The organism is Saccharopolyspora sp. MMCC62, from assembly GCF_057736575.1.
This window is the reverse complement of sequence record NZ_JBYKCM010000001.1, coordinates 565303-622973: the sequence shown is the minus strand read 5'-3', so window position 1 is coordinate 622973 and position 57671 is coordinate 565303. Positions and strand designations below refer to the sequence as shown.

Here is a 57671-nt window from a genome sequence, read left to right as displayed (position 1 = left end):
GGTGACCGGGGTGCTGACCCTGCCGTGGTTCGCCGCCACCTACGAGGCGGTGTCGGGATACCTGACGGTTCCCGCGCTGCTGCTGGGGATCGTGCTGCCGGACCTGCTGCTGACCGCGGTGGTGGCGCTGATCCAGCGGCAGCCGCGGTTCCTGCTCTACGCGTGGCTGTTCCTGCCGATGCGGGTGCTGGATTCGGCGATCGCGCTGTCCGCGATCCCGCTGGCGTGGTGGTCGCGCTCCACCGGCCGGTGGAGCAGCCCGCGCCGCCACCGGGTCGAACCGGCCGAGGCGCGGCCCGGCCTCGGCGCGCGGGCCGGGTGACGACCGCGCGGTCTCCCGCAGTTGGATGAGGACTTCCGCGCCGCGGCGCGGGACCGTGAGGTGGTGAACGTGCTGCGGCTGCTGATGGTGGACGACCACCTCATGCTCACCGACGCGTTGAGCGCCCGGCTGTCCGAAGCGGGGGACGTGTGGGTGGTGGGCCGGTGCGCCACCGACGACCCGCAGCTGCCCGCCGTGGTCGACCGGTTGCGCCCCGACGTCGTCACCGTCGACGTGGAACCGGTCGGCTGCACCGGCGCCCTGGTGGAGTCGGTGCGCGCGCACCGGCCCGCGGTGCACGTCGTGGTGCTCACCGGCGGGCTCGATCCGCAGCGGGCGGTGGACGCGGCGCGCGCCGGAGCCGCCGGGTGGGTGCCGAAGGAGTGCGGGGTGGACGAGCTGACCACCGTGCTGCGCGGGGTGTGTCGCGGCCACGCCTGGTACCCGCCGGAACTGCTCGGCGAGATCCTGCGCGGACTGCGGGCGGACGTGGTGCACGCGGCCCGCCGCGACGGCCCGCTGGACGTGCTCAGCGAGCGGGAGCGGGACGTGCTGCGCGGCATGGTGGCGGGCATGCGCGGCAGCCGCATCGCCGAGGAACTGCGGATCTCCGCCGAGACGGTCCGCACCCACACCCGCAGCATCCTGGCGAAGCTGCGGGTGCACTCCCAGCTGGAGGCGGTGAGCGTGGCGGCCGCGGCGGGAATGCGCGCTCCCGGGCAGCCGGGCGCGTCCGAGCAGCCGAGCGTCTCCGGAAGGCCGGGTGCGTCCGGAGGGCCGGGTGTCTCCGGAGGGCCGGGTGTCTCCGGAGGGCCGGGTGTCTCCGGAGGGCCGGGTGTCTCCGGAGGGCTGGGCGTCTCCGGAGGGCTGGGCGCCTCCGGACTGCTGGGCGGCTTCGGGCAGCGGAGCGCGTCCGAGGCACCGGGCGCCTCCGAGCAGCGGAACGGTTCCGGTCAGCTGGGCGTCTCCGGGCGGTCGGACGCCTCCGGAGAGCCGGGTGTTTCCGGACGGCCGGGTGTTTCCGGTCGGCGGGGTGTCTCCGGGCGGTCGGGCGCTTCCGGGCAGCCGGGCGCTTCCGCACCGCCGAGGGCTTCCGGGCAGCCGAGCACGTCCGGACGGGCGGGCGACGCCGGGAGGTCGGGTGCTCCCGGGCAGCCGGGCGAGGCCCGCCCGCCCGGAGAGCTCGGCACGATCGGCCGATCGTCCCCGCCGGACCGGCGATGAACCGGCCGCCGCGCGTCGCCACCGTCATCACCCGGCTCGAAGGCGGCGCCGGCGCGATGGCGCTGCGCGGCGCGCTGGCGCTGGACCCGCGCGAGTTCGACGTCACCGTGATCACCGGTAGCGGCGGCCGGTTGCTGCGGGACGCCGCCGACGCGGGCCTCGCCTGCGTCCTCGAACCCGCGCTGCGCGCCCCGATCGCCCCGGCCGACGACGTGCGGGCGCTGCTGCGGCTGACCGGGCTGCTGCGCCGCGGCTCGTTCGACGTGGTGCACACCCACTGCGCGAAGGCCGGCGCGCTGGGCCGGGCCGCCGCGGTCCGCGTCGGGGCGCGGCGGATCGTGCACTCCTACCACGGGTTCCCGTTCCACGAGTTCCAGCGCGCCCCGCGCCGCCGTGCCTACCTGGCGGTGGAGCGGGCGCTGGGCCGGGTCACCGACGTGGCGCTGTGCGTGGGGACGGCGGTCGCGGTGGAGGCGGTGCGGCGCGGGCTGATCGCTCCGGACCGGGTCCGCACCACCGGCGTCGCGGTGCCACCGGTGCCGGTCGATCCGGTGCGGGCGCGCCGCGAACTGGGCCTGCCCGCGGGAGTTCCGGTGGTCGGCGCGGTCGGCAGGCTCGTCTACCAGAAGGCACCGGAGGACTGGGTGGCCGCGCTGGCGGCGCTGCACCGCCCGGACGTGACCGGGGTGTGGATCGGGGACGGGGAGCGGGCCGCGCGGGTGCGGGCGGCCGCCGCGCGCCTCGGGGTGCGGGTGCTGCTGGCCGGGGACCGGGCGGACGCGCCCGCGCTGGTGCCCGCGTTCGACGTCTTCGTGCAGCCCAGCCGCTACGAGGGCCTGCCGCTGGCCGTGGTGGAGGCGATGAGCGCGGGCGTGCCGGTGGTGGCCACGGCGGTGAACGCGATCGGCGACGTCGTGGTGCCCGGCGTGACGGGCCTGCTGGTGCCGCCCGCCCGACCGGACCTGCTGGCGGCCGCGGTGTCCCGGCTGCTGGCCGACCGCGAGCTGGCGGCCGGGCTCGCCGCCGCCGCGCGGCAGCGGGTGCTCGGCGCGCACACGTCGGCGGCGCTGGCCGCCGACCTCGCGGCCGCCTACCGCGGCGAGCCGGTGACCGGTCCCGCGACCGGGGCCGCCGGGTTCGGCGCGCCGGTGGATCCGCCGCGCCACCTCCGTGACCTGCGGTGACGGTCATCCCCTGAAGGTATGAGACTGCAACGTGCGGCCCCCGTCGACGCGACGACCGGGTAGCGCGGCCCGAGCACGGCCGCGGCGTCTCGGAGCGGAGGGAGCGGTGGTGCGAACCGAATCCTTGCCCGCGCCTGCACCGCCCGGCGTGGACCGGTGGCTGCGCGGCTTGCTGCACGATCTGGGGCACGGCTTGGCGGCCGCGTCCTACTTGACCGAGGGGATGCGCGGGGAGGCGGAACTGCCCGCGCAGGCCCGCGACCGGCTGGAGCTGGTGCACCAGGAACTGGTGCGGCTGCTGGAGCTGGTCGCGGCCGGGGGTGCCCCGGGCGAACCGGTGGCGGTGGAATTGCGCGGCCTGCTCGGCAGGCTCGCCGCGTCCCGCGCGCGGGCGGGCGCGCCGGCGTTGCTGGTGCGCCCGGGCTCCCCGGTGCACGTGCGCGCCGACCAGGCCGCGGTGTGGCGGATGCTGGCGAACCTGCTGGACAACGCGGCGCGCGCGGCGGGCCCGGGTGGCGTGGTGGAACTGGGGGCCACCCACCACCCGGGCGGCGGGGTGACGGCGGAGGTCGTCGACGACGGGCCCGGCCTGGGCCGCGCGCCCGGTGCGGGCAGCGGACTCGGGCTGGGCATCGTCACCGCGCTGGCGCAGTCCTGCGGGGCTCGGCTGCACCTGGAACCGGCCCCGCGGCGGGGAACTCGGGCACGGCTGGTGTTCCCGGGGGCGTGAGGCCGCACGGGGCGACGATGGGGGAGAGGCATGGGGGACGGTTCGAGTCGGGTGCTGCTCGGCGACGACCACGCGATCTTCGTGGACGCGCTGGTCTCGGCGCTGTCGGCACGCGGGTTCCCGGTGGTCGGCACCGCCGGTTCGATCGCGGGCACGGTCGCCGCGGCGCGCAGGCTGGCCCCGGACATCTGCCTGCTGGATCGGTACTTCGGGGACGGGGACGGAGTGGCACGGCTCCCGGAGGTGCGGGCTGCCGCACCGGCCGCGAAGGTCGTGGTGCTCACCGCGGACGGGGACGCCCGCGGGGTGCGCGGCGCGCTGTCGGCGGGCGCGGTGGGGTACGTGAACAAGATGTGCGGGCTGGCGAACCTGCTGGACGCGCTCACCGCGGTCGCCGGCGGGGAGACCGTGGTGGCGCTGGCCGCATCCCGGGTTCCGGCGCAGCAGCCGCGCGGTGAGGCGCTGGACGCGCGGCGGCTCGCCTCCTACCTGACCGCCCGGGAACGCGAATGCCTCGGCATGCTCACCGAGGGCGCGCAGACGGCGACGATGGCGAAGTCGCTGGGGGTGTCCCCGGCGACGGTGCGAACCCACGTGCAGGCGGTGCTCACCAAGCTCGGCGTCCACTCCCGCCTCGAAGCCGCCTCCCTGGCGCTGCGCCACGACCTGATCCCGCCACCGCAGCGCTGCGTCAAGTGATCTTTCGGACCGAGCGCCTTCTGCTGCGAGGGGGCTAGTGGCGGAACCTCAACGGCCCTCTCGCTGCGGGATCGATTTCACCGGTGGCTCCGCCACAGGAGAAATCGCTGTCCTCGCGAGAGGTCCGCTGAGAACCCGCGGGTGGGACGGTTGATCGGGTGGTCATTGGCTCAGCGGCTTCGCCGCTGACAGGGGACAGACCAAGATCCGCCGGGTGGGTTCAAGGCGGGCCGCCCGGCGCGCGGTGTCAGGGCAGGACCGCCTCGATGAGGTGGGGTCCGGGCTCGTCGCGGGCGCGGCGGAGGGCGGTGCGGAGTTCCTCGCCGGTGGTGGCGCGGACCGCGGGAACGCCGAAACCGGTGGCCAGCGCGACCCAGTCGGCACCCGGGTCGGCGAGGCTGGTCATGCCGGTCGCCGCGGGCCCGGGACGCCGAACCCCGGCGCGGCCGAGCTCGGCCTCCAGGATGCGGTAGCGGGAGTTGGCGCACAGCACCGTCGTCACGTCGAGGCCTTCCCTGGCCTGCGTCCACAGCCCCTGCACCGTGTAGGCGGCGCTGCCGTCGGCCTGCAGGGTGATCACCGGCCGGTCGGGCGCGGCGAGCGCGGCACCGGTGGCCACCGGGATGCCCATGCCGATCGCCCCGCCGGTCAGCGCGAGCTCGGTGTGCGCGGGAGCGGCGGCGGCGACCGCCGGGTAGGCCGCGGCCGCGGTGATGCCCTCGTTCACGATGATCGCGTGCTCGGGCTGGTCGAGCGCGATGGCGGTGGCGATGGCCTTCGCGTGCAGCTCGCCTTCCGGTGGGCGGAGCACCGGCTGCTCCCGCGCGGGCGGTTCCGCACCGGCCCCGGCGGCGTCGGCGAGCGCGGCGAGCGCGTCGACGGGATCCTCGTCGAGGTCGGCGAGGGTGTGCACCTGCACGTGCTCGGGTACCGGAACGCTCGGCTGGCCCTGGTAGCCGAAGAAGGACACCGGCAGGCCGGTGCCGACGAGCACCAGGTGGGTGTGCTCGGCGAGCGCCGCGAGGGTGTCCTCCGGGAAGTACGGCAGCGAGCGGACCGCGGGCACGTCCGGGCCGCGTTCGAGGCGCGCCGGGTTCCGCTCGGCGAACACCCGGCCGCCGGTGGCGGCCGCAATCCGGGCACCCAGCCGCAGCCCGTCCGCCCCGAGCGCCGTCCCGCCGAGCAGCAGCGCGGGGCGGCCGGGTCCGGCGAGCAGCTTCGCGATCCCCGCCACCCGCTGGTCGTCCACAGTGGACAGCACGGGTGCGGCGGGCGCGGCGGGCACCTCGCCGCCGTCCGCCCACATGTGGTCGGCCGCGGCGATCAGCGTCGCGGGCATCCGGTCCCGCAGCGCCGCCTGCCGGACCTCGAGGAACTCGGCCGCGGCCGCCGCCGCGCCCGACGTGCGGGACACCCGGCAGGACACCGGCCGCGCCAGCGATTCGATGTCGGAGGACAGCGGCGCGTCCGCGGCCTGGTGCCAGCTGGCGTGCTCGCCGATCACGTTGAGCATCGGCGTGCGGGCGCGGCGCGCGTTGTGCAGGTTCGCGATGCCGTTGGCGAAACCCGGCCCCAGGTGCAGCAGCGTCATCGCGGGCCGCCCGGCGATCCGCGCGTAGCCGTCGGCGGCACCGGTCACCACGCCCTCGGCGAGTCCCAGCACCGCGCGGATGCCGCCGACCGAGTCGAACGCCTCCACCAGCGGCAGTTCCGTCGTGCCCGGGTTCGCGAAGCACGTCGTCACGCCCGCCTCGCGGGCCGCGGTGAGCAGGCTCTCCGCACCGTTCACACCCGTTCCCCTCTCCACTCGGTTCCCAGGTCATGCTGCAGGGGGTCGGCCTCGCGGACAACCACCGGAGGCGTCGGTAAAGTATCCGCGGGACGTTGACGACGTGGTGGCAGGCGAATGCGGAACGTGAAACTGGGGCGGCGGAGCCTGCTGTCCTTGATGGGTGTGACGGCGGTCGGTGCGACCGCGGCGGCGTGCGGGCGCTCGAACCCGGGCGTGGCCACGGCCGAGGCGCCGCTGCGCAGACCGATGCCGCGCACTCCGGCGGCGACCGGACCGGTGCTGCGGGTCGACACCGAGCGGTCCTACTACCGGGACGCGGACGTGCAGCTCATGTTCGCGTTCCCGAACGGGCTGGAGGCCACCGAGAACCTGCCGATCGTGCTGTACCTGCACGGCAGGGACGGGATGAGCCCGACCCCGATCCCGTACGAGACGCTCAGCAAGCTCGAGACCGAGTACGCCGCGGGCGCCATCCCGCCGTTCGGCCTGCTCGCGGTGGACGGCGGCTTCAACTCGTACTGGAACGACGGCTCCGCGAACGGCGACCTGCTGAGCATGCTGCTGGAAGAGGTCCCGGCATGGCTGCGGTCCCGCCACCTGGGCGACCGGGACGGGCTGCCGTTCGCGGTCGCCGGGATATCGACCGGTGGCTTCGGCGCGCTGAACTACGCGGCCGAACGAACGCAGGTGGGGCTGCCGGTGGAGGCCGCGGCGCTGCTCGCGCCCGCGCTGCCGGTCACCTGGGAGCTGATGAACGAGAAGGGCGTGTTCGCCAGCGAGCAGGAGTGGCACGACCACGACCCGCTGCGGCACACCGACCTGCTCGGCGACATCCCGGTGGGGGTCTGGGTCGGCGACGTCGACCTGTACCGGGAAGGTGCGGAGGAGCTGGCCGCCGAATACCCGAACACGCCGGTGCTGTCGGTGCTGCCCGGCGGGCACGACGGGTCGGTGTTCGACGTGGTCGGCTCGGACATGCTGCGGTTCCTGGCGACCGGGGTGTCCGCGGAGGGCTGACCGGAGAGCGGGGCCGCGCGGGGCGATGCCGCTCTCCGGCTCCGCTCACTCGTCCTGGTGGGCGATGAGGTGCTCCAGGACGAACCGGGTGAGCTCCTCGGGCGCCTGCTCCGGGACCCAGTGCGAGACGTCCTCGACCATCTCGAACCGGTAGTCGCCGTCGACGTGCTCGCCGGTGGCCAGCGCCGCCGTGGAGCCGAGCGCGTTGTCCTCGGTGCTCCACACGTACAGCGTCGGCACCTGGATGCGGCCGATGGGACCGGCGAACTTGGCCGCGCGGTACCAGTTCAGCGCCGCGTCCAGCGCGCCCGGTTCGGTGAAGCGCTGCACGTACTCCTCGACGTGCGTCTCCGGGATCTTGTGCTCGTAGATCCGCCGCAGCCGCCGCGCGCCGTCCTCCAGCAGCTGCTTGTCGGAGCCGGAGCGGCGGAACACCTGCATGTACTCGGAGTGCCGCTGCTGGTCCTCGTCCTCGCGCAGCGCCTGCGAAAACGCGTCGAGGTGCGGCACGGACACCGCGGTGAGCGTGCGGACCCGCTCCGGGTGCGCCGCGGCGACCGACCAGGCCACGGCCGCGCCCCAGTCGTGCCCGACCAGGTCGAAGCGGTCCCAGCCGAGCCGGTCGGCGATGGCCAGCACGTCGCCGATCAGCTCCTCCATCCGGTAATCGGCGACGTCGGCCGGGCGGACGCCGGGGGAGTAGCCGCGCTGGTCGGGCGCCACGGCGTGGCAGCCCGCGCCACCGAGCACGGCGAGCTGCTCGCGCCATTCGATGGCGGCCTGCGGGAAGCCGTGCAGCAGCAGGACGGGGCGGTCGCCTTCGGCGCCGGCGCTGAGCGCGTCGAAGGTGCCCGCGGGGGTGGGGATCTGGATGTAGTCGGCCACGACTGCACTGTAGGACTTCGGCCGCCGCCCCGGTCCGCGCGGTGGCGAGCGGTGCCACCGCGCGGTCGGGCGGCGGGCTACTCGGCGAGCCGGTAGCCCCAGCTGCCGCGGTGCTCCTGCCCGGGGCGCAGCACGATCAATCCGTCACCGGTGACGAAAGCGTTGGGGGCGCACGTCATCGGCTCCACGGTGAGGCCCGAGCGCGCGGGCCGGTCGGCCTCCGGCGAGTCGTCGGTGTAGACCTGCAGGTACCCGTGCGTGCGGTCCACCCACAGCTCCACGTCGCTCCCGTCGGACCGTCCGAATCGGACGGTCGCGGTGCCGTCGGCGTCCCGGGCGAGGTCGGTGAACGCGGTGTCCAGCACCGTCGACCCGATCGGCCGCGCCGCGCGGAAGTCGTACTCACCACCCGCGACGGGGGAGGTGCCGGTGGGCAGCAGCCGGTCGTCCACCTCGTAGTAGGTGTCCGCGGGCAGCTGCAGCACCAGCTCGTCGATGGTGCCGGTGCCCGCCGCCAGGTAGGTGTGGTTCGCGGTGGCGAACGGGGCGTCGCCGGAGCCGATGTTGCGCGCGGACAGCGTGCTGCGGAACCCGCCGCGCTCCAGGGCGAACTCGATGCGGAACGCCAGCTGGAACGGGTAGCCGTAGTGCGGCGGCAGCACGTGCTCCAGCACCACGCGGTCCCGGCGGTGCTCCACCGGGCTCCACTCGGTGAAGCCCATCAGGCCGTGCAGCGCGCAGTCCCGCTCCGGCTCGTTGATCGGCACTTGCAGCTGCTCGCCGCCGAACTCGTAGGCGCCGCCGTCGATGCGGTTCGCCCACGGCAGCAGCGTCTTGCCCTGCCAGCCTTCGCCGAGCTCGTCTGCGCCGTGGGTCAGCAGCATCTCGGTCCCGTCGACCTGCCAGGACAGCATGGTGGCCGCCACGCCCGCGACCACCGCGGTGTGCCGCCCGTTGCGCAGCTCGTAGAGCCTGCCGTGCATCGACGCACCGCCCGCCGGGGCGGCCGCCGCGCGCCGGCCACCGGGCAGCGCCCCGGTGAGCGCCGCCGCCCCGGCCGCGGCCAGCGCCGCACCGCCCAACGTTCGCCTGCTCCACCTGCTGGGGGCACCGTGCTCCTGGGACATCGTCGTCCTCCTCGGTCGCGGGAATTCGCTGCTGCGGTGGGAAGAACGCCCCGGCCGGTAGTGGGGTACCGGCCGGGGCGTCGTCGTGCGCGGGGTGGTCGAGGCGAGCACGCCCCGGGCGAGCACTCCTGGTCGATCAGCGCTGATCGACCGTTCCTCGATCGCTCGCCCTCCGCTCGTCCACCCTCGGTCCGTCACCTTCGGCGCGTCACCTCCGGTTCGTCACCGTCGGTTCGTCACGGGGTGCCCGCGTCGATCACGGCCCGGTTCGCGGCGCGCACCGCGTCCAGGTCCGGCTTGAGGATCTGCCGGTCGTAGGTGAAGAAACCGTTCACCTCGTTCTCCACATCGGTGGTCTGGGTGTAGACCGACGCGGACAGGCCCTTGTCCCGGATGATGTCCACCAGGTCGTCGTGCACTTCCTGGTAGCGGCGGGTCAGGTCGGCGCGGGTGTCGACGATCTCGTACGACGAGGGCTCACCGGGCCACAGGTGCCCGTCCTCGATGAGGCCCAGCCCGCCGTACTCGCCGTCCACCGAGGCGCGGTCGCCGGTCACGTCCGGCGCGCCGGGGCCGACGTAGGTGTGGTCGTCGTAGATGTGCCCGGCACCGGTGTCCGGCAGCGAGTCGCAGCAGTTCACGCCGCTGGCCGGGTTCACCAGCCGGGTCGGGTCCTGCGCTTCGACCTGCTCGGCGATGCGGGCGGTGTCGAACTCGCCCCAGCCCTCGTTGAACGGCACCCAGGTGACGATCGACGGCGAGTTGTGCAGCTGGTCGACGATGTCGGCGGCCTCGGCCTCGAAGTTCGCCTTCGCCTCGTCACCGGGCGTCTCGCCGCTGAGCAGCGCGGGGATGTCCTGCCACACCAGCAGGCCCAGCTGGTCCGCGTGGTAGTACCAGCGGGCCGGTTCGACCTTGATGTGCTTGCGCACCATGTTGAAGCCGAGTTCCTTGGTCTGCTCCAGGTCGAAGCGCAGCGCCTCGTCGGTCGGCGCGGTGTAGATGCCGTCCGGCCAGTAGCCCTGGTCCAGCGGGCCGTGCTGGAACAGGATCTTCCCGTTCAGCGCGAGCCGCGGCCTGCCCTGCTCGTCGTCGACGAGCCCGATGGAGCGCATCCCGGCGTAGCTGCCGACCTCGTCGACGGGCTGCCCGTCCTCGCCGAGCAGCCGCACCTGCACGTCGTAGAGGTACGGGTCGTCCGGCGACCACAGGTGCGGGTCCGGCACCTCGAGGCGCAGGTCCTGACCGGCTTCACCGGTGGCGGTGGCGACCTCCGCGCCGCCGTCCCGCTCGCTGAGCACGGCCTCGACGCGGCCGCCCTGCGAACCGTCGGCGCGCACGGCGAAGCTGTTCGACGCCAGGTCCGGGGTGATGTCGAGGCCGGTGATGTGCGAGTCGGCGACCGGCTCCATCCACACCGTCTGCCAGATGCCGGAGGCGCCGGTGTACATGATCCCGCTGGGGTCGTTGCGCTGCTTGCCGACCGGGAACGGGTTGTCCTCGTTGCGGTCCTCGACCGCGACGGTCAGCTGCTGCGGGCCGTCGCCGGTGAGCGCGTCGGTGACGTCGGCGCTGAACTCGGTGAAGCCGCCCTGGTGGGTGGCGACCTCCTGGCCGTTGACGCTGACGGTCGCCTTCTGGTCCACGGCGCCGAAGTGCAGCAGCACCCGCTGGCCGGACCAGTCGGCGGGCACCTGGAACTCGCGGTGGTAGAGCAGGTGGTCGTCGTGGCGCTGGATGCCGGACAAGCCGGACTCCGGCGGGTAGGGCACCAGGATCTGCTCGTCGGTCTCGCTGGGCGGGGTGTCGGATCCGGCGAAGTCCCACAGCCCGTTGAGGTTCTGCCAGCGCTCGCGCGTGAGCTGCGGGCGCGGGTAGTCGGGCAGGGCGTTGTCCGGGCCGACCTGGTCGGTCCACGGAGTCGCCAGCGGCGGGTCCTTCGGTTCCCATGCGGCGGGTTCGGCCTGAGCGGGCATACCGGTGACGGTAGCGAGCATGGCGGCGCCGATCAGAGCGCCGACGCGGAATCGGACTAGTGGTCGGCGGGTCAACGCGCGGCGGTGCACGTGGCCTCCTGGTGGATTCGAACCGGTGGGAGCGGGGGCCGGTCGAGTCGGCTCGTGCCGATCAGTGCAGCCCCCAGGTGTCGTGGATCGCGCCCACGCCCCCCGAGACGGCGAAACAGGACGAAAGCGAAGCCACAACAAGCAACAAGAATGACCACGACCGCACGTGAAGTCAACGGCACCACCCGAATGCCCGCGCATCGGACCAGCGGCATGGATCTGATCGGGTGTGCCGGTTAAGTTGGTCCGGCGCGCCGGCGATCGTCCGAACGGGACGGTCGGCGCACGCGCGGCACGTGCAACCGGTGGTCGAGGAGGACGCGGACGTGACCGAGCAGACCGATGCGGGCAGGGCGGCAGCGGGACCCGGTGGCGTCGAGTTCCTCGCCGCCCGCGATCTGCTGCTGAGCACGCGCGAGGACTACGCCGCGGCCAGGGACGCGTTCCGCTGGCCGCGCCCCGCCGAGTTCAACTGGGCGCTGGACTGGTTCGACACCATCGCGGGCAGGCAGGACCGGACCGCGCTGTGGATCGTCGAATCCGACGGCTCCGAGCGGAAGTTCTCCTTCGGCGAGCTCTCCCGCCGCTCGAACCAGGTGGCGAACTGGCTGCGCGAGCTCGGCGTGGCCCGCGGCGACCGGCTGATCCTCATGCTCGGCAACCAGGTCGAGCTGTGGGAGACCATCCTCGCCGCGATGAAGCTCGGCGCCGTGATCATCCCGGCGACGCCGCTGCTGGGGCCCGCCGACCTGCGCGACCGCGTCGACCGCGGCGCCGCCGGGCACGTGGTGACGACCTCGGCGCACGCGCCGAAGTTCGCCGACGTGCCGGGCGACTACACCCGGATCGCGGTCGGCGGCGCCGAGGGCTGGCACGCCTACGCCGACAGCGCGACCGCCGCGGAGGCGTTCGAGCCGGACGGGCCGACCCGGGCCGCGGACCCGCTGCTGCTGTACTTCACCTCCGGCACCACCGCGAAGCCGAAGCTGGTCGAGCACACCCACGTCTCCTACCCGGTCGGGCACCTGTCCACGATGTACTGGATCGGGCTGGAACCGGGCGACGTGCACCTGAACATCTCCTCGCCGGGCTGGGCGAAGCACGCGTGGAGCAACGTGTTCGCGCCGTGGAACGCCGAGGCGACGGTGTTCATCTACAACTACGAGCGCTTCGACGCCGCCGCCCTGCTCGGCGAGATGCAGCGTTGCGGCGTGACCAGCTTCTGCGCCCCGCCGACGGTGTGGCGGATGCTCATCCAGGCCGACCTGACCGCGCTGCGCACCCCGCCGCGCAAGGTGCTGGGGGCGGGCGAGCCGCTGAACCCGGAGGTGATCGAGCAGGTCCGCCGCGCCTGGGGCGTCACCATCCGGGACGGCTTCGGCCAGACCGAGACCAGCGTGCAGGTCGCCAACACGCCCGGCCAGGAGCTCAAGCCCGGTTCGATGGGGCGGGCGCTGCCCGGGTTCGAGGTGGCGCTGATCGATCCGGCGACCGGGCAGGAGGCCGCGGAGGGCGAGATCTGCCTGCGGCTGGACCCGCGGCCGGTGGGCCTGATGACCGGCTACGCCGACGACGCCGAGCGCAACGCCGAGGTGCTGCGCGGCGGCTACTACCACACCGGGGACGTGGGCTCGCGGGACGCGGACGGCTACATCACCTACGTGGGCCGCACCGACGACGTGTTCAAGGCCTCCGACTACCGGATCTCGCCGTTCGAGCTGGAGAGCGTGCTGCTGGAGCACGAGGCGGTCGCCGAGGCCGCGGTGGTGCCGTCCCCGGACCCGATCCGGCTGGCGGTGCCGAAGGCGTACGTGGTGCTGGCGGCGGGCTGGGAGCCGGGGGAGGCCACGGCGCTGGCGATCCTGCGCTTCGCCCGCGAGCACCTCGCCCCGTACAAGCGGATCCGGCGGCTGGAGTTCACCGAGCTGCCGAAGACGATCTCCGGCAAGATCCGCCGCGTCGAGCTGCGCACTCGCGAGGAGGAGATCCACGCGGCGCCGTCCCCGGCCGGGGAGTACCGCGAGGAGGACTTCCCGGACCTCAAGTCCTGACCCGTTCGCCGGGCGGCACCGCTGGTCCGTCCGGCGCACCGGTGTCCCCGCATTGACGACCGCGCGCCCGCACCCGTTCCGGGGGCGGGCGCGCGGCGTTCGGCGGCGGGCCGACTGCTCCACCCGGCCCGGTCGGAGCGGCCCCCGGTCGAGCCGGATCATGGCCCGCTCGCGGTGAGTTAGGGTAACCTAACAAGTGGTCCCGGGGGTGGGATCGCGCCGACGACTGGGGAGACGACGTGAGCGGACGCAACGGCATCGAGGCGGACTCGGACGAGGTGGGCTCCGAGGAGCAGCTGCGCGAGATCGTCGCCGAGCCGCACCGGGTCATCGCGGAGAAGGCGATCGACCACGTCGACGAGCAGTCCGCGCTGTTCCTGCGGGCGTCCCCGTTCTTCGTGCTCGCCACCACGTGCCCGGACGGCTCGATGGACGTCTCGCCGCGCGGTGATCCGCCCGGCGGCGTGCTGGTCGTCGACGAGGGGCGCGCCCTGGTGTTCGCCGACCGCAAGGGGAACCGGCGGCTGGACAGCCTGCGCAACGTCCTGCGGCACCCGCAGGTGGGCATGCTGTTCTTCGTCCCCGGCTCGAACGACACGATGCGGGTGAACGGCACCGCCACCATCCTGCGCGGCGGCCCGCACCTGGCGGAGCTGGCGGTGGACGGCAAGCGCCCGGACCTGGCGATCCGGGTGCGCATCGACGAGCTGTACCTGCACTGCGCGAAGGCGTTCCTGCGCTCCGCGCTGTGGGATCCGGCGAGCTGGCCGGAGCGCGGCGCGGTCCCGAGCGCGGGGCGCATCGCGAAGAGCCAGGCGGGCAGCCGGATGCCGGAGTCGGTGCTCAACGCCGCGCTCAAGCTGGACGCCCGCTTCCGGAAGTACTGACGCCCGGCGCGGACACGTCCGGCGGCGCCCAGGCGGGCGCACCGCATTGCGCGGGGCGGCGGAATTCGGGTGAGTCATGTCTCCGCCTGAAATCCGCCGCCATTCGTGGGAATCAATTCAGAATTCGTCGAATTCGTCCCCCGCGCGGTGCGCGGCCGGTGGGTCGGCGAGTGCGGGCCGCGGTCGGGGCTGCGCGGCCGAGCAGGTGGCGGCCGGGCGGGGGATGGGGGATCCGGCGGGCTCGGCGCGCGTGTGCGCTGCGGCGATGGTCCGATCGGTGGAGCGGGGCCCGGAGCAGGGGCCGAGCGCGGAGAGTGCGGAAAATCCGGAAAAACCGTGTCGGGGGCTAGCGCTGCGGGGGCTGGCATCGTAACATCCTGAGCTCCCCGGACCGATGTCACCGGCGTAAAAAGGGAAATCGGTACCCGCCGCGAGCCCCGCCGCCGAAGTTTTGTGGGCATTCGCGGTTGCGCTATTCGCTGTTGTCGTGGTAAGTGCTGCGTACGCGATACTACACACATCGGCGCTGCGGTGCACTTATGCGATCGTGACATGCCGCAAAATGGGGAAGAAAAATCGCTGGTGGCAGCGCATATTTTTACCCTGGGTGACGGCACGAATCACGCTTATATCCCATTGACGTGATCAGCGTCACACCTCTGCACGCTTGCTTCGGCAACTCATTCGAATAGTTTGGTTACTCGACGCACGGATTTCGCGTCGAGCGCCGGTCGGCAATGGAGCGGGCCGAGTGCGACGACTGGCGTAGGTGCGCGGCCTGAATTCTTCGGCCGCCCACGCCGGCGCGTAGGTGTCGCCTTTATTCGAGCGGCGACCCCGCACGACCGCGAGTTGATCTCGACGAGGCGGATTCGCGCGGACTGAGTGGTGCATGAGGCGCATGACCAACGCGAGTGGTGGGAGTGAAGCATGGCCAAGAGCGTGGACGACCTGGCTCAGCACGGTGAACGCGGTGGAGCGGCCGAGGACTCGGCCGAACTGGTGGCCCGCGAGGAGCAGGTCTTCGGCGACAACCCGTTGGAAGTGCGCGAATCCGACCATTACACCCACGAGTACGTCGGCGGCTTCGTCGACAAGTGGGACGACCTGATCGACTGGAAGAAGCGCTACGAGAGCGAGGGCCGCTTCTTCATCGACCAGCTCAAGGCCCGTGGTGTCGAGTCCGTGCTGGACGTCGCCACCGGCACCGGGTTCCACTCGGTGCGCCTGCTGGAGGAGGGCTTCGAGACGGTCAGCGCCGACGGCAGCCCCCAGATGCTGGCCAAGGCGTTCAGCAACGGCCTGACCTACGGCGGGCACATCCTGCGCGTGGTGCACGCCGACTGGCGCTGGCTGAACCGCGACGTGCACGGCGAGTACGACGCCATCATCTGCCTGGGCAACTCGTTCACGCACCTGTTCTCCGAGCGGGACCGGCGCAAGGCGCTGGCCGAGTTCTACGCGATGCTCAAGCACGACGGCGTGTTGATCATCGACCAGCGCAACTACGACGCGATCCTGGACGACGGGTTCTCCAGCAAGCACACCTACTACTACGCGGGCGACGACGTCTCCGCGGAGCCCGACCACGTCGACGAGGGGCTCGCCCGGTTCAAGTACACCTTCCCGGACAAGAGCGAGTTCTACCTCAACATGTATCCGTTGCGGAAGAACTACGTGCGGCGACTGCTGCGCGAAGTCGGATTCCAGCGGATCGACACGTACGGCGATTTCCAGGAAACCTACGCGGACCAGGACCCGGACTTCTTCATCCACGTGGCGGAGAAGAACTACCGGACCGAGGAGCAATTGGCGGACGTGTATTCCACGGCGGTGCACACCGCTCGGGATTACTACAATTCCGAGGACGCCGACAATTTCTACTACCACGTGTGGGGCGGCAACGACATCCACGTCGGCCTCTACAACACCCCGGACGAGGACATCGACGCCGCGTCCCGGCGCACCGTGGAGCGCATGGCGAGCAAGGTCGAGATCACCCCGGAGACCCGGATCCTCGACATCGGCTCCGGCTACGGCGGTGCCGCCCGGTACCTGGCGAAGACCTACGGCTGCAAGGTCGCGTGCCTGAACCTCAGCGAGGTGGAGAACGCCCGCAACGTCCAGTTCAACGAGGCCGCGGGACTCGCCGACCTCATCGAGGTCAAGGACGGCTCCTTCGAGGACATCCCGTTCCAGGACAACGCCTTCGACCTGGTGTGGTCCCAGGACGCGATCCTGCACAGCGGCGACCGCGAGCGCGTGCTGGAGGAGGTGGCCCGGGTGCTGAGCAAGGGCAGTTCGTTCGTGTTCACCGACCCGATGGCCGCCGACACGGCCCGCAAGCGGGACCTGGGTCCGATCCTGGATCGGCTGAACCTGGACACTATGGGTTCGCCCGGCTTCTACCGGCGCGAACTGGCCCGCCTGGGCCTCCAGACGATCGACTTCGAGGACCTCAGCTCGTACCTGCCCGTGCACTACCAGCGGGTGCTGGACGTGCTGGAGAGCCGCGAGTCCGAACTGTCCGACCGCATCGGTGAGGAATATCGCACGAAGATGAAGCGAGGCCTGCGGGCCTGGGTGGACTCCGGGAACGCAGGAAGCCTGGCATGGGGCATCATCCACGCCCGTGCATGATCATCAATCGTGCGTACGGTCGGCTCCGCTGGGCCGGTCGGCGGGGTGCCAGTGAGTGGACACTCATGACATCCGTGTCACGAGTGCGCAAGGATCGAAGCAGCCAAAGAAGCTGAGAGGTGAGGTTGAGCCGTGAGTGAGATCAACCGCAGGTTGTTCACCAGTGAGTCCGTGACCGAGGGGCACCCGGACAAGATCTGCGACGCGATCAGCGACTCCGTGCTGGACGCGATGCTGGCCCAGGACCCCCGTTCCCGGGTGGCGGTGGAGACCCTGGTCACGACCGGCCAGGTGCACGTGGCCGGTGAGGTCACCACCGACGCCTACGTCGACATCCCGTCCATCGTGCGGGAGAAGATCCTCGAGATCGGTTACGACTCGTCGTCGAAGGGCTTCGACGGCAACTCCTGCGGCGTGAACATCGCGATCGGCGCGCAGTCCCCCGACATCGGCCAGGGCGTGGACACCGCCCACGAGAGCCGCGTCGAGGGCGTCATCGACGAGATCGCCAAGCAGGGTGCCGGCGACCAGGGCCTGATGTTCGGCTACGCCTGCAACGACACCGACGAGCTGGCGCCGCTGCCCATCACGCTGGCGCACCGGCTCTCCCGCCGGCTGACCGAGGTGCGCAAGGACGGCACGCTGCCGTACCTGCGGGCCGACGGCAAGACCCAGGTGACCATCGAGTACGCCGGGGACCAGCCGGTGCGGCTGGACACCGTCGTGCTGTCCACCCAGCACGCCGAGGACATCGACCTCGAGAAGACGCTGACCAAGGACATCAACGACAAGGTCATCGCGCCCGAGCTGGAGCGCGTCGGCCTGGACACCTCCGACCTGCGCCTGCTGATCAACCCGACCGGCCGGTTCGTGGTCGGCGGTCCGATGGGCGACGCGGGCCTGACCGGCCGCAAGATCATCGTCGACACCTACGGCGGCATGGCCCGCCACGGCGGCGGTGCCTTCTCCGGCAAGGACCCGTCGAAGGTGGACCGCTCCGCGGCCTACGCGACCCGCTGGGTGGCGAAGAACGCGGTGGCGGCCGGGCTGGCCGGGCGCATCGAGGTGCAGGTCGCCTACGCGATCGGCAAGGCCGCTCCGGTCGGGCTGTTCGTGGAGACCTTCGGCACCGAGAACGTCGACCCGGTCAAGATCCAGGCCGCGATCAACGAGGTGTTCGACCTGCGTCCGGCGGCGATCATCCGGGACCTGGACCTGCTGCGCCCGATCTACGCGCAGACCGCCGCCTACGGCCACTTCGGCCGCAGCGACGTCGACCTGCCCTGGGAGAACACCGATCGGGCCGCCGCGCTCAAGAGCGCAGCGGGCATCTGATCGACTAGTGCGGACGAACGCACGGGCTGCCACGGGGCGCGGTACTGCCGCGCCCCGCGGCCCGGTGCGCCCCAGGAATCGAGAAGTTCTCAAGGCCGGTGGCCGACGATGTCGCCGGCCGGCCGAGAAGGAGTTGTTGCAGTGCGGATTGCGGTGACCGGGTCGATCGCCACCGACCACCTGATGTCCTTCCCGGGCAGGATCGCCGAGCAGCTGATCGCGGACCAGCTGGAGCAGGTGTCCCTGTCCTTCCTCGTCGACGAGCTGGAGGTGCGTCGCGGCGGGGTCGCGGCGAACATCACCTTCGGTCTCGGCAAGCTCGGAGTCACCTCGCTGCTGGTCGGCGCCGTCGGCCAGGACTTCGAAGAGTACCGCGCGTGGCTGGAACGCCACGGAGTGGACACCGCTTCGGTGCACGTGTCCGAGACCAAGCACACGTCCCGGTTCCTGTGCACCACCGACCAGGACTTCAACCAGATCGCCTCGTTCTACCCGGGCGCCATGTCGGAGGCCGCGCAGATCGAGCTCAAGTCCGTCGCGGACCGCGCGGGTGGGCTGGACCTCGTGGTGATCTCCGCGAACGACCCGGACGCGATGGTCAAGTACACCGCGGAGTGCCGGGAGCGCGGTTACTCGTTCCTCGCCGACCCCGGCCAGCAGCTGGCCCGGATGGACGGCGAGTCGGTCCGCGAGCTGGTCCGCGGCGCGCGGTACCTGTTCACCAACGAGTACGAGCACGGCCTGCTGCTGCAGAGCACCGGCTGGAGCCACGACGAGGTGCTGGCCGAGGTCGGCGCCTGGGTCACCTCGCTGGGCGCCAAGGGCCTCAAGGTCGAGTCGGCCGACGCCCCGACCTTCGAGATCCAGCCGCCCAAGGAGAAGCAGAAGGGCGACCCGACCGGTGTCGGCGACGCCCTGCGCGCCGGCTTCCTGGCCGGGCTCTCCGGCGAGCTGAGCGTGGAGCGGTCCCTGCAGCTGGGCTGCACGCTGGCCACCGTCTCGCTGGAGACGGACGGGCCGCAGGAGTACGACGTCGAGCGCGAGTCGTTCCTCGCGCGCATCGGTGAGGCGTACGGCGACACCGCCGCCGCCGAGATCGGTTCGAAGCTGCGTTGAGTTCCCCGGGGCGGTGTCCGGGGCGGCGGTTCCCGGCACCGCCCCGGCGAGCACACTGGGGTTCGGGCGTGGCGCAGGTAGCGTGGGAAGAGGCAGTTGGATGAATGGGGTCAACACGAACGGCGGCAACGGCTCGGGGCGTGATCCGAGCGGATTCTTGACCGCGCTCAACGAGCGCGTGCTCGTCGCGGACGGCGGCATGGGTACCGCGTTGCAGGGCTACGACCTGTCGTTGGACGACTTCGCGAACCTCGAAGGCTGCAACGAGATCCTGAACGAGACCCGGCCGGACGTGGTCTCCGGGGTCTACCGGGGCTTCCTGGAGGCCGGTTCGGACGCGATCGAGTCCAACACCTTCGGCACGAACCTCGCCAACCTCGGCGAGTACGGCATCCCGGAGCGCATCCGCGACCTCGCGGAGAAGGGTGCCCGGCTGGCCCGCGAGGCCGCCGACGAGTACGCCACGAAGGACAAGCCGCGGTTCGTGCTCGGTTCGATGGGGCCGGGCACCAAGCTGCCCACCCTCGGGCACGCGCCGTACGCGGACCTGCGCGACGCGTACGTCGAGAACGTGCTCGGCATGATCGACGGCGGCATCGACGTGGTGCTGGTGGAGACCTCCCAGGACCTGCTGCAGACCAAGGCGGCGATCGTGGCCGCCAAGCGCGCGATGGAGCAGACCGGCCGGTGGCTGCCGATCATCGCGCAGGTCACCGTGGAGCAGACCGGCACCATGCTGGTCGGCTCCGAGATCGGCGCCGCGCTGACCGCGCTGGAGCCGCTGGGCATCGACCTGATCGGCATGAACTGCGCCACCGGCCCCGCCGAGATGAGCGAGCACCTGCGGGTGCTGGCCCAGCACGCGCAGATCCCGATCTCGGTGATGCCGAACGCGGGCCTGCCCGAGCTCGGCCCGAACGGCGCGGTGTACCCGCTGCAGCCGGACGAGCTGGCGACGGCGCTGGCCGGGTTCGTCACCGACTTCGGCGCGCGGCTGGTCGGCGGTTGCTGCGGCACCACCGGCGACCACGTGCGGGCCGTCTCCGAGGCGGTCGCCGAGCTGACCCCGCAGGCGCGCACCCCCGAGGTGATCCCCGCGGTGTCCTCGGTGTACCAGTCGGTGCCGTTCGAGCAGGACGCCAGCATCCTCAACGTCGGCGAGCGCACCAACACCAACGGCTCCAAGAAGTTCCGCGAAGCGATGCTCGACGGCCGCTACGAGGACTGCGTGGAGATCGCGAAGGCCCAGACCCGCGAGGGCGCGCACATGCTCGACCTGTGCGTGGACTACGTGGGCCGCGACGGCGCCGAGGACATGCGGGAGCTGGCGAGCAGGCTGGCGACCGCCTCCACGCTGCCGATCATGGTGGACTCCACCGAGGCCGCCGTGCTGCAGGCCGGGCTGGAGCACCTCGGCGGGCGCTGCGCGGTGAACTCGGTGAACTACGAGGACGGCGACGGGCCGGACTCGCGGTTCCAGAAGGTGATGGCGATGGTGCGCGAGCACGGCGCCACCGTCGTCGCGCTGTGCATCGACGAGGAGGGCCAGGCCCGCACCGCCGAGTGGAAGCTGCGGATCGCCGAGCGCCTCATCGCCGAGATCACCGGCACCTGGGGCCTGGACGAGTCGGCGATCATCATCGACTGCCTCGTCTTCCCGATCACCACCGGTCAGGAGGAGGTCCGCCGGGACGGCATCGAGACCATCGAGGCCATCCGGGAGCTCAAGCGCCGCCACCCGCGGGTGCAGACCACGCTGGGCCTGTCCAACGTGTCGTTCGGCCTGAACCCGGCCGCGCGGCAGGTGCTGAACTCGGTGTTCCTCAACGAGTGCCGCGAAGCCGGCCTGGACTCGGCGATCCTGAACGCGTCCAAGATCCTGCCGATGAGCAAGATCGACGACGAGCAGCGCCAGGTCGCCCTGGACCTCGTCTACGACCGCCGCACCGAGGACTACGACCCGCTGCAGAAGCTGATGCAGCTGTTCGAGGGCAAGACCGCGTCCTCGGCCGGTGCCTCCCGCGCGGAGGAGCTGGCGAAGCTGCCGCTGTTCGAGCGGTTGGAGAAGCGCATCGTCGACGGCGAGCGCAACGGCCTGGAGGCCGACCTCGACGCCGCCATGCAGGAGAAGGCGCCGCTGCAGATCGTCAACGAGCACCTGCTCGCGGGCATGAAGGTCGTCGGCGACCTGTTCGGCTCCGGGCAGATGCAGCTGCCGTTCGTGCTGCAGTCCGCGGAGACGATGAAGACCGCGGTGGCCTACCTGGAACCGCACATGGAGAAGGACGACTCCGGCGGCAAGGGCAAGCTGCTGCTGGCCACGGTCAAGGGCGACGTGCACGACATCGGCAAGAACCTCGTCGACATCATCGTGTCCAACAACGGCTACGACGTGGTGAACATCGGCATCAAGCAGCCGGTGAACGCCATCCTGGACGCGGCGGACGAGAACAAGGTCGACGTGATCGGCATGTCCGGCCTGCTGGTGAAGTCCACCGTGATCATGAAGGACAACCTGCAGGAGATGAACGAGCGCGGCATCGCCGACAAGTACCCGGTGATGCTGGGCGGCGCGGCGCTGACCCGTTCGTTCGTGGAGAACGACCTGGACGAGATGTACCAGGGCGACGTGCGCTACGCGAAGGACGCCTTCGAGGGCCTCAACCTGATGGACCGGCTGATGGCCATCAAGCGCGGCGACTCCCCGGAGGTCAGCGAGGCCGAGGAGGCGAAGAAGGCCGAGCGCAAGGAACGCCACGAGCGCTCCAAGCGCATCGCCGAGAAGCGCAAGGCCGAGCAGGGTCCGCTGCCCGACCTCTACGACGACTCCATCCGGTCCGATGTGGACGGTGACGCCCCGGTGCCGACCCCGCCGTTCTGGGGATCGCGCGTCATCAAGGGCGTGCCCACCGCCGACTACCTGGCGCTGCTCGACGAGCGCGCCACGTTCTTCGGCCAGTGGGGGCTGCGCGGCGCCCGCAAGGGCGAAGGGCCGTCGTACGAGGAACTCGTCGAATCCGAGGGCAGGCCGCGGCTGCGCTACTGGATGGACGAGCTGGCCACCGCGGGCATCCTGCAGCATGCGGCGGTCGTCTACGGCTACTTCCCGGTCGTCACCGAGGGCAACTCGGTGATCGTGCTGGACAAGGAGGAGCCCGACGCCCCCGAACGCGCCCGGTTCACGTTCCCGCGCCAGCAGCGCGACCGCAGGCTCAGCCTCGCCGACTTCTTCCGCACCAGGGAGAAGGCGCTGGAGACCGGGCAGGTCGACGTGCTGCCGATGCAGCTGGTCACCATGGGCCAGCCCATCGCCGACTACGCCAACGAGCTGTTCGCGAAGAACTCGTACCGGGACTACCTGGAAGTACACGGCATGGGCGTGCAGCTGACCGAGGCGCTCGCCGAGTACTGGCACCGCCGGGTGCGGCGGGAACTGCTGTGGTCCAGCGGCCGCGCGGTGTCCGAAGAGGACCCGTCGGACGTGACCGAGTTCTTCAAGCTCGGCTACCGCGGTGCCCGCTACTCGTTCGGCTACGGCGCCTGCCCCGAGATCGAGGACCGCGCGAAGATCGTCGAACTGCTGGAGAGCGAGCGCATCGGCGTGGAGCTGTCCGAGGAGTACCAGCTGCACCCGGAGCAGTCCACCGACGCGATCATCGCCCACCACCCCGAAGCGAAGTACTTCAACACATGAGGCCGCCCGCGCGGGCCTTAAGGTTGATCACCGGCGGTCCGCGCGCGTGCCGCGGAAACCCGAGCAGGGAAAGCGCCCTGACAGGGATGAAACCCGAGCAGGGAACTCTAGAAAGGAAATCATGAGCGCGAAGCTGCAGAAGGCCAACGGCATCGAGTTCGCCGTCGCCGACCTGAGCCTGGCCGAGGCCGGCAGGCACCAGATCCGGCTGGCCGAGCACGAGATGCCCGGTCTGATGGCCACTCGCCGGGAGTACGCGGACTCCAAGCCGCTCAAGGGCGCCCGGATCGCGGGTTCGCTGCACATGACCGTGCAGACCGCGGTGCTCATCGAGACCCTGGTCGAGCTCGGCGCCGAGGTGCGCTGGGTGTCCTGCAACATCTTCTCCACCCAGGACGAGGCCGCGGCCGCGGTCGTCGTCGGCAAGAACGGCACCCCGGACAAGCCCGCGGGCGTCCCGGTCTTCGCCTGGAAGGGCGAGACCCTCGAGGACTACTGGTGGTGCACCGACCAGCTGTGGGAGTTCGGCGACGGCAAGGTCGCCAACATGATCCTCGACGACGGCGGCGACGCCACCCTGCTCGTGCACAAGGGCGTCGAGTTCGAGGCCGCCGGTGCGGTCCCGCAGGCCACCGAGGACGACCCGGACGAGTTCAAGGTCGTCCTGGAGACGCTGCGCAACAGCCTGGCGAAGAGCAAGGACCGCTTCACCAAGCTCGCCGCCGAGATCAAGGGCGTCACCGAGGAGACCACCACCGGCGTGCACAAGCTCTACGAGCTGGTGAAGACCGGTGAGCTGCTGTTCCCGGCGATCAACGTCAACGACTCGGTCACCAAGTCGAAGTTCGACAACAAGTACGGCTGCCGCCACTCCCTGGTCGACGGCATCAACCGCGCCACCGACACGCTCATCGGCGGCAAGGTCGCCGTGATCGCCGGGTTCGGCGACGTCGGCAAGGGCTCCGCGGACTCGCTGCGCGGCCAGGGCGCCCGGGTGATCATCACCGAGATCGACCCGATCTGCGCGCTGCAGGCGGCGATGGAGGGCTACGAGGTCAAGACCCTCGACGACGTCGTCGAGATCGCCGACATCTTCGTCACCACGACCGGCAACTTCAACATCATCACCGCCGACCACATGGCGAAGATGAAGCACCAGGCCATCGTGGGCAACATCGGCCACTTCGACAACGAGATCGACATGGCCGGCCTGGAGAAGACCCCGGGCATCAAGAAGGTCGAGATCAAGCCGCAGGTGCACGAGTTCACCTTCGCCGACGGCCACTCCATCCTGGTGCTGTCCGAGGGCCGGCTGCTCAACCTGGGCAACGCCACCGGGCACCCGAGCTTCGTCATGTCCAACTCGTTCACCAACCAGACCCTGGCGCAGATCGAGCTGTGGACGAAGCCCGGCGAGTACGCCAAGGACGTCTTCGTGCTGCCGAAGCACCTGGACGAGAAGGTCGCCCGGCTGCACCTGGACGCCCTCGGCGTCAAGCTCACCACGCTGACCAAGGCGCAGGCCGAGTACATCGGTGTCGACGTGGACGGCCCGTACAAGCCGGAGCACTACCGGTACTGATCCGCCGCACCGCGGACCAGCCCCGCGTGGGCGCCACCGCCCGGACCTCGTCCCGGGCGGTGGCGGCCCCCGCCTGCCACGACAAGACCCGTCGAGGGGTCGGTGCCCTCCCGCTCCCGTCCCTCGAACCCGATTTCCGGTCGCGCGGTCCGAACGCGCCCGGCCTCCGACAGGGCCGGGCGGTTCGCGAGGACCGGCGAGGAAGGAAGGCCTGAGGCCGACATGGACACGATCGCACTCGAACTGGCACCGCCCGACCTCGACGGTGGACACGAGAAGGCCGTGGCGGAAGGCCGCAAGGTGGCCGAGAACAGCCGCGCCGCCGGGCTCGCCGACCGCATCGGGCACCTGATGATCCCGGGCATCATCGCCGAGGACGACGACCGTCCGATCGAGATGAAGCCGAAGATGGACGTCATCGACTTCTGGAACGCGGTGCGCCCCGAGATCGGCGATGTGAAGGGGCTGTGCACCCAGGTCACCGCCTTCCTCGACGAGCAGCAGCTCGGCGACCGGCTGGTGGACCTGCGCAAGGCGGGCATGGAGGGCATCGCGTTCGTCGGCGTGCCCCGCACCATGTCCGAGGGAGAGGGCGGCGGGGTGCCGCCCACCGACGCGCTCGCCAAGTTCCAGGACGTGGTGCCCAACCGCGGTTCCATCCTCATCCCGACCCGCGAGGGCGAGCACGGCCGGTTCAACTTCAAGTGCGAGCGCGGCGCGAACTACGGCATGACGCAGCTGCTGTACTCGGACGCCATCGTCGGCTTCCTGCGGGAATTCGCCGAGAAGACGCCGCACCGGCCGGAGATCCTGCTCTCGTTCGGCTTCGTGCCGGGCGTGGAGGCCAAGCGCGGGCTCATCGACTGGCTCATCCAGGACCCGGGCAATCCGGCGGTGGAGGCCGAGCAGCGGTTCGTCGCCTCGATCACCGGCCTGTCCTTCGAGGAGCGCAAGCGCAAGCTGCTCGACCTGTACAAGAGCGTCATCGACGGCGTGGCCGGGCTCGGGTTCCCGCTGAGCCTGCACCTGGAAGCGCCGTACGGGTACTCGAAGCCCGCGTTCGAGGTGTTCGCCGAGATGGTCGACTACTGGGCCCCGGCCCAGCGGGCGGCCTGAGGTTCCCTTCTAGCGCAGTGCTCGGGTGGCGGAACCTCGGCGTCCGCCTCGCCGCGGGATCGTTGTCACCGGTGGCTTCGCCACGGGAGGAACGCAGTCCTCGCGAGCAGGGCGCCGAGAACCCGGCGGGTGGTCCGGTCGCTCTGGTGGTCGGCGGCTCAGCGGCTTCGCCGCTGCCCAGGCACGGGCACGACCCGCCGGGCGGGTTCGAAGGCAGGTGTCGGCGTCGTCCTCGCGCTGTGATCGTTCACTCCGCCGCAACGGAGAAACGCCGTCCGCGCGGGGAGGATGTCGAGAACCGGCGGGTGGTCTTGCCGCTCCGGCGGTCGCTGGTTCAGCTGCTTCGCCGCTGACGGGGCAACGGACGAGAACGGTGGCGCGGGCTTGATGCCTGGTCGCGCGCCACTCCGGGACCGGCGTTCGGCGCCGCGCACCGAACGGGCCGCCCGGCCACTCCCTTGGGCCGGGCGGCCCGTTCTCGTTCAGCGCAGGTGACCGGCGATCGCCGCGATGTCCGCGGGCGCCACCCGGCAGCAGCCGCCGACCAGCGCGGCCCCGTCGGCGACCCACCGGCCCACCAGCGCCGGGTCGAACCGGGAGGTGCCGGTCCACCGCTGGTGCACCGCGTCCCAGCCCTCACCGCTGTTCGGGTACACCACCACCGGTTTGCCGGTGACCTCCCGCGCCACCGGCACCGCGCGCGTCGCGTCGGCGGGGGAGCAGCAGTTCACCCCGACCGCGAGCACGTCGTCCCGGCCCGCCACGACCGCGAACGCCTCCTCCAGGGACTGGCCGGCGCGGGTCCGCTCCCCGGAGATCGTGTACGACAACCACGCCGGGACGCCCAGCCCGTCCAGCGCCTCCAGCTGCGCCGCCGCCTCGTCGGCGTCCGGCACCGTCTCCAGGGCGAACAGGTCCGGCGCGGCCTCGGCGAAGACCTCCATCCGCCTGCGGTGGAACGCCACCAGCTCCCGGTGCCCCAGCCCGTAGCGGCCGCGGTACTCGGAACCGTCCGCCAGCATCGCCCCGTACGGTCCCACCGAGGCGGCCACGAACCGGCCGGTGCGGTGCGCCGCGGTCTTGCCGACCCGCTCCGGCACCGGCGCCAGGTGCGCGGCCTCCTGCGCGAGCTCCACGCTGCGCCGCATCAGCTCGGCCGCCTGCTCCCGGCCGATGCCGTGCGCCGCGAAACCCTCGAAGCTCGCCTGGTACCCGGCGGACTTCGCGACCTCCGCCCCCGCGGCGAAGAAGTCCTCGTGCGTGGCCACGATGTCCTCCGGCGCGTCCACCAGGTAGCGCGCCGACCACAACCCGCCGGACAGGTCCGCGCCCCGCGCCTCCAGCGCCGTCGCCAGCCCGCCGTCCAAGATCCGCGGGCCGTCCGCGACCAGCTCGTCCACCCCGACACCCATACGGGCAAGGTAATCCTTCCGGCGCTGGTCCTCCCGCCGCCCACGCCGTGCCTCTCACCAGGTGGGCTGCAACCCCTCCGCCACGTCGGACTGCTCGGCGCGCATCAGCTCGTGCAGGTAGAACGCTCGGTCGGCCGGCTCACCGAGCTGCGCCGTGGTCAGCTCGATCGCCGCCTCCCCCTGCCACAGCGCCACCGAACGCGGTGTCGCGACGCTCAGCACCACCTCCGCGCTCGCCGGATCCACCCCTGCCGGAATGCGCCATCCCTCGTTCGCCACGTCCGCTCCTCATGATCAACCGATTGCGTGAAGCGCACGCTGGAAGGCTTCCGGCCGGCACGGCAACCGGTTGCGAATCGGGGTGGGAATCGCGGGTGTATCAGCTGTTTCACGAAGTGTGCCAACGGAATGCGCGGAATCGGAGGTAGGCCGGTGCGGCGGGGGAGCAAGGTGCGTCAGGTGGGGCTGGGCGCGGATCTGCGCAAGGCCCGCGAGGAATGCCGGATGTCCACCCGATCGGTGGCCGAACGGATCGGTGTCTCGCACACCTCCATCGCCCGCACCGAACTCGGGACGCGGACACCGGAGCCGGAAGAGGTCATCGCCCTGTGCGCCGTGTACGGCATCATCGGAAGGCGCCGCGACCAGCTGATCGAGCAGGTGGACGGCACCGACTTCAGCACCGCCTGGTTGGCGACCGGACCCGCGACCGCGCAGCAGATCACCAGTTTGGTGGCGCTGGAGACGAGGGCTTCGGAGATCACCGATGTCTCCCTCGGGCTGGTGTGCCGGGACTGCTGCAGACACCCGAGTACGCCCGCGCCGTCATCGGAACCGGGAACGATGCCGAATGGCTGCTGTCGACGAGGCCGGCCCGGCAGGCGTTGTTGACCCGGCCGGACGGCCCGTCGGTCCGCTTCCTCGTCGACGAGTTCGCGCTGCGCCGAGTGATCGGCGGGAATACGGCCACCCGCCACCAGCTCGAGCGCCTGAACCGGGTGCAGGAGAACCCGCGAGTCCGAATTCAGGTCGTGCCGCGCGATGCGGGGATCCACGCCGGTCTGGACGGTGCTTTCGTCGTGCTCGAGTTCCCGGCGCGCGAACCCCACGTGTACGTCGAAGCGCGTCGGGTCGGGCTCTTCCTGACTCGTCCCCAGGACGTTGAACCCTTCATCCGCGGAGTGGAAGATATCGACTCGAAAGCGCTGTGCGAGCAGAGCTCTGCGAAGCTCATCCGGCGGATCTGCGAGGAACTGGGCGAAGTCTGATGGCTGAGGTGTGGCGCAAGAGCACCCGTAGCGGCTCCAACGGCAACTGCGTCGAAGTGGCCATCGCCCCCGCCGAGACCCGGGTGCGGGACTCCAAGGAACCCGGCGGGGCGTGGCTGCGGATTCCGGCGGCGCGGTGGCGTGGATTCCTGACTGCGGTGGTGAGCGGGCGCTTCGGCGGGTGAGCCCTTTCCGGCTGGTCTGCTCGACGTCGAAGATGTCGTGTTGAACGGCGACCGATCCGCCGAGTTGATCTCATCCAGCGAGGAGGGGTTGTCCGATGGCACACCGTTGGCGGAAGAGCAGTCACAGCGGATCGAACGGTGACTGCGTCGAGGTGGCGGCCGAGCCTGCCGAGGCGGTCGTGCGGGACTCCAAGGAACCCGGCGGGGCGTGGCTGCGGATTCCGGCGGCGCGGTGGCGTGGATTCCTGACCTCGGTGGTGAGCGGGCGCTTCGGCGGGTGAACGGCCTGGCGGGATGTCGCCAGGAGGGACCGGGAGCAGCGGTGGCGGCGCGATCATCGCCGCATGACCACCGCCTCGACCACCGCCCGGATCGCCGTCACGTTCGCCGCGGCGCTCGCCGTGACCCTCGTGCCCGCGGGGACCGCGCAGGCCGCCACGGCCTACTGCGAATCCCTCACCGACGCCTCGCACCCGGACTGGATGGGTGCGCTGCCCGACGACACCAGCCTCGCCGCGCTGTCCATCCCCGGCACCCACGACACGCTCTCGCTGCACGGCGGGGACATCACCCAGACCCAGGAGGACCACGGCGACAGCGCGGAAACGCTCACCGCGCAGCTCGACGCCGGGGTCCGCGCCATCGACATCCGGGTGCGGAAGGTGGACGACCTGTTCACCATCCACCACGGCACCTTCTACCAGAACGCCAACTTCGCCGACGTGCTCGCCAAGGCCGACGGTTTCCTCGCCGCGCACCCCGGCGAGACGATCGTGCTGCGGCTCAAGGCCGAGTGCACCGGCGACATCGGGTCCTGCACCGACGAGAACAGCAGCAAGGACACCGCCGAGATCCTCGACTGGTACCGGGACAACGACCCGAACGGCGGGCGGCTGCTCAACCCCGCCGACGACGGCATGCCCGACCTCGGTTCGGTGCGCGGCAAGATCGTGCTCGGCTCGCTGCAGGAAGCGCAGGGCGGGCTCGTCGACGGGTACGGGCTGTCCCAGTTCACCAACGACAACTGGGGCGACTACGTCCAGGACGAGTACCAGGTGCCCACCATCGGCGACATCGAGACCAAGTGGAACCACGTGCGCGACCACTGGGACAAGACGAACGACGCCGATTCCGGCGAGATGTTCTGGAACTTCAGCAGCGGATCCAGCCTCGGTGCCAACCCGAAGACCGTGGCCTGCGGCACCGGCGACATCCGCGGCGTCAACGACCACGCGCTCGGCCACCTCGCGGACAACGACGTGCCGCGCACCGGGGTCGTGCTGATGGACTTCCCCGGCGGGGAGCTCATCGACCGGATCATCGACCGCAACTCCTGACGCGGCCGCCGCGCCCGACTGCCTCGTTCGCGCGCACGCGCCGCGCGAACGGGGCAGCACGCATGATCGCTCGCCGTGCGGTGTTACTGCAGGTGCCCACTGGAATCCGCCGTCGCAGCAACGAAGATGGACGTGTCACCCGCCTCCAGCAGAGAGGGCCGGCATGCCCGAGAAATGGCTTCGCAGCAGCCGCAGCGGCTCGGTCGGCAACTGCATCGAGGTCGCGCGCTGCGCTGATGTCACCCTCATCCGCGACTCCAAGCAGCCGCACGGCGCGCGGCTGCGGGTCTCCCCGGAACGCTGGCGAGGATTCCTGGACCTCGTCGGCTCCGACCACTGGCGCCACCACCCCTGACCCGACCGCCGCAACCACCGCGCCACCCCAGGTGAGCGACCCGGTCGCCCGCCGGCAACGGTCCGATGGGCCGTTCGCCCGGTGCTGGCGCGCGGTGGGCAGGTGCACGGCCGGTCGGGCTGGAGGGACCATCGGCCGGGCTCGGGGCACGGTCGGTCGGGCTGGGGGGCGAGGGACCATCGCTCGGGCTCGGGGCGAGGAACCGTCGGTCGGCTCGAGGGACGGTCGATCCGGCTCGGGGAGCGTGCGGGCGAGTCGCTCACCTGCGGCGGGATGAGGTGACGGCCATGGGGAGACCATGATCGCGTTTTCCGGAACGGTGCTGGGTGGTGTCGCTGCACCGGGTTAACGTGGGGGAAGTCAGGTGAGAACGGAGGCGTGATGGACACGGAGAGCACGCTCGCGGCGCTGCGGGCACGGGTACCGGAACAGCGGTTGGTGACCGACCCGGACTCCGTCGGCCGCTACGCCCACGACGAGGCCGAGTGGGCCCCGCACGGCACCCCCGCCGCCGTCGTGCGGCCGGAGAGCACCGACGACGTCGTCGCCGTCGTGCAGGTCTGCCACGAACTCGGCGTCCCCGTGGTGCCGCGCGGCGCGGGCACCGGCCTCTCCGGCGGTGCGAACGCCCTCGACGGCTGCGTGCTGATCTCCTTCGAGCGGATGAACCGGATCCTCGAGATCAACCCGCGGGAACAGCTCGCCGTCACCCAGCCCGGCGTCGTCAACGACGACTTCCGGGCCGCCTGCCGCGAGCACGGTGCCTGGTACCCGCCGGACCCGGCCAGCTCGCCCTGGTCGACCATCGGCGGCAACGTCGCCACCAACGCCGGTGGCGTGTGCTGCGTGAAGTACGGCGTCACCCGGGACTACGTGCTCGGCCTCGAAGCCGTCGTCGGCAGCGGCGAGGTCGTGCGGCTCGGGCGGCGCACCGCGAAGGGCGTCACCGGCTACGACCTGTGCGGGCTGTTCGTCGGCTCCGAAGGCACCCTCGGCATCATCACCGAGATCACCGTGAAGCTGCTGCCCGGGGTGCGCGCCCCGGAACGCACCGTCGTCGGCTACTTCGACTCGCTCGTCGCCGCCGGAGAGGCCGTGGCCGCCGTCGCCGCCTCCGGGGTGGTGCCGTCCGCGCTGGAGCTGCTCGACCGGCACTGCCTGCGCGCCGTGGACCAGTGGAAGAACATGGGGCTCAGCGACGAAGCCGAAGTGCTGCTGCTCGGCCGTTCCGACACCCCCGGTGAAGCTGGTGAGCAGGAGGTCGCCGCGCTCGTCGAATGCTTCGAGAAGGGCGGAGCCACCTTCAGCGCCGCCTCCACCGACCAGCACGAGGCCGACGCCCTGTTCGCCGCGCGCAGGCTGGCCTACCCGGCGCTGGAACGGCTCGGCCCGCTGCTCACCGAAGACGTGTGCGTGCCGCGCGCCCTGGTGCCGGACATGCTGGCGAAGGTCGAGGCGGCCGCGCAGCGGCACGACACGCTCATCGCGAACATCGCGCACGCCGGGGACGGCAACCTGCATCCGCTGATCATCACCCCGGCCGGGGACGATGCGGCGCGGGCTCGGGCGCAGCGCGCGTTCGACGACATCGTCGCCGACGCCATCGCCCTCGGCGGCACGGTCAGCGGCGAGCACGGCATCGGGCTGCTCAAGCGGGCGGGCTTGCACGACGAGCTCGGGCCCACCGTCGTCGGCATGCACCACGCGGTGAAGAACGGCCTCGACCCGGCGGGGATCTTCAACCCGGGCAAGGTCTTCGGCACGGATTGAGCCGCTCGTTCGCTCCGAGCGGGGGCGGGTGTCGGAACCTCAGCGGTTCCCCCGCTGCGGGATCGTTCTCACCGGGTGACTCCGCCACACAGCAGTGTCCTTGCGAGAGTTCCGCTGAGAACCCGCGGCAGCGCAGGTTGCGTGCCGGGTCGTTGTTCAGCGGCTTCGCCGCTGACCTGAATCGGACGAGAACGCTGCGCGGGTTCGGAGCTCGGCGGTGCGCGCGGGTTGTGGTCGTGCTCGTCGGGACAGTGGCCGTGCTGTGGGCGAGGTCCGGCCTCGGGCACTCGGTCGGACCGCGCTCATCTTCTGCCGTAGCGCGGGTCTTCTGCCGGTGCGGGCGCGGATGATCATCTCGGCCGCTTCCGGAGCAGATCGCGGGCGGCGTCCTCCACGGTCCGCTCGTCCAGCAGCACGTGCCCCGCGGCGGCGCCGAGCGGGATGAAGCTGTCCGCACTGGTCACCCGGGCGATCGGGCCGGTGAAACCGCCGTCGACGAGCGCGGTCACCACCGGTTCGGAGACGCCTCCGCTGCGCCGGGTCTCGTCCACCACCAGCACCCGCCCGGTCGCCCGGGCGGCGGCGAGCATGTCCGCGGCCGGCAGCGGGCTCAGCCAGCGCAGGTCCAGCACCCGCACACCGGCACCCTCGCGTCGCAGCCGCCGCGCCACCCGCAAGCACCGGGGCAGCCCGTTCCCGAAGGTCACCAGGGTCAGTTCCCCGCCGTCGCCGTGCGTGCGGGCCCGGCCGATCGGCACGTGCTCCTCGGTCGGCGATGGATAGCGCGCGCGCCAGCCGTCGTCGCCGGGCTCGTGCAGGTCGCGCTCGTGGTAGAGCGCGATCGGTTCGAGGAACGCGCACACCCGTCCGTCCTCGCGGGCCGCCGCCACGCAGGTGCGCAGCATCGCCGCGGCGTCCTCCGGCCGGGACGGGGAGGCCACCACCAGACCGGGGATGTCGCGCAGCGCCGCCACCGAGTTGTCGTTGTGGAAGTGGCCGCCGAACCCCTTCTGGTAGCCGTAGCCCGCGATGCGCACCACCATCGGGTTGCGGAACCTGCCGTCGGAGAAGAACCCCAGCGTCGCCGCCTCACCCCGCAGCTGGTCCGCCGCGTTGTGCAGGTAGGCGAGGTACTGGATCTCCGGGATCGGCAGCATCCCCGCCAGCCCGCTGCCGAGCGCCGTGCCGAGGATGCTCTGCTCGTCGAGCAGGGTGTCGAACACGCGCAGCCCGCCGAAGGCGCGGCGCAGCCCCCGCGTCACGCCGTACACCCCGCCCTTGGCCCCGACGTCCTCGCCGAACACCAGCACCCCGGGGTCGCCGGCCAGCGCGTCCGCCAGCCCGCGGTTGATCGACTCGGCGAGGGTGAGCGGCCCTTCCGATTCCGGTGGCGTGGTGCCGAAGTGCGCCGCGCGCCCCGGCTCGGCACGGGTCGCCCGGTCCCGCACCGCGGCCGGGTGCGCCGGGGCGATCGCGGCCATCACCTCGGCCCGGTCGGCGAGCTTCGGCCGGGACAGCACCTGTTCGGTGGTGCGGGCGACCTCGGTGCGCACGGCTTCGTAGCGCCCGAGCACCGCGTCGGGGGAGAGGACGCCGCGGCGCACCAACGCGACGGCGGTGGCCAGCAGCGGATCCCGCGCGTGGTCGGCGAGGATCTCGGATCTGGTGCGGTAGCCCGATTCGACGTCGGAACCGGCGTGCCCCATCAGCCGGACGGTGCGCAGGTGCAGCAGCGCGGGACGCCGGTGCACCCGCACCCAGTCCGCGAGCTCGGCCGCGATCTCCAGGCAGCGCACCGGATCGGCCCCGTCCGAAGTGGAGTAGCGCAACGCAGGGTGTCGTGCCGAAGTGATCCAGTCCGGTGGGGTGCGCACGCTGATGCCGAGCCCGTTGTCCTCGCACACCAGCAGCAGCGGCACCGGCAGGCCCTGGTGCGCGGTGTGCGCGGCGGCGTTGATCGCGCCGAGCGCGGTGGAGTGGTTCGCGGAGGCGTCGCCGAAGCTGCTCACCACCACCGAGTCCGCCGGCCACTCGGAACCCACCCCGAGCCGCTCGGCGCGGCCCAGTGCGAACGCCAGCCCGGTGGCCCGCGGCAGGTGCGAGGCGATCGTCGAGGTCTGCGGGACGATCCCCAGTTCGCCGTGCCCGAACACCTTGTGCCTGCCCGCCGAGATCGGTTCCTCCGCGGAGGCGACGACGCCGAGCAGCACGTCCCGCAGCGCGTCGTGCCCCGGCACCTGCGCGGCGCGGCGCAGGTAGAACGCCCCGGACCGGTAGTGCAGCAGCGCCGGATCGGTCGGGCGCAGCGCCGCCGCGACCGCGGCGTTCGATTCGTGCCCGCTGGAACCGATGCTGTAGAAGCCGAGCTTGCGGCGCCCCAGCGAGCGTGCGGCGAAGTCCAGGTGCCTGCTGCCCGCCTGCGCGTCGAACAGGTCCAGCAACGCGGCGTCCGACGCCGGTCCCGCACCGGGGGAGGACGGGCCGCCCGGCGGGAGTGCCGCGACCGCGGTGCGGAAGTCCTCGTCGATCTGCTCGACCGGTTCACCGTCGGGGTTCATGATCACTCCGTTCCGCGCTCGCACCGACCACGGGCCCGGCATCGGTGCCCGCCACCGGTTCGGTGCCGTGCCACCGCAGGTCGACCGGCCCGTCCGGCGGGACGCCGGGTTCCAGCCCGGGTTCCGCGCCTTCGGGCCACACGGGGAATGCGCCTTCGCCCGCCCAGCGCTCGGTGAGCTCCGCGCCTGCCCGGTGCAGGCAGTCCAGCGCGATCGGCAGCAGCGGGTTGGTGTTCTCCTTGCGGTACAGCACCCGCACCCGCCGCTGCGGCTGCCGTCCGGCGATGCGGGTGATGCGCACCGAGGCCGCACCGAGCGCGAGGCCGGGCAACATCGCCACGCCCATGCCGCGGGCCACCAGGTCCCGGATCACCGAGTAGTCGTTGCTGCGGAACGTGATCCGCGGGACGAACCCGCTGGCGGCCGCCAGCCGCACCAGGGAACGGGCCCCCGAGGTGTCCCGGCGGGTGCAGATCCACGGTTCGTCCGCCAGTTCGTGCAGCGGAATCTCCGCCGCGGCCGTCAGCCGGTGCCCGGCGGGCAGCACCAGCCGCATCGGCTCGGCCACCACCTCGTCCACCCGCAGTTCCGGCGGCCACTGGCGCGGGTCCAGGTCGTACTCGAACACCACCGCGGCGTCGAGGACGCCGTCGAGGACGCTGTCCACCACCTCGTCCGGCTCGCCCTCGTCGAGCTGCAGTTCCGCGTGCGGGCGCCGTTCGAGCACCGACGCCAGCACGCCCGGCAGGATGCGGGCGTTGGCGGTGGCGAACCCGGCGAGCCGCAGGCTGCCCTCCTCGCCGCTGACCATCGCCCGCACCTCGCGTTCGAGGGATTCGAGCGCCCCCAGCGCGTCCCGGCTGCGTTCGGTGAGCCGGACGGCGAGTGCGGTGCAGCGGGCGCTGCGCGCCGAGCGCTCGAACAGCGGTGCCCCGACGGCGCGTTCCAGCAGCGCCATCTGCTGGGACACCGCCGAAGCGGTGTAGCCCAGCACTCGGCCCGCCTCCGCGAAGGAGCCGGTGCGCACGCATTCCTGCAGGGTTCGCAGGTGGATCGGGTTGAGCACCGCGATCAGCCACCCGCCCCGATCGGTTCCGGCTCGACCCGCGCGGACCGCCCGCGCAGCTCCATCGCCGCCCGCACCCGGTCCTGGGCGAGGTCGAGCGCGGCGGTGCGCGGATCGACGCCGCGGTCCTGGGCGGAGCGCAGCACGAGCGCGGCGTTGTTCCGGCAGCGTTCGGCGACCTCGTCGAGGATCCGGTCCGCGGCGGGCCGGAACGCGGAGCGGCGCGCGTCCATCGCGAACCCGGCGGCGATGGCGCCCCCGGCGTTGGCGATGAAGTCGGGCACCACGGTGATCCCGCGCTCCGCCAGCACCGCGCGGCCGCCGGGCGTGGTCGGCAGGTTGGCGCCCTCGACCACGAGCCCGGCGCGGACCTCGGCGGCGAGGCCCTCGCCGAGCACGTCCTGCCCGGCGGCGGGCACCAGGACGTCGCAGTCGACGAGCAGCTCGGCGCCGCGGTCCAGCCGCTTGACCGCGGGGGCGTCGAGCACGCACCTATCGCCCTGCTCGGCGCGCCGCGCCAGCCACCACGGCACGTCCAGCCCGTCCGGGTCGTGCACCCCGCCGTCCACCGTGGACAGCGCGACCACCTGCGCGCCGAGTTCGTGCAACCGGCGGGCCGCGGCGGCGCCGACCGCGCCGAAGCCCTGGATCGCCACCCGCGCCCCGGCGAGCGGCTGTCCGCGCAGCGCGAGCGCCGCGTCGAGGGCCGCGACGACGCCGTGCCCGGTGACGCCGAGCTCGTCGTAGGGCACCCCGCCCAGCACCTCGGGCACCCCGACGGCGGCACCGCGGTCGCCGAGCTCGTCCTGGATGATCGCGGCGTCCCGCTCGGTCATGCCCATGTCCAGGCCTGCCACGTAGCTGGCGGGGATCTGGTCGGCGAGCTTGCGGGCGAACGCGCGCACCACGCGTTCCTTGTCCGGCCCGGACGGGTCCGCCACGATGCCGGCCTTCGCGCCGCCGTGGAACAGGTCGGCCGCGGCCCACTTCCACGTCATCACCCTGGCGAGCCGCGCGATCTCGGTGACCGTCACGGCGGGGCTCATCCGGATGCCGCCCTTCCCGGTGCCGCGGGCGGTGTTGTCCACCACGAGCACCCCGCGCATCCCGGTGCGGGAGTCGGAGACGCAGACGATCTTCTCCGGTCCCCATTCGTCGATCGACTGCAACGGATCGTTCACGGCTGCCTCCAGCGGGATGTCGTTCCTCGTCGCGCGAGGGGATCGGTGGCGGAACCGCAGCGGCGGCACCGCTGGCGGGGTGAAGGCGGGAACGCGGAGCGGGAACCAGACCGGCTCAGACGAGGTTGCGTTCCGGGCGGTGCTCGTCGCGGGCGAAGCGGTCCAGGCCGAGCCCGCTGACGTCGACCGGTGGTGGCCGGTCCAGCACCAGGTCGCGGACCACCTCGCCGACGGCCGGGCTCTGCAGGAACCCATGTCCGGAGAACCCGGTCGCGTAGCTGAATCCGCGCACCTCGGCGGACGAGCCGATCAGCGCGTTGTGGTCGGGACTGAGCTCGTAGAGCCCGGCCCAGCGGTGCGCCGCCCCCAGCGAGGCCAGCGCCGGAGCCCGCCGCGCCACCGTGTCGGCGAGCAGTTCGAGCCAGCCGTCGTCGAGGTGCGGCTCGGCGCTGTCCACCGGGTCCGGCATGCCCATCAGCAGGCCCGGGCCTTCCTCGTGGAAGTAGAAGCCGGTGCCGAAGTCGATGGTGAACGGCAGGCGGTCCGGCAATCCGGGCGCGGGTTCGGTGACCAGGATCTGCCGCCGCAGCGGCCGGACCGGGACCTCCACGCCCGCCATCGCCCCGACCGCGGCCGACCAGGCACCGGCCGCGCACACCACCGCGGAGGTGGCGACCGGACCCGCCGCGGTGCGCACCCCGGTGACCGCGCCGCCGGTAACCTCGATGCCGGTCACCGCGCAGTGCCGCAGGACGGTGGCGCCGCAGCGACGCGCCCCGGCGGCGTAGCCCTGCACCACGCCGTCCGGGGTGCAGTGCCCGTCGGTGGGGGAGAAGGCGCCGGCGAGGATCCCGTCGACGGACACCGGTGGGGAGAGCTCGCCCGCCTCCCGAGCGGTGAGCATCCGGCTGGGGACGCCGCACTCGTTCTGCAGCCGCACGGACTCCTCGAACGCGGCCACGTCCGCCGGATCGGAGAGCAGGAACAGGTACCCGTGCCTGCGCAGGTCGATGTTGCCGCCGGGGCGTTCGGCGAAGCGTGCGAAGGCGCGCAGGCTGCGCGCGCCGAGCTCGATGTTCACCGGGTCGGAGAACTGCGCCCGCACCCCGCCCGCCGCCTTGCCGGTGCTGCCGGAGCCGAGTTCGCCGCGTTCCAGCAGGAGCACGTCCGCGCCCGCTTCGGCGAGGTGGAAGGCGATGGAGGTGCCCATCGCCCCGCCACCGATCACGACGACCTCGGCCCGGCCCGGCGGGGTCACTCGGTGCCGCCCAGCTCGGGCGGCAACCGGTAGCCGCGGTCCGGCTCGACGGTGGCCACGTCCATCTGGGCCTTCTGCAGCTTGCCGGAGAAGTCCCAGTTCAACGACTGCCACCGGGTGAACTGGTCGAGCACCCAGATGCCGGACTGCCTGCTGCCGTTCCCGGACCGGCCGTTCCCGCCGAACGGCAGGTGCGCCTCGGCGCCGGAGGTCGAGTTGTTCACGCTGACCATGCCCGCCCGGGTGCCCTGCCGGAACCGGAAGGCGGTGGCCGGATCGGTGGTGTAGACGGCCGCGGAGAGCCCGTAGCCGGGCGCGTCGCCGAGCTCGATCGCCTCGTCCAGGCTGTCGAAGGTGCTGACGCCGACGATCGGCCCGAAGGTCTCCTGGGCGAACGCGTGGTCTTCGGGACGCAGGCCGTCCAGCAGCACCGGGTGGTAGAACAGCCCGGCTTCCGGGTCGCCGAGGAATCCCGCGCGCGGCGCGTCGGCGCGGATCCGCCCGATGAACTCGGAACCCAGCACCCGGTGGTGGTCCGCGATGGTGTCCAGCACGGCCTCGAAGCCGTCGGCGAACTTCTGGTCGAGCAGTGGCCCGTAGAGCACCTCCTGCGCCGGGTCGCCGATCACCGCGTCGCGCAGCGCCCGGTCGAGTCTGCTGACGAACTCGTCGTGCACGTCCCGGTGCACGATCAGGTTGCCCAGCGAGGTGCAGCGCTGCCCCGCCGTCCCCCAGCCGGAGAACAGCGCGCCCTCCACGGCGAGGTCGAGGTCCGCGTCCGCGGCCACCACCATCGGGTTCTTCCCGCCGAGCTCCAGGCATGGGCTCTGGGTGTACCGGCCGCACAGCTCGCCGACGCGGGAGCCCACCGCGCTGGAGCCGGTGAAGCCCACCTTGTCGACGAGCCCGTCGCGCAGCGCGGACTCCAGCCCCGCGTAGGTGGCCTCGCCGTCGGCGTAGACCAGGTTCAGCACCCCGCGCGGCACACCGGCCCGCCAGGCCATCTCGGCGACGGCGCGGGCGGCCGCGGCCGCGTACTCCGCCGGTTTCCACACCACCGCGTTGCCGCAGAGCAGGGCGGGCACCAGGTACCAGGACGGCACCGCCACCGGGAAGTTGCCCGCGGTGATCACCGCGGCCACGCCCACCGGGACCCGGAAGGTGAACAGCTGCTTGTCCGGCATCTCCGATGGCACCGTCTGCCCGTAGAGCCTGCGGCCCTCGCCGAGGAAGAAGTCGCAGGTGTCGACGATCTCCTGGACCTCGCCGAGCGCTTCGGCGTAGGGCTTGCCGATCTCCCTGGTGACCAGGCGGGCCAGCGATTCCTTGTTGGCCTCGACCAGCCTGCCCAGCTCGGCGATCACCCGGCCGCGCACCGGGGCGGGCACCTGCGCCCACTCGCGCTGCGCGGTGCGGGCTTCCTTCGCTGCGGCGTGCAGGGCGTCCGCTCCGCCGAGTTCGACGCGCGCCACCACGTCGTCCAGCCGTGCGGGGTTGCGGGAGAGGTATTCGCCGGACCCGGCCGCCGCCTCGTGCGCGCCTGCTCCGATCACCGAACTCACCGTCGTCGACACCGTGGTCCACCTCTTCCTCGTGCGTGCTTGCGGTTCCTCGTGCGTACTTGCGGGTGTGCGTGCTCGCGCTCGTGCCGTCGGGACCGCGGGCCGGTGCTGGTCGGCACCGGGCTCGGACCGGCGAAACCTGCGTTCAGCAGAACTCGGGTTCAGCAGGACTCGGTTTCGTCGGGACTCGGGTCGTCAGGACCTGTGCTGGTCAGGAGCTGTGCCAGTTAAGACCTGTGCTGGTCAGGAGTTGTGCTGGTTAAGACCTGTGCTGGTCAGGGCCTGGGCTCGTCGGAACCGGTGGTCGCCGAGAACGGTGGTCGTCGGGAACGGGCGGAGCGGGGGAGCCGCCGGGGCGGCCGGACTGCCGGCTGCGGTGCGCGACCGGGCGTGGAACTCACGGTAACCGCGCAAGCGTTCGAACATCGAGCATCAGAAGAGTGATTTCCTGGCGAACTGAGCAACAGCGATGCTGATGCTCAGCAAGATCGCCGCGCACGACCACCGGACGTGCCCTGCGCCAGGTCGGGGCCCGCGGACCCCGCACCCGAACCCCGTTCCGGTCGCCACCGCGCGGTGTGCCAGGTTGCAGGGGGAGAAGCGCACCGGAGGAACGATGACCGACCTGATGTGGACCGACGCGGACGTGACCGCGGCCCTGGACCTCGACACCGCGATCCGCTCGCAGCGGACCGCGTTCGAGGCGCTCGCCGACGGCCGCGCCCGGCTCGCCCCGAAGGTGTCGGTGCCCAGCGGCACCGGCACCGCGCTGAGCTACCTGGGCACCGTCTCGCCCGAGCACGGCGCGGTGGCCAAGCTCGTCTCGGTGCACCCGGGCAACGCCGAGCTGGGCCTGCCGGTGATCTCCGGAACCCTGCTCGTCCTCGACGCCCGCACCGGCGCACCCCGCGCGGTCATGGCGGGCACCGCGCTCACCGAGCTGCGCACCGCGGCGGGCAGCGCGGTCGCCGTCGACGCCCTCGCCCCCGCGTCGGCCGCCGACCTCGCGGTGCTCGGCTCCGGCGTGCAGGCCCGCGCGCACGTGCGCGCCATCGCCCGCGTCCGGGAGCTGCGCACCGTCCGCGTGCACGGCCGGAACCGGCCGCGGCGGGAGGCGCTCGCCGCCGAGCTCGCCGCCGAACTCGGGCTCGACGTGCGGCCGGCGGACACCGCGGAGCAGGCCGTGCGCGGCGCCTCGATCATCGCCACCTGCACGCTGAGCACCGAGCCGGTCGTGGCCACCGACCTGCTGGAGCCCGGCGCCACGGTGGTGTCGGTGGGATCCTTCGAACCGCACCGCCACGAGGTCGACGCGGAACTCGTGCGGCGCGCGGGCGCGGTCGTCGTCGACGACGTGGACACCGCCGCAGGCCACGCCGGGCCGATCGTGCGCGCGCTGCGCGACGGCGACCTGGACCGGGAACGGCTGCGCTCGCTCGGCGAGGTGCTCACCGGGCGCGTTCCGGGCCGGGCCGAGACGGCGGACCTGGTGTTCTACAACAGCGTGGGCGTGGGGGTGCAGGACGCCGCCGCCGCGCACGCCGTGATCGGCACGCTCTAGGGGGCGCGGATGGGGTTCGCACGGCGGTTGGAGCACTCGCTGGCCGCGGCGAGTCGGGACTTCCCGGGCCGCCTCGGGTTCGCCGCGTGGGACCTGCGCGAGCGGGTGCCGGTGCTCAGCGGCGCCGACCGCGAGGTGCACCCGGCGAGCACCATCAAGGTGCTGGTCATGATCAGCGCGTTGCAGCAAGTCCACATTGGACGATCCACTCTGGACGAATCAGTGCCGATTCCCGTGGAACGAGCGGGAGGTTCCGGCGTGCTCCGCGAACTGTCCGGAGTGGACCGGCTCGCGCTCCGCGACCTGATCGCGCTGATGATCGTGATCAGCGACAACGCCGCGACCAACGCGGTGATCGATGCCGTGGGCTTCCCGGCGATCGCCCGCTGCGCCGCCGAGCTGGGCTGCACGTCCACCAGGGTCGAACGGCGGCTGATGGACGTGCACGCCCCCGGGCGGAACGCGACCAGCGCCCACGACCAGGCGCGCATCCTGGACCGGTTGGCCACCGGCCGCGCGCTGCCGCCGGAGCTCACCGAGCACGCCCTGCGCGTGCTGTCCCGGCAGCAGGTCCGCGACCGCCTGCCCGCGCTGCTGCCGGAGGGCGCGCGCTGCTGGAACAAGACCGGGGAGATCGCGCACGCCCGGCACGACGTGGCGCTGATCGGCGACCACCGGCCGCGCGCGGTGGTGGCGGTGCTGGTGGACGAGCTCGCCGACGAGCGGGCCGCGCACCGCCTCGCCTGCGACCGCATCGCCGAGCTCGGTCTCCGGGTGTTCCGCGCGCTGGGCTGAAGTCCGCAGTGGACGGTCAGCGGTCGTGGACCGGTGCTCCGTCCGCGAAGGTCAGCTCCACCCGGGCGCGGCCGATCTCCTGCGTTGGCAGGGAGAACAGGTCGCGGTCGAGCACCACGAGGTCGGCCGCCTTGCCCGGTTCCAGCGACCCGGTCTCGGCGGCGAAGCCGTTCGCGCGCGCCGCGCCCGCGGTGTGCGCGGTCAGCGCGGTGGCGAGCTCCAGCGCCTGCTCCGGGAGGAACGGCTCCGCGCCGTCCGGTTCCCGGCGGTTCACCGCGGCGTGCACCGCGCCCAGCGGGTCGGGGTCGGAGACCGGCCAGTCGCTGCCCGCTGCGAGCGGGGCGCCCGCCTCGTGCAGCGACCGGAACGGGTACTGCCGCGCGGCGCGCTCGGCGCCCAGGCGGGGGATGGTCAGCTCGGTCATCGCCGCGTCGGCGATCGCCCACGCGGGCTGGACGTTGGCGGTCACACCGAGCTCCCGGAACCGCGGCAGGTCGCGCGACCGCACCACCTGCACGTGCGCGATCTGGTGGCGCAGCCCCGATCCGGGCGCCCCGGCGACGGCGTCCAGCGCGGCGCGCACCGCCCGGTCGCCGACGGCGTGGAAGTGCACCGGGAAGTCCGCGGCGGCGAGCCGGGCGACGACCTCCCGCAGCTCGGGTTCGGGGACGTGGGCCAGTCCGCTGCCGCCTTCGCCGAGGTAGGGCGTTTCCATGGCCGCGGTGCGGGTTTCGCACACCCCGTCCAGCATCACCTTCACGTGCTCGGCCCGGAACCGCTCGCCGCGGGCCCGCTCCCGCCGCTCGACGAGTTCGGGGATCTGCTCGGTCCCGCGGCGGCGGTCCCACCACAGCGCGCCCTGCACGCGGGCGCGCAGCAGTCCCGACCGGTCGATCTCCTGGTAGGTCTCGGCGATGTCCGCGTGCCCCAGGTAGGCGCCGACGATCGCGTCCTGCCAGCCGGTGACGCCGTGCGCGTGCAGCACCCGCTGCTCCTCCAGCAGCGCCGCGCGGTACTCGGCCGGATCGGGTTCGGGCAGCGCGCGGGCGACCAGGTCGGCGGCGCCCTCGTGCAGCGTCCCGGTGGGCTCGCCGTGCCGGTTCCGTTCGATCCGGCCGTCCGACGGGTCGGGGGTGTCCGCGCGCACCCCGGCGAGCCGCAGCGCGGCGGTGTTCGCCCAGGCGCTGTGCAGGTCGCGGTTGATCAGGTATGCGGGCCGATCCCCGGTCACCCGGTCCAGCTCGGCGGCGGTCGGCGCGCCACCGGGGAACAGCGGTGAGTCCCACCCGCCACCGAGCACCCAGCCCGCACCGCCGTGCGCGGCGACCAGCCGCAGGCAGTCGGCGGCCGTGGCCGCTTCGGAGAGGTCGCAGCGCAGCCGTCGCAGGCCGCCGAACACCGGGTGCGCGTGGGCGTCCTGGAAACCCGGCAGCAGCAACCGTCCGGACAGCCGCACCACCTCGGTGCGCCGGGTGATCAGCGGCCGCACCGCCCGCTCGCCCAGCGCGACGACGCGGCCCGCCCGCACGGCGAGCGCGTCGGTGCGCGAACCGGTGGCGTCCGAGGTGACGACCGGGCCGTCCACGAACGCCAGGTCGGCGCCCGTCAGCGCTGCCCCTCGCCGGTGATCACCGAGACCGCGAGCTCCCTGGCCTGCTCGTCCACCTCGGGCACCCGGAAGCCTGCGCCGCGGATGTGCGCGACCAGCGCCGCGTCCGGCGGCACCCCGTGCTTGCGCAGGTAGTAGCCGACCGCACCCGGCCAGATCCACCGCCCGTCGGTGTGGAAGGTCAGCGGCACGTCGGCCGGAGCGGCGGGGTCCAGCTGGTCGGTGTCGTAGCTGCGCGCGGCGAGCACCACCGGTGCCCGGTCGAGGTAGTCGACGATCCCGCGCAGCTCCGCGTCGTCGATGCCGGGCCGGTCCACCTGCGGGTGCCCGTGCTCGTCGACCGAGTCGAAGACCTCCGCGGTGCGCAGCGCGGGCGCGCGGGTGGCGCTGCCGGTCGCGTCCGGCATTCCCGCGCCGGCGGCGAGCCAGCCGGGGACGTTCGCGCCCGCGCGCGGGTAGGTGCGCAGTTCCGCGGCGAACTCCTCGGGCCGCGGGGTGCGGGTCCAGGTCGGCTCGTGGTCGCCGTTGAAGTCCACGCTGTAGCTGCTGGGCCGCTGCAGGCGGTACAACGCGCTGATCCACGTCCCGCGGTCCGGTTCGTGCATCCCGTGGCGGAGCCGGGCGAACAGCTCCGCGACCTCGTTCGGGACCGCGAGCGGGATCGGGGTGCCGTTGGGGGCCAGCAGCTGCGCGGCGAGCTCGGCGTGGCCGCCCACCGCGCGGTACTCGACGGTGACCTCGCGCCACGCGGGGGGCATGGAGCGCAGCAGCGCCCGGCCCACCTCCTGGATGAGGTTCTGCTGCGCCGTCTGGTCCAGCGCACCCGGTGGATCCTGCGGATCCGGCCGGTGGGGCCCCTGCTCGGGGAGTCCCGGTTGGGTCATGCCTGCATCCTCCCAGTCCGTGCGCGAGCGGCGGAGCCGATTCCCCGAACTCGTGCTCGCCCGACGCCCTGCGTTCACCCGCGCGAAGTCGCGCCCCGACGCGGTGGACAACTGCCGCGCCCAGAGCTTAAGACCCCGGACGAGTGAGTGTCGGCCGCCAGCCGACCCCTTCGAGGCGATCTACGATTACGCTGGTCAGCGGCTTGTCGGCGGATCACGCGCAGGTTTCGCCGTGAACTCCGGATGACGGCGCGAATGTCGGATACGACGATTGTTGACAATAAATCCAGCGCGGGTTTAGCTTCGATCCATCGCCAGCGAGACGTGGAGGTGACCATGCGGGCCAACGAGTACGGCCTTCCCCGTCCCCTCCGCTGGCTGTCTTCTTCATCGCTCTGGCTGCGACATTGAGGCTGATCACCGCCTGAAGGCGGTGGTCACGACGCGCAGCGCGTGCGGCCGGCCGAGCCGGGCCCCGCGGGACCAGTCCCTGAGCGGTGCTCGAACCTCCTCGCCCGGAACACGCCCCTTCTGTAGGTAACTCTGGTGGGCGCCGACCGATGCGCCCATGCCATGCACTGCACTTGGGAGGAGGTTCGGCCGGTGGCACTCGTCGACTGCGACCCGCTGATGAGGGTGACCTGGACAGATCCGGTGACGGGAAAGCATGGGTACCTCGTCGTGCACAGCCTGGTGTCAGGCCTGGCGACCGGCGGAACCCGGATGCGCGCCGGATGCACGATGTCGGAAGTGGAGGACCTCGCGCGGGGAATGGCCCGCAAGACCGCCGTGTTCGACCTGCCGGTCGGTGGCGCCAAGGGCGGCATCGACTGCGACCCCAAGGACCCGGAGGCGCACGGCGTGCTGCGCCGCTTCGTCGAGGCCATGCGCCCGTGGATCGACGCGCACTGGGTGACCGCCGAAGACCTGGGCGTGCCGCAGCACCTGATCGACGACGTCTTCTCCGAGGCCGGGCTGCAGCAGTCCTACCACGCGGCGATCCGCCGGGCGCCCGACGTGGAGCACACGCTGCGCCGGGTGCGGGCCGGGCTGAACGCGCCGGTCCCGGGCGGGCTGCTGCTCGGCGACGTGGTCGGCGGCTACGGCGTGGCGCAGTGCTGCCTCGGCGTGGTGCACGCCCGCGGCTGGGGCCACTCGAGCACCACCGTCGCGGTGCAGGGCGTGGGCACCATGGGCGGCGGCGCCGCCTGGTACCTGCACGAGGCCGGGCTGAAGGTGGTCGCGGTGGCCGACGCCGCCGGTTCGCTGTACCACCCGGACGGGCTCGACGTGCCGGCGCTGCTGGAGGCCAGGGACCGGTTCGGCGAGATCGACCGGGACCAGGTGCCCGCGGACGTGCAGCGGCTGCCGCGGGACGCGGTGCTCTCGATCGACGTGGACGTGCTGATCCCGGCCGCGGTGTCCTACGCGATCACCCCGGAGCGGGTGGCGCAGGTCAACGCCAAGGTGATCATCGAGGCGGCGAACACGCCGATCACCCCCGAGGCGGAGGAGCTGCTCGCGGACCGGGGAGTGCCGGTGATCCCGGACTTCGTGGCGAACTCCGGTGCGGTCGCCTGGGCGTGGTGGTTGCTGCTCGGCCGGGTGGACGCTGACCCGGTGCTGTCGTTCAGCGTGCTCCGGGAGGAGATGCTGGCGAAGATCCCGCCGCTGCTGGCGGCCTGGGATGCGGACGGCACCACGCCGCGCACGGCCGCGCTGCGGCTCGCGGACTGGCAGACCGAGCAGAACAAGGTGGCGGAGGCCGAGGGGAGGCTGCTGGTCAGCATTCCGTAGGCTCACCGCATCCGACTGGAACGTGCGCGCCATCCCGGCTCCGGGGTGGCGCGCACGTCCATTTCAGGGAAATCGCCGGAATGCGGATCGGCGTTACACCCGACTTCGGTCGCCACGACTTCGGGTGACAAGTGTGTGACAACCCGCGTTCGGGGTGCTAGCGTTGACCGCGGTTGCAGTTTTGGTTCCCAGAAGTACTTAAAAGTGCCTGCGAAACAAGTGTGGCGTGGGCACTTTGTTGTGCCGGAGGCCGTTCGGCCCGGGTGATCATCTCGGCGACTTGGGGTTGACGCAGTGTCGGCCCTGGCCATCTGAAGTAGGAGTAAAGAGAATGGCTACCGGTACCGTTAAGTGGTTCAACGCTGAAAAGGGCTTCGGCTTCATCACTCCCGACGGGGGTGGATCCGATGTGTTCGCCCACTACAGTGCGATTGACGCCTCCGGTTTCCGCACGTTGGACGAGAACCAGCGCGTGGAGTTCGAGATCGCCCAGGGCCCGAAGGGTCCGCAAGCTTCGCAGATCCGCGGCCTCGCTTCCTGAGTCGAGCCGACACCGAGAGGCCCACGCCTGCCAGGCGTGGGCCTCTCGCATGTTCGTCGTGGGCGCCGGTCGCCGCGCGGTAGGCTGCCCACCCCGCTGAAGTCGATCTTTGCGAGGTCCCGGGTGTCCCTTCGTGTGTTCGTCGCCGGCGCCACCGGCGTGGTCGGAACGACCCTGCTGCCACGGCTGCGGGAACGCGGCCACCACGTCACGGCGCTGCTGCGCACCGCCGGTCGCGCGCAGGGCGTGACCGGCGCGGACGAGGTCGTGGTGGGCGACGTGCTGGACCTGCCGCGGCTGCGCCAGGTGGTGCGGCGCGCCGAGCCGGACGTGGTGGTGGCGCAGGTGTCCGGGTTCCGCGGACCGGACTTCGACGACGCGCTGGCCCGCACCTCGCGGCTGTGGGAGCAGGGCACCGGAAACCTGGTGGAGGCGGCCGCTGATGCCGGGGTGCGCCGGGTGGTGGCGCAGAGCATGGTCGCCGCCTACTGCCCGAACGGCCACGACGTGCTGGACGAGGAGTCGCCGCTGTGGATCGACGCCCCGGGCCGCTGGGGCGAGGTGGTGCGCGCGATCGCCGACATGGAGCGCGCGGTCGTGGAGCGCACCGACCTGGAGGGCGTGGTGCTGCGCTACGGCTCGCTGTACGGGCCGGACACCTGGTACGCGCCGGGCGGCCTGGTGCACGAGCAGGTCCGAGGCAGCGCGCTGCCGCTGGTGCTGGACGGGGTGGGGCTGACCTCGTTCACGCACGTGGAGGACGCGGCGAGCGCGGTCGTCGAGGTGCTGGAGGCGGGGGAGACCGGCACCTTCAACGTGGTGGACAACGAGCCGGCGGAATACGCCGAGTGGTTACCGGCCTATGCGCGGATGATCGGTGGTCCGGCGCCGTTGTCGCTGACGTTGGACCAGGCCAGGGCGCAGCTGGATTGGTTGACGGTGCACCGGCTGACCGAGCAGCGGGGGGCGACGAATTTCCGGCTCCGCGAGACGCTGGGCTGGCGTCCGGGATGGCCGAGTTGGCGCGAGGGATTCGCGACGATGTTCGGCCTGTGGCCGGGTTGAGTCCGGCGGCGAGTTCGCACTGGAAATGGCGAGTTGTTTCGCTCGGCCGTCCGGGTGGAAAGGGTGGGGTCGCTCGTTACGGCCGGTTCAGGTGATCGTCGTTAAGTTCCCGGGTGCGAGAATTGCGGGCGGCAAGTTCTGGGAAATTTCCGAGAAGAACTTGACCTCGCTATCGGGTGCGGCTAGAGGAGCGCCGCGCCCCGAATCCGGCATTCACCGTGATCGGCGCGCGGCGCACCGCGGATCGGGTCAGTCCCGTTCGTAGTCCTCGTCATCGGGGACCACCAGTTGCTGCTCGGCGAGATCGGCCGGATCGGCCTCCGCCGACGATTCGGCGGAGTCGGTGCGATCGTCGGCCGCGGTGTCCTCGACGGGGCGGTTCTGGTCGGCTGCGTCGGCTTCCGGAGTCTCGGAGTTCACGGCGCTCCTTCCGCGGATCGGGCTCCTCGACGCCACCGTATCGGCTGCGGCCGCGTTCAGCCCCCGAGCGGCGGGAAGTCCGGGCGGCGCCGCTCGTGGAAGCTGCGCACCCCTTCGCGCAGGTCGGGCCTGCCGAAGGCCGTGACCATGCGGTTGTTCGCGTCGGCCCGGGCCGTCTCCAATCCGCTGTCCAGACCGGAGTAGATCTGCTCCTTGATGTCGGCCAGCGACGCGGGTGAGCATTCGGTGGCCAGCACGTGCGCGTACTCCAGCGCCGCCGCCAGCACCTCCGCGGCGGGCAGCACCCGGTCCACCAGCCCCATCCGGTGCGCCTCGGTGCCCGGCAGGGTGCGGGCGGAGAGCATCAGGTCCAGCGCCGCTCCCGCGCCCACCAGCTTCGGCAGCAGCCAGGAGATGCCGTGCTCGGCGACCAGGCCGCGCCTGCTGAACGCGGTGGTGAACTTGGCGTCCTCGGCCGCGAAGCGCACGTCCGCGAACAGCGCCGCGACCAGGCCGATCCCGGCGACCGGGCCGTTGATCGCGGCGATGATGGGTTTGCGGATCCGGATCGACAGCGAGATCGCCCGCTCGTCGGTGTCCGGCTCGGGGTCCGAGTCCAGCGCGGACAGGTCCGTCCCGGCGCAGAACCCGCGCCCGGCGCCGGTGACCACCACGGCGCGCACGGACGGGTCGGCGTCGGCCGCCTCCAGCAGGTCGAAGTAGCGCCGCCGCATGCTCGGCGTCCAGGCGTTGAGCCGGTCCGGCCGGTTGAAGGTCAGCAGCAGCACCGCCTCCCGGTGCTCGACCAGGATCTCGTCGTCCTCCGGCACCTGATCACCTCCGTGGCGAGTGATCTCGGAAACTACCGAGCCGGACCAGGAGGTTCAACCGGCGATCGAGCGACCCGGACGGGCGAGGGGAGCTCACCAACCGTGATCGGCAGGAGGCCGGGGAACGGGGTCCGGGGCGCGCTCGCCGACGATGTCGCGCCTGATGAAGTCGTGCAGCACCCGCCGCATCCGGGGGACCGAGCGCTCCGGGCGGCCGGTGAGCACCCCGATGCCGAGTCCGTCGATCAGGGCGGTCAACCGCACCGCGAGTTCCTCGGCGTCACCATCGGTGAACACGCCTTGCCGCTGGCCCTGCCGGATGGTTCGCGCGATCGTGTCGTGCCAACGGGTGTACGAGTCGCCGTGCAGCCCGCGCAGCTCGGGTCGCAGCGCGCTCTCGTTCCACACCTGCAGCCAGATGGACCACTCGCGGCGCAGCTCCGGGGAACCGGGCAGCTGCAGCTCCACCAGGCGCAGCAGCCTGCGGTGCGCGTCGTCGATGCTGTGCAGTTCGGCGACCTGCCGGTCGAAGGCCTGGCGCACCGAGTGCCGCAACGCCTCCGTCAGCAGGTCGTCGCGGCCGGGGAAGTGGTAGTGGATCGCGGCCGCGCTCACGCCGCACACCTCGGCGATGTCGGCGACCCGCACCGAGTGGTACCCGCGCTCGGCGATGAGTTCCCAGGCCGCGTCGAGGATCTGCTGGTAGCGGTCGCCCCCGGTGCGCTCCGGCGGTCGTGCCGCTCGCCGCGGCGCCGCCGCCACCGTCTCGGCGTCGTCCTGCCCGTTGATCAGCCAGTTCACCGTCACCTGGCCGAGTTCGGCGATGCGGGTGAGTTCGACCGGCGTGAAGCGGCGGACCCCGCTGAGCGATTTGGACAGCTTGCTGGCGTCCAGCCCGATCCGGTCGGCGAACTCCCGGTGGCTGCCGGGATGGGCGGCCACCACCTCGCGGACCCTGGCGCGCAAGGCGGCGGGTCCGGCGTGCTCGCTCGGTTCGGAGGTCATCGTCTCGTGCGGTCGTCGGCGGCGGAGTCGGCGCGGCTGCGCGTGCAGGACGCTACCAGCGGAGCGGAAACCCTCGAACGACGTGCGCGGCGGCTCCGGACGGTGACCGGGCGCGCTCCCGTAGCACCTCACGGTGCGCTCGACCGGCCCCCCTCAGCCGAGACGGGGCCTCGGCGCACCGGCAGGATGTGGGAATGACGGCAACTACCGCCTCGACGACGACGCAGCGGTGGCAGGCCCTGGGGGTGTGCCTGCTGGCGGGATTCATGACCCTGCTCGACGTCAGCATCGTGAACGTCGCGCTGCCCTCCATGCAGCAGGGGCTGAACGCCCCGCCGGTCGCGTTGGGCTGGGTGGTCTCCGGCTACGCGCTGACCTTCGGACTGGTGCTGGTGCCGGCCGGGCGGCTCGGCGACGACCGCGGGCGCACCCGGATGTTCGTGCTCTCGCTGCTGCTGTTCACCGCGGCCAGCGCGGCGGCCGGATTCGCGCCCGGGGCGACCTGGCTGGTGATCTCGCGACTGGTGCAGGGCGTCGCGGGCGGCATGCTCAACCCGCAGGTGCTGGGCCTGATCCAGCAGCTGTTCCAAGGACCCGAACGGGCGAAGGCCTTCGGCATGTTCGGTGCGGTCATCGGCGTGTCCACCGCGATCGGGCCGCTGCTGGGCGGGCTCATCATCGAGTTCGCCGGCAGCGAGCAGGGCTGGCGCTGGGTGTTCTTCGTGAACGTGCCGATCGGGCTGTTCGCGCTGGCGTTCGCAGCGAAGGTGCTGCCGAAGGACGAGGTGAAGGAGGGGCCGCGCAGCCTCGACCTGGTCGGGGTGCTGCTGCTGGCCGGGGCATTGCTGACCGTGCTGCTGCCGCTCATCCAGCGGGAGAGCGGGTCCGGCTCGCCGTGGTACCTGCTGGGCGCGGCGCCGGTGCTGCTGGTGCTGTTCGTGCTGTGGGAGCGCTACTACCGCGACCGCGGCCGGGAACCGCTGGTGGACCTGGGCTTGTTCCGCATCCGCAGCTACAGCTTCGGCACCGCGCTGGGGATGCTGTACTTCGCCGGGTTCACCAGCATCTTCTTCGTGCTGGCGCTGTACTTCCAGCGGGGCCTGGGGTATTCGCCGCTGCAGGCTGGCTTGGCGATGACGCCGTTCGCGATCGGCTCGGCCGGTTCCTCGGCGCTGAGCGGGCGGCTGGTGAACCGGTTCGGCCGGTCGCTGGTGGTGCTGGGACTGGTGGGGGCGCTGGCGGGCCTAGTGGTGACGGACCTGCTGCTGTCGACCGGACCGGGGCAGGCCGCGGGCCTGGTGGTGGCGGCGCCGCTGCTGCTGGCCGGGATCGGCAGCGGCCTGGTCATCTCGCCGAACCAAACCGTCACGCTGTCCAAGGTGGACGCCGCCCGCGGCGGGACCGCCGCGGGCGTGCAGCAGACGGGGCAGCGGCTGGGCACCGCCATCGGCACCGCGACCGCGTCCGGGCTGTTCTTCGGCGCGATCGCCACCGGCGGCTACGACGCGGCGATCTCCACCGGACTGCTCGTCGCCGTCGGGTTCGTGACGCTGGCACTGCTGCTGGGCGTGGCCGAGCAGCTCATCGTGACTCGCCGTCGCTGACCACCGGTGCGCCGGTGGCCAGCCGGGACTTGCGGTAGCCGTAGAGCAGGTAGATCGCCAGGCCCAGTACCAGCCACACGGCGAACCGCAGCCAGGTCAGCACGCTCAGGTTCGACATCAGGTACAGGCAGGCGACGGCGGTCAGCACCGGCAGCACCGGGGACCAGGGCATCCGGAACGGCCGCGGCAGGTCCGGTTCCCGGCGGCGCAGCACCGGGATGGCGATGGCCACGATGACGAAGCCGGACAGCGCGCCGATGCTCACCATGTCGGCGAGCTCCGCGATCGGGACGAACCCGCCGAGCAGCATCACCAGCACCGCACCGCCGATCGTCACCCGGTGCGGGGTCCCCCACTTCGGGTGCACCTGGGAGAGCTTCGGCGGCAGCAGCCCGTCCCGGCTCATCGCGAACCCGATCCGCCCGATGGTCACCAGCTCGACCATCATCACCGAGGTCAGCCCGGTGACGGCGCCGAGCGCGATGAGCGCGGCCACCCAGTGCGCCCCGACCGAGTGGAACGCGGCGGCCAGCGGCGCGGCCTCGTCGATCTGCCGGTAGTCCACCATCGCGCTGAGCACCAGCGCCACCAGCACGTACAGCACCGTGCACACGACGAGGCTGCCCAGCAGCCCCACCGGCAGGTCGCGCTTGGGCCGCTTGGTCTCCTCACCGAGGTTGGCCAGCGCCTCGAAACCCGTGTAGGCGAAGAAGACGATCGCGGCGGCGGTGAGCACCCCGCCGAACCCGTACATCGACTGCTCCATGCCCAGCGCCGCGGACACCAGCGGCTGCTCCAGCACGGTCGCGTCCTGCGCGGCGGGCTGCGCGGGCGGCACGAACGGCGTGAGGTGCGCGCCGGTGAAGAAGAACAGCCCGGCGATGATCACCAGCACGCACACCGCGACCTTGACCACGACCAGCGCGTTGGTGAGCCAGGACGCCTCGCGGATGCCCAGCACGGCCACGACGGTGAGCACGCCGATGATGAGGATGGCGCCGACGTTGACCGTCGCCTCCTCGCCGAACCACTCCGGTGGCAGGCCGAGCAGGCTGGCGACGTAGCCGGACCAGCTGCGGGACACCACGGCCGCGCCGAGCGCGAACTCCAGCAGCAGGTCCCAGCCGATGATCCAGGCGAAGATCTCACCGAGCGTCGCGTACCCGTAGGTGTAGGCGCTGCCCGCGGTCGGCACCGCCGAGGCCAGCTCGGCGTAGCAGAGCGCGGCCAGCGAGGCGACGACCCCGCCGATGAGGAACGCCAGCACCACCGCGGGGCCGGCGTGGTCCTTGGCCTCCACGCCCGCCAGCGTGAACACGCCGGTCCCGATGATGATGCCGATGCCGAAACCGACGAGGTCGACACCGGACAGCCGCCGGGCCAGACCGCTGCGCTCGGTGCGGTCCAGCACGTCCCGGACGGGAAGGGTTCGCAGAACACTCACGGATCAGCACGGTAGAAGCTCACCGCGGGGAAAGCGAAACATCGGGCGCGGCGTGATGGACCTGGTACCGGAGTGGGACCGATCGGCGCAGCCGCGACAACCCGTGCAGTCCAGCGGTTGCGCCGATCGGGCACCCGATCAGGCGACGACGTGGCCGGTCTCGCGGTCCCACACCCGGTGGCCGGCGAGCACCGCGGCGAACTGCTCGACGAAGTCGGCGGGCAGTCCGGCGCCGCCGGGTGCGGCGGTCACCACGCCCTGGTCGGTCACCACGTCGTCGCCTTCCCCGGCGTGGCGCAGGTCGTCCAGCCCGGCGCGCTGCAGCAGCGCGATGCCCTCGTCGCTGGCCCCGATCGGTTTGGCGTGCTTGAACGCCTCGGCCACGAAGTGCGCGGCGGAGCCGTCCGCGGACAGCGTCCGCACGCTCTCCACCCCGCCGGGCACGATCACCCCGTCGTAGAGCGCCGAGGACATCGTGGGCAGGGCGCGGTCCACCGCGACCCGGCTCTCGTCGGCACCGCGCACGCTGCCGTCGCGGGTGCCGAGCACCTCGGCGGTGGCGCCGCGCGCGGCGAGGTCCTCGCGGATGCGCGCCACCTCGGCCTGGTCGACGCCGTCGGAGACGAGCACGGCGACGGTGCGGGTGGCGATGGTGAACGGCGGGCTCGCCTGGCTCAGCGCGGGGGAGGTCTCGTCGTGGCCCGCCCCGGCGGATTCCGGCGGGTCGACGCCGACGCCTTCGGCGACGGCGACGGCGAGGTCGTGGTCGACCCGGTTGATCTGCGCGACCGCGCCTTCCCGCACGTGCACGTGCTCGACCTTGCCCAGCTCGAAGCGGAACGCGGCGATGATGTGCCGCTTCTCCCACCAGGCCATGCTGTTCCAGAACAGCCGCGCCTGCGTGTAGTGGTCCTGGAAGCTCTCGCTGCGCTTGCGGATCTTCGCGCCTTCGACCTTCTCCTGGTAGTGCTGGAAGGCGCCCTCGTCGGCCCCGGCCAGCACCGGGCAGCCGCCACCGAGGCTGTTGTTCGAGTAGCTCGTCCGCCCGCGGTGGATCCGCTGCTGCTGGAACCCGTCGCGCTGGTTCGTGGAGACCTCCGCGACCGGCCGGTTCACCGGGATGTGCGCGAAGTTCGGCCCGCCCAGCCGGATCAGCTGCGTGTCCAGGTAGGAGAAGTTCCGCGCCTGCAGCAGCGGATCGTTCGTGAAGTCGATGCCCGGCACCACGTTCGCGGTGTGGAACGCGACCTGCTCGGTCTCGGCGAAGAAGTTGTCCGGGTTGCGGTCCAGCACCATCCGGCCGACCGGGCGCACCGGCACCTGCTCCTCCGGGATGATCTTCGTGGCGTCCAGCAGGTCGAAGTCGAAGTCGTGCTCCCGGGACTCCTCGACCAGCTGCACGCCCAGCTCCCACTCGGGGAAGTTCCCGGCCTCGATGGCGTCCCACAGGTCGCGGCGGTTGTAGTCCGGGTCCTTGCCCTGCACCTGCTGGCACTCCTCCCAGACCAGCGAGTGGGTGCCCAGCTTCGGCTTCCAGTGGAACTTCACGAACGTGCCGGTGCCGTCGGCGTTGACGAACCGGAAGGTGTGCACCCCGAAGCCCTGCATCATCCGGTAGCTGCGCGGCAGCGCCCGGTCCGACATCAACCACATGATCATGTGCATCGTCTCGGGCTGCAGCTGCACGAAGTCCCACAGCGTGTCGTGCGCCGACTGGGCCTGCGGGATCTCGTTGTGCGGCTCCGGTTTCACCGCGTGCACGAAGTCGGGGAACTTGATGCCGTCCTGGATGAAGAACACCGGCATGTTGTTGCCGACCAGGTCGTAGTTGCCCTCCGCGGTGTAGAACTTCACCGCGAACCCGCGCACGTCCCGCACCGTGTCGGCCGAACCGCGCGAGCCGGCGACCGTGGAGAACCGGACGAACAGCGGAGTCCGCCGCTGCGGGTCGGTCAGGAACTTCGCCGCCGTGTAGTCCGCGAGCCAGGAGTCGTAGGCCTCGAAGTAGCCGTAGGCGCCCGCGCCGCGCGCGTGCACCACCCGTTCGGGGATGCGTTCGTGGTCGAAGTGGGTGATCTTCTCCCGCGCGTGGAAGTCCTCCAGCAAGGTGGGGCCGCGCGCGCCCGCGGTGAGCGAATCGTCGGTGTGGCCGACGCGGACGCCCTGCTGGGTGGTCAGGTAGGTGTCCTGCGGGTCGTGCCGCACTTCGTCGAGCTGTTCCTGCTTGTCGCGGTGCGAAGTCATGCCAGGCCTCCGGGAACGGGTAGTCCGTGCCCGACGGGTGCCCGCCGCGGCGGATCGACATGCATCGCGCGCGTCGGCGCGGGAGGTCAGCCGAAGAACGGCAGCTGGTGGATGATCTCCGGTGCCGCGGCCAGCACCAGGAAGTGGATCGCGCGGCCCAGCAGGCTCACGCCGAGGAAGCCCAGCAGCGGCAATCCCGCCGCACCGGAGAGGAAGCACAGCACGGTGAACGGCGGGAAGCTGGCCACCGCGCTCACGAACAGCACGCCCAGCCCCCACCACGGGTGCTGCTCGGTGCGCGCGTGGAACTTCTCCAGCCACGCCGCCCACCGGCCGCCCTTGCGGGCGTCCGCCATCCGGCCGAGCCGGGTGCCGAGGCTGAACCCGCCCCGGCCCGCCAGGTAGAACAGCGTCTTCCCGGTCATCTGCCCGACCGCCGCGGCCAGCGCCAGCGCCCACCAGTTCAGCCCGTCCACGGTGGTGAGGACGCCGACGAGGTACAGCTCGATGTTCGCCAGCGGGAAGACGCTGCCCAGCAGCGCGGTGCCCGCCGTGGCCAGCAGCCACCAGATCATCGTGCGGGCTCCGGAGCGGGTGCGCGCCTGCTGCCGGTGCGGGGGCGAGCGGGCATCGGGACGTACTCCACGGAACTCGAACGGGGGAACGGGCCGACCTTACCGGGCGGCGGCTCCGGGCCGGTCAGCGCGGTTCGTCGGCGTCCGGGTTCCAGGACAGCAGCCGGACCCGGCTGACGGTGCGCAGGTGCCTGCGCATCGCGGCGGCCGCGGCCCGCGGCTGCCCGGCGCGGATGGCGTCGGCGATGCGCTCGTGCTGGGCCAGCGACTTCGGCGGGCGGTGCGGCTGGCGCAGCGATTCCTGGCGGCTCTCGGCGATCTCCGCGGCGATGGTGCGCATGAACTCGGCGAGCATCGAGCTGTGCGCGGCGGCGGTGACGGCCGCGTGGAACCGGCGATCTCCGTCGGCACCGCGTTCCCCGCGCTCGATCTGGGCGCGCATGTCGGCCACCGCCGCGTCGATCTCGGCGAGGTCGGCGGTGGTGCGGCGTTCGGCGGCGAGCTCGGCGAGCTTGGTCTCCAGGCCTTCGCGGGCGTCGAGCACGTCGGGCAGCCGGTCCCGGCGGGCGACCAGCTCGTCGACCGGTTCGGCCTCCAGGTCGCGGCGCGCCAGGTAGGTCCCGCCCCCGTGGCGCACCTCGACGAGGCCCTGCACCTCCAGCACCACGATGGCTTGGCGCACCGAGGCGCGGCTGACCCCGAGCCGCTCGGCGAGCTCGCGCTCCGGCGGTAGCCGGTCGCCGACGTCCAGCCCGGAGGCGGCGATGTGCTCGCGCAGCCGCACCACGACCTGCTCGTAGAGCTTCGGCCTGGTCAGCGGGCGCAACGCGTCGGACACCGGCGTCTCCCTCCCGGTTCGGAGCGGAACGCCCAGGCTAGCACCGGAACGCGGGTCAGAGGTCCGGGCACTGGACCACTCGGGGTCTTGACGGTCCAGGGGCGTCGGCGCACAGTGGTCCAGCCAGTGAACCACTGCGCGTCCGCGGCGCAGGGACGGTGAGGAGACAACGGTGTCGCCCGAGCTGATTTCCATCTACGCGCTCGTGGCCTGCTTCGTGCTGGCCACGACGATGTCGGTGAACATGGGGGTGCTGTCGTTCGCCGCGGCCTTCGCCGTCGGCAAGCTCGCCGGCGGCCTCTCCGACGACGACATCTTCGCCGGGTTCCCCGGCGACATCTTCGTGGTGCTCGTCGGCGTCACCTACCTGTTCGCCATCGCCCGCGCCAACGGCACCACCGACTGGCTGGTGCACTGGGCGGTGCGGCTGGTCGGCGGCAGGCTGGTGGTGATCCCGTGGGTCATGTTCGGCATCGCCGCGCTGCTCACCGCCATCGGCGCGGTCAGCCCCGCGGCCTGCGCGATCATCGCGCCGATCGCGCTGAACCTCGCCGCCCGGCACGGCATCAACCCGCTGCTGATGGGGGCGATGGTCGTGCACGGCGCGCAGGCGGGCGGCTTTTCGCCGATCAGCGTGTACGGCGTGATCGTCAACGGGGTGGTCGCCGACAACGCGCTGCCCGGCAGCCCGCTGGTGCTGTTCCTGGGGAGCTTCGCGCTGAACCTGGTGATCGCGGGCGTGGTGTTCGTCGTGTTCGGCGGACTGCGCACCGCCCGGGCCGGGGTGGAGCAGGACGCGGCCGTCGACGAGCCGGAGGTGCTGCGCCTGGACCGCGACCGGGTGCTGACGCTGCTCGGGCTCGCCGCGCTGGTGGTGTGCACGCTGGTGTTCGAGCTGGACGCCGGGCTGGTGGCGATGACCGTCGCGGTGGTGCTCACCGTGCTGTCGCCGAAGGTCGCCGCGAACGCGCCCGCCGAGGTCACCTGGCCGACGGTGCTGCTGATCTGCGGCGTGCTCACCTACGTCGGGGTGCTGCAGG

48 protein-coding genes (2 of these 48 only partly in view) are annotated in these 57671 nt (G+C 72.0%); 28 read left to right on the top strand and 20 right to left on the bottom strand.

The window, feature by feature from the left end; translation table 11 throughout:
• The 5 genes from AC29IT_RS02830 to AC29IT_RS02810 form a co-directional block, all read left to right on the top strand.
• A protein-coding gene (locus tag AC29IT_RS02830) for a glycosyltransferase family 2 protein (protein WP_488217703.1) crosses the window boundary here: on the top strand, positions 1-322 show its 3' end. Its footprint begins 1055 nt before the window's first position; 322 of the gene's 1377 nt are visible here — the last part of the coding sequence; its start codon lies off the left edge, out of view; its stop codon occupies positions 320-322.
• 63 nt (positions 323-385) lie between these two features.
• Positions 386-1546, top strand: a complete 1161-nt coding sequence (locus tag AC29IT_RS02825) for a LuxR C-terminal-related transcriptional regulator (protein ID WP_488217702.1) — start codon at positions 386-388, stop codon at positions 1544-1546.
• Complete coding sequence (locus AC29IT_RS02820) at positions 1543-2730, top strand: glycosyltransferase (protein WP_488217701.1); 1188 nt, start codon at positions 1543-1545, stop codon at positions 2728-2730. Before AC29IT_RS02825 ends, AC29IT_RS02820 begins: the two co-directional genes overlap by 4 nt.
• Before the next feature lie 109 nt (positions 2731-2839).
• Positions 2840-3460, top strand: a complete 621-nt coding sequence (locus AC29IT_RS02815) for a sensor histidine kinase (protein ID WP_488217700.1) — start codon at positions 2840-2842, stop codon at positions 3458-3460.
• Positions 3461-3490: 30 nt separating this feature from the next.
• The gene (locus tag AC29IT_RS02810; protein WP_358444211.1) at positions 3491-4159 is read left to right on the top strand and encodes a LuxR C-terminal-related transcriptional regulator; all 669 of its coding nucleotides are present in this window, start codon (positions 3491-3493) and stop codon (positions 4157-4159) included.
• A gap of 247 nt (positions 4160-4406) precedes the next feature.
• Here AC29IT_RS02810 and AC29IT_RS02805 read toward each other — a convergent pair whose 3' ends face one another.
• Positions 4407-5948: an acetolactate synthase large subunit gene (locus AC29IT_RS02805; protein WP_488217699.1), complete on the bottom strand. Its 1542-nt coding sequence runs from the start codon at positions 5946-5948 to the stop codon at positions 4407-4409.
• Between the two features lie 117 nt (positions 5949-6065).
• On the opposite strand from AC29IT_RS02805, the gene AC29IT_RS02800 reads away from it, so the two are divergent.
• Positions 6066-6968 (top strand): alpha/beta hydrolase-fold protein, encoded by a 903-nt coding sequence (locus AC29IT_RS02800; RefSeq protein ID WP_358444205.1) that lies wholly within the window; start codon positions 6066-6068, stop codon positions 6966-6968.
• A 45-nt stretch (positions 6969-7013) separates the two neighbouring features.
• On the opposite strand, the gene AC29IT_RS02795 is transcribed toward AC29IT_RS02800, so the two are convergent.
• The 3 genes from AC29IT_RS02795 to AC29IT_RS02785 all read right to left on the bottom strand — a co-directional run bounded on the left by AC29IT_RS02795 (position 7014) and on the right by AC29IT_RS02785 (position 10956).
• A complete protein-coding gene (locus AC29IT_RS02795) occupies positions 7014-7853 on the bottom strand; it encodes an alpha/beta fold hydrolase (protein ID WP_488217698.1) in 840 nt (279 codons plus the stop codon).
• Between the two features lie 77 nt (positions 7854-7930).
• A complete protein-coding gene (locus AC29IT_RS02790) occupies positions 7931-8980 on the bottom strand; it encodes an aldose 1-epimerase family protein (RefSeq protein ID WP_488217697.1) in 1050 nt (349 codons plus the stop codon).
• A 236-nt stretch (positions 8981-9216) separates the two neighbouring features.
• On the bottom strand, positions 9217-10956 hold the full coding sequence (locus AC29IT_RS02785; protein WP_488217696.1) for a glycoside hydrolase family 2 protein: 1740 nt from the start codon (positions 10954-10956) through the stop codon (positions 9217-9219).
• A 416-nt stretch (positions 10957-11372) separates the two neighbouring features.
• On the opposite strand from AC29IT_RS02785, the gene AC29IT_RS02780 reads away from it, so the two are divergent.
• From AC29IT_RS02780 to AC29IT_RS02745, 8 genes are all read left to right on the top strand, one after another.
• Positions 11373-13097 (top strand): AMP-binding protein, encoded by a 1725-nt coding sequence (locus AC29IT_RS02780; protein ID WP_488217695.1) that lies wholly within the window; start codon positions 11373-11375, stop codon positions 13095-13097.
• Between the two features lie 239 nt (positions 13098-13336).
• A complete protein-coding gene (locus AC29IT_RS02775; protein WP_488217694.1) occupies positions 13337-13984 on the top strand; it encodes an MSMEG_1061 family FMN-dependent PPOX-type flavoprotein in 648 nt (215 codons plus the stop codon).
• A gap of 930 nt (positions 13985-14914) precedes the next feature.
• Positions 14915-16624, top strand: a complete 1710-nt coding sequence (locus tag AC29IT_RS02770) for a glycine/sarcosine N-methyltransferase (RefSeq protein WP_488217693.1) — start codon at positions 14915-14917, stop codon at positions 16622-16624.
• A gap of 132 nt (positions 16625-16756) precedes the next feature.
• Positions 16757-17959 (top strand): methionine adenosyltransferase, encoded by a 1203-nt coding sequence (gene metK, locus AC29IT_RS02765; protein WP_358442519.1) that lies wholly within the window; start codon positions 16757-16759, stop codon positions 17957-17959.
• Between the two features lie 141 nt (positions 17960-18100).
• The gene (locus tag AC29IT_RS02760; RefSeq protein ID WP_358442521.1) at positions 18101-19075 is read left to right on the top strand and encodes a carbohydrate kinase family protein; all 975 of its coding nucleotides are present in this window, start codon (positions 18101-18103) and stop codon (positions 19073-19075) included.
• Between the two features lie 100 nt (positions 19076-19175).
• Positions 19176-22769, top strand: a complete 3594-nt coding sequence (gene metH / locus AC29IT_RS02755; protein WP_488217692.1) for a methionine synthase — start codon at positions 19176-19178, stop codon at positions 22767-22769.
• A gap of 121 nt (positions 22770-22890) precedes the next feature.
• Positions 22891-24351 (top strand): adenosylhomocysteinase, encoded by a 1461-nt coding sequence (gene ahcY, locus AC29IT_RS02750; RefSeq protein ID WP_488217691.1) that lies wholly within the window; start codon positions 22891-22893, stop codon positions 24349-24351.
• A 222-nt stretch (positions 24352-24573) separates the two neighbouring features.
• Positions 24574-25467 carry a mycobacterial-type methylenetetrahydrofolate reductase gene (locus AC29IT_RS02745; RefSeq protein ID WP_488217690.1) on the top strand — a complete coding sequence of 298 codons (894 nt, stop codon included), beginning with the start codon at positions 24574-24576 and terminating at the stop codon, positions 25465-25467.
• Positions 25468-25949: 482 nt separating this feature from the next.
• Here the strand turns inward: AC29IT_RS02745 and mmuM are convergent, their stop codons facing one another.
• Together mmuM and AC29IT_RS02735 are read right to left on the bottom strand one after the other, a co-directional pair.
• Positions 25950-26879, bottom strand: coding sequence for a homocysteine S-methyltransferase (gene mmuM / locus AC29IT_RS02740; RefSeq protein WP_358442533.1), 930 nt, complete (start codon positions 26877-26879; stop codon positions 25950-25952).
• Positions 26880-26933: 54 nt separating this feature from the next.
• Complete coding sequence (locus AC29IT_RS02735; RefSeq protein WP_358442536.1) at positions 26934-27158, bottom strand: hypothetical protein; 225 nt, start codon at positions 27156-27158, stop codon at positions 26934-26936.
• 180 nt (positions 27159-27338) lie between these two features.
• Between AC29IT_RS02735 and AC29IT_RS02730 the strand changes: the two genes are divergently transcribed.
• From AC29IT_RS02730 to AC29IT_RS02700, 7 genes are all read left to right on the top strand, one after another.
• Positions 27339-27770 carry a helix-turn-helix transcriptional regulator gene (locus tag AC29IT_RS02730; RefSeq protein WP_488217689.1) on the top strand — a complete coding sequence of 144 codons (432 nt, stop codon included), beginning with the start codon at positions 27339-27341 and terminating at the stop codon, positions 27768-27770.
• Positions 27665-28147 (top strand): DUF5753 domain-containing protein, encoded by a 483-nt coding sequence (locus tag AC29IT_RS02725; RefSeq protein ID WP_358442538.1) that lies wholly within the window; start codon positions 27665-27667, stop codon positions 28145-28147. The genes AC29IT_RS02730 and AC29IT_RS02725 overlap by 106 nt, the downstream gene beginning before the upstream one ends.
• On the top strand, positions 28147-28332 hold the full coding sequence (locus AC29IT_RS02720; RefSeq protein WP_358442541.1) for a DUF397 domain-containing protein: 186 nt from the start codon (positions 28147-28149) through the stop codon (positions 28330-28332). The genes AC29IT_RS02725 and AC29IT_RS02720 overlap by 1 nt, the downstream gene beginning before the upstream one ends.
• A gap of 95 nt (positions 28333-28427) precedes the next feature.
• Positions 28428-28613, top strand: coding sequence for a DUF397 domain-containing protein (locus AC29IT_RS02715; RefSeq protein WP_358442544.1), 186 nt, complete (start codon positions 28428-28430; stop codon positions 28611-28613).
• A 63-nt stretch (positions 28614-28676) separates the two neighbouring features.
• On the top strand, positions 28677-29669 hold the full coding sequence (locus AC29IT_RS02710; RefSeq protein ID WP_358442547.1) for a phosphatidylinositol-specific phospholipase C: 993 nt from the start codon (positions 28677-28679) through the stop codon (positions 29667-29669).
• Positions 29670-29832: 163 nt separating this feature from the next.
• Positions 29833-30024 carry a DUF397 domain-containing protein gene (locus AC29IT_RS02705; RefSeq protein WP_358442549.1) on the top strand — a complete coding sequence of 64 codons (192 nt, stop codon included), beginning with the start codon at positions 29833-29835 and terminating at the stop codon, positions 30022-30024.
• 381 nt (positions 30025-30405) lie between these two features.
• Positions 30406-31794 (top strand): FAD-binding oxidoreductase, encoded by a 1389-nt coding sequence (locus AC29IT_RS02700; RefSeq protein WP_488217688.1) that lies wholly within the window; start codon positions 30406-30408, stop codon positions 31792-31794.
• 350 nt (positions 31795-32144) lie between these two features.
• On the opposite strand, the gene AC29IT_RS02695 is transcribed toward AC29IT_RS02700, so the two are convergent.
• The 5 genes from AC29IT_RS02695 to AC29IT_RS02675 form a co-directional block, all read right to left on the bottom strand.
• Complete coding sequence (locus AC29IT_RS02695; protein WP_488217687.1) at positions 32145-34352, bottom strand: thiamine pyrophosphate-dependent enzyme; 2208 nt, start codon at positions 34350-34352, stop codon at positions 32145-32147.
• Complete coding sequence (locus AC29IT_RS02690; RefSeq protein ID WP_358442557.1) at positions 34336-35418, bottom strand: LysR family transcriptional regulator; 1083 nt, start codon at positions 35416-35418, stop codon at positions 34336-34338. Before AC29IT_RS02690 ends, AC29IT_RS02695 begins: the two co-directional genes overlap by 17 nt.
• 5 nt (positions 35419-35423) lie before the next feature.
• Positions 35424-36599: a Glu/Leu/Phe/Val family dehydrogenase gene (locus AC29IT_RS02685; protein WP_358442560.1), complete on the bottom strand. Its 1176-nt coding sequence runs from the start codon at positions 36597-36599 to the stop codon at positions 35424-35426.
• Between the two features lie 115 nt (positions 36600-36714).
• Entirely contained in the window at positions 36715-37857 is a 1143-nt protein-coding gene (locus AC29IT_RS02680) for an NAD(P)/FAD-dependent oxidoreductase (protein ID WP_358442563.1), read from the bottom strand.
• Complete coding sequence (locus AC29IT_RS02675) at positions 37854-39431, bottom strand: aldehyde dehydrogenase family protein (RefSeq protein ID WP_358442565.1); 1578 nt, start codon at positions 39429-39431, stop codon at positions 37854-37856. Before AC29IT_RS02675 ends, AC29IT_RS02680 begins: the two co-directional genes overlap by 4 nt.
• Before the next feature lie 604 nt (positions 39432-40035).
• Between AC29IT_RS02675 and AC29IT_RS02670 the strand changes: the two genes are divergently transcribed.
• Both AC29IT_RS02670 and AC29IT_RS02665 read left to right on the top strand, forming a co-directional pair.
• Positions 40036-40980, top strand: coding sequence for an ornithine cyclodeaminase family protein (locus AC29IT_RS02670; protein ID WP_488217686.1), 945 nt, complete (start codon positions 40036-40038; stop codon positions 40978-40980).
• Positions 40981-40989: 9 nt separating this feature from the next.
• Positions 40990-41775, top strand: a complete 786-nt coding sequence (locus AC29IT_RS02665; protein WP_488217685.1) for a serine hydrolase — start codon at positions 40990-40992, stop codon at positions 41773-41775.
• A 16-nt stretch (positions 41776-41791) separates the two neighbouring features.
• On the opposite strand, the gene AC29IT_RS02660 is transcribed toward AC29IT_RS02665, so the two are convergent.
• Together AC29IT_RS02660 and AC29IT_RS02655 are read right to left on the bottom strand one after the other, a co-directional pair.
• Positions 41792-43360: an amidohydrolase gene (locus AC29IT_RS02660; protein WP_488217684.1), complete on the bottom strand. Its 1569-nt coding sequence runs from the start codon at positions 43358-43360 to the stop codon at positions 41792-41794.
• Between the two features lie 20 nt (positions 43361-43380).
• Positions 43381-44268, bottom strand: a complete 888-nt coding sequence (locus AC29IT_RS02655) for a hypothetical protein (RefSeq protein WP_358442574.1) — start codon at positions 44266-44268, stop codon at positions 43381-43383.
• Between the two features lie 573 nt (positions 44269-44841).
• Here AC29IT_RS02655 and AC29IT_RS02650 point away from each other — a divergent pair.
• The 3 genes from AC29IT_RS02650 (at position 44842) to AC29IT_RS02640 (ending at position 47671) form a co-directional block, all read left to right on the top strand.
• Positions 44842-46065, top strand: a complete 1224-nt coding sequence (locus tag AC29IT_RS02650; protein ID WP_358442613.1) for a glutamate dehydrogenase — start codon at positions 44842-44844, stop codon at positions 46063-46065.
• 331 nt (positions 46066-46396) lie between these two features.
• On the top strand, positions 46397-46606 hold the full coding sequence (locus tag AC29IT_RS02645) for a cold-shock protein (protein WP_358442576.1): 210 nt from the start codon (positions 46397-46399) through the stop codon (positions 46604-46606).
• A 123-nt stretch (positions 46607-46729) separates the two neighbouring features.
• The gene (locus AC29IT_RS02640) at positions 46730-47671 is read left to right on the top strand and encodes an NAD-dependent epimerase/dehydratase family protein (RefSeq protein WP_358442579.1); all 942 of its coding nucleotides are present in this window, start codon (positions 46730-46732) and stop codon (positions 47669-47671) included.
• A 249-nt stretch (positions 47672-47920) separates the two neighbouring features.
• On the opposite strand, the gene AC29IT_RS02635 is transcribed toward AC29IT_RS02640, so the two are convergent.
• The 3 genes from AC29IT_RS02635 to AC29IT_RS02625 form a co-directional block, all read right to left on the bottom strand.
• Positions 47921-48091 carry a hypothetical protein gene (locus tag AC29IT_RS02635; protein WP_358442581.1) on the bottom strand — a complete coding sequence of 57 codons (171 nt, stop codon included), beginning with the start codon at positions 48089-48091 and terminating at the stop codon, positions 47921-47923.
• 56 nt (positions 48092-48147) lie between these two features.
• Positions 48148-48921 (bottom strand): enoyl-CoA hydratase-related protein, encoded by a 774-nt coding sequence (locus AC29IT_RS02630; protein WP_358442584.1) that lies wholly within the window; start codon positions 48919-48921, stop codon positions 48148-48150.
• Positions 48922-49014: 93 nt separating this feature from the next.
• A complete protein-coding gene (locus AC29IT_RS02625) occupies positions 49015-49926 on the bottom strand; it encodes a TetR/AcrR family transcriptional regulator (protein ID WP_358442587.1) in 912 nt (303 codons plus the stop codon).
• Positions 49927-50120: 194 nt separating this feature from the next.
• On the opposite strand from AC29IT_RS02625, the gene AC29IT_RS02620 reads away from it, so the two are divergent.
• The gene (locus AC29IT_RS02620; RefSeq protein ID WP_358442589.1) at positions 50121-51530 is read left to right on the top strand and encodes an MFS transporter; all 1410 of its coding nucleotides are present in this window, start codon (positions 50121-50123) and stop codon (positions 51528-51530) included.
• Here AC29IT_RS02620 and AC29IT_RS02615 read toward each other — a convergent pair.
• The 4 genes from AC29IT_RS02615 to AC29IT_RS02600 all read right to left on the bottom strand — a co-directional run bounded on the left by AC29IT_RS02615 (position 51508) and on the right by AC29IT_RS02600 (position 56631).
• Complete coding sequence (locus tag AC29IT_RS02615) at positions 51508-52974, bottom strand: amino acid permease (RefSeq protein ID WP_358442592.1); 1467 nt, start codon at positions 52972-52974, stop codon at positions 51508-51510. The two genes, AC29IT_RS02620 and AC29IT_RS02615, sit on opposite strands and share 23 nt — an antisense overlap.
• 138 nt (positions 52975-53112) lie before the next feature.
• Positions 53113-55218, bottom strand: a complete 2106-nt coding sequence (locus AC29IT_RS02610; RefSeq protein WP_358442595.1) for a catalase — start codon at positions 55216-55218, stop codon at positions 53113-53115.
• An 86-nt stretch (positions 55219-55304) separates the two neighbouring features.
• On the bottom strand, positions 55305-55793 hold the full coding sequence (locus tag AC29IT_RS02605; RefSeq protein WP_358442598.1) for a VTT domain-containing protein: 489 nt from the start codon (positions 55791-55793) through the stop codon (positions 55305-55307).
• A gap of 124 nt (positions 55794-55917) precedes the next feature.
• Positions 55918-56631 (bottom strand): FadR/GntR family transcriptional regulator, encoded by a 714-nt coding sequence (locus AC29IT_RS02600; RefSeq protein WP_488217683.1) that lies wholly within the window; start codon positions 56629-56631, stop codon positions 55918-55920.
• A 172-nt stretch (positions 56632-56803) separates the two neighbouring features.
• On the opposite strand from AC29IT_RS02600, the gene AC29IT_RS02595 reads away from it, so the two are divergent.
• Positions 56804-57671 carry the 5' portion of an SLC13 family permease gene (locus AC29IT_RS02595; protein ID WP_358442604.1) on the top strand. Its footprint extends 383 nt past the window's final position, so 868 of the gene's 1251 nt are visible here — the first part of the coding sequence; the start codon lies at positions 56804-56806; its stop codon lies off the right edge, out of view.

Coding starts and splice junctions, on each gene's coding strand:
- AC29IT_RS02695 (WP_488217687.1), bottom strand. CDS start 34,352: ATGAACCCCGACGGTGAACCGGTCGAGCAGATCGACGAGGACTTCCGC.
- metH (WP_488217692.1), top strand. CDS start 19,176: ATGAATGGGGTCAACACGAACGGCGGCAACGGCTCGGGGCGTGATCCG.
- AC29IT_RS02785 (WP_488217696.1), bottom strand. CDS start 10,956: ATGCCCGCTCAGGCCGAACCCGCCGCATGGGAACCGAAGGACCCGCCG.
- AC29IT_RS02770 (WP_488217693.1), top strand. CDS start 14,915: ATGGCCAAGAGCGTGGACGACCTGGCTCAGCACGGTGAACGCGGTGGA.
- mmuM (WP_358442533.1), bottom strand. CDS start 26,879: ATGGGTGTCGGGGTGGACGAGCTGGTCGCGGACGGCCCGCGGATCTTG.
- AC29IT_RS02670 (WP_488217686.1), top strand. CDS start 40,036: ATGACCGACCTGATGTGGACCGACGCGGACGTGACCGCGGCCCTGGAC.
- ahcY (WP_488217691.1), top strand. CDS start 22,891: ATGAGCGCGAAGCTGCAGAAGGCCAACGGCATCGAGTTCGCCGTCGCC.
- AC29IT_RS02645 (WP_358442576.1), top strand. CDS start 46,397: ATGGCTACCGGTACCGTTAAGTGGTTCAACGCTGAAAAGGGCTTCGGC.
- AC29IT_RS02605 (WP_358442598.1), bottom strand. CDS start 55,793: ATGATCTGGTGGCTGCTGGCCACGGCGGGCACCGCGCTGCTGGGCAGC.
- AC29IT_RS02820 (WP_488217701.1), top strand. CDS start 1,543: ATGAACCGGCCGCCGCGCGTCGCCACCGTCATCACCCGGCTCGAAGGC.
- AC29IT_RS02810 (WP_358444211.1), top strand. CDS start 3,491: ATGGGGGACGGTTCGAGTCGGGTGCTGCTCGGCGACGACCACGCGATC.
- AC29IT_RS02745 (WP_488217690.1), top strand. CDS start 24,574: ATGGACACGATCGCACTCGAACTGGCACCGCCCGACCTCGACGGTGGA.
- AC29IT_RS02655 (WP_358442574.1), bottom strand. CDS start 44,268: ATGACCCAACCGGGACTCCCCGAGCAGGGGCCCCACCGGCCGGATCCG.
- AC29IT_RS02650 (WP_358442613.1), top strand. CDS start 44,842: ATGCACTGCACTTGGGAGGAGGTTCGGCCGGTGGCACTCGTCGACTGC.
- AC29IT_RS02790 (WP_488217697.1), bottom strand. CDS start 8,980: ATGTCCCAGGAGCACGGTGCCCCCAGCAGGTGGAGCAGGCGAACGTTG.
- AC29IT_RS02700 (WP_488217688.1), top strand. CDS start 30,406: ATGGACACGGAGAGCACGCTCGCGGCGCTGCGGGCACGGGTACCGGAA.
- AC29IT_RS02710 (WP_358442547.1), top strand. CDS start 28,677: ATGACCACCGCCTCGACCACCGCCCGGATCGCCGTCACGTTCGCCGCG.
- AC29IT_RS02620 (WP_358442589.1), top strand. CDS start 50,121: ATGACGGCAACTACCGCCTCGACGACGACGCAGCGGTGGCAGGCCCTG.
- AC29IT_RS02665 (WP_488217685.1), top strand. CDS start 40,990: ATGGGGTTCGCACGGCGGTTGGAGCACTCGCTGGCCGCGGCGAGTCGG.
- AC29IT_RS02720 (WP_358442541.1), top strand. CDS start 28,147: ATGGCTGAGGTGTGGCGCAAGAGCACCCGTAGCGGCTCCAACGGCAAC.
- AC29IT_RS02715 (WP_358442544.1), top strand. CDS start 28,428: ATGGCACACCGTTGGCGGAAGAGCAGTCACAGCGGATCGAACGGTGAC.
- AC29IT_RS02610 (WP_358442595.1), bottom strand. CDS start 55,218: ATGACTTCGCACCGCGACAAGCAGGAACAGCTCGACGAAGTGCGGCAC.
- AC29IT_RS02625 (WP_358442587.1), bottom strand. CDS start 49,926: ATGACCTCCGAACCGAGCGAGCACGCCGGACCCGCCGCCTTGCGCGCC.
- AC29IT_RS02705 (WP_358442549.1), top strand. CDS start 29,833: ATGCCCGAGAAATGGCTTCGCAGCAGCCGCAGCGGCTCGGTCGGCAAC.
- AC29IT_RS02800 (WP_358444205.1), top strand. CDS start 6,066: ATGCGGAACGTGAAACTGGGGCGGCGGAGCCTGCTGTCCTTGATGGGT.